The 57,671-nt window shown below is 57.8% G+C and carries 41 protein-coding genes (2 of these 41 cut by a window edge); 28 read left to right on the top strand and 13 right to left on the bottom strand.

Annotation, left to right across the window (positions count from 1 at the left end; genetic code table 11):
• On the bottom strand, nucleotides 1-626 hold the 5' portion of the coding sequence (locus tag D9N14_RS10485) for an SDR family oxidoreductase (RefSeq protein ID WP_290579333.1). It extends 412 nt beyond the left edge of the window; the window shows 626 of its 1,038 coding nt (coding positions 1-626); its start codon is at nucleotides 624-626; its stop codon lies beyond the left edge, outside the window.
• A 552-nt stretch (nucleotides 627-1,178) separates the two neighbouring features.
• Between D9N14_RS10485 and D9N14_RS10480 the strand changes: the two genes are divergently transcribed.
• Nucleotides 1,179-8,768 carry an Ig-like domain-containing protein gene (locus tag D9N14_RS10480; RefSeq protein ID WP_290579332.1) on the top strand — a complete coding sequence of 2,530 codons (7,590 nt, stop codon included), beginning with the start codon at nucleotides 1,179-1,181 and terminating at the stop codon, nucleotides 8,766-8,768.
• A gap of 21 nt (nucleotides 8,769-8,789) precedes the next feature.
• Here the strand turns inward: D9N14_RS10480 and D9N14_RS10475 are convergent, their stop codons facing one another.
• On the bottom strand, nucleotides 8,790-10,082 hold the full coding sequence (locus D9N14_RS10475) for an acyltransferase family protein (protein WP_290579331.1): 1,293 nt from the start codon (nucleotides 10,080-10,082) through the stop codon (nucleotides 8,790-8,792).
• A 251-nt stretch (nucleotides 10,083-10,333) separates the two neighbouring features.
• On the opposite strand from D9N14_RS10475, the gene D9N14_RS10470 reads away from it, so the two are divergent.
• Nucleotides 10,334-11,953: a FapA family protein gene (locus D9N14_RS10470; RefSeq protein WP_290579330.1), complete on the top strand. Its 1,620-nt coding sequence runs from the start codon at nucleotides 10,334-10,336 to the stop codon at nucleotides 11,951-11,953.
• Between the two features lie 5 nt (nucleotides 11,954-11,958).
• Here D9N14_RS10470 and D9N14_RS10465 read toward each other — a convergent pair whose 3' ends face one another.
• Both D9N14_RS10465 and D9N14_RS10460 read right to left on the bottom strand, forming a co-directional pair.
• The gene (locus tag D9N14_RS10465; protein WP_290579329.1) at nucleotides 11,959-13,596 is read right to left on the bottom strand and encodes a GGDEF domain-containing protein; all 1,638 of its coding nucleotides are present in this window, start codon (nucleotides 13,594-13,596) and stop codon (nucleotides 11,959-11,961) included.
• 6 nt (nucleotides 13,597-13,602) lie between these two features.
• Nucleotides 13,603-14,319, bottom strand: coding sequence for a DUF6901 family protein (locus tag D9N14_RS10460; protein WP_290579328.1), 717 nt, complete (start codon nucleotides 14,317-14,319; stop codon nucleotides 13,603-13,605).
• 73 nt (nucleotides 14,320-14,392) lie between these two features.
• On the opposite strand from D9N14_RS10460, the gene D9N14_RS10455 reads away from it, so the two are divergent.
• From D9N14_RS10455 to D9N14_RS10410, 10 genes are all read left to right on the top strand, one after another.
• Entirely contained in the window at nucleotides 14,393-15,538 is a 1,146-nt protein-coding gene (locus D9N14_RS10455; protein WP_290579327.1) for an FAD-dependent oxidoreductase, read from the top strand.
• Between the two features lie 26 nt (nucleotides 15,539-15,564).
• Nucleotides 15,565-17,826 carry a tRNA(Met) cytidine acetyltransferase TmcA gene (locus D9N14_RS10450; protein WP_290579326.1) on the top strand — a complete coding sequence of 754 codons (2,262 nt, stop codon included), beginning with the start codon at nucleotides 15,565-15,567 and terminating at the stop codon, nucleotides 17,824-17,826.
• Nucleotides 17,823-20,516, top strand: coding sequence for a GNAT family N-acetyltransferase (locus tag D9N14_RS10445; RefSeq protein WP_290579325.1), 2,694 nt, complete (start codon nucleotides 17,823-17,825; stop codon nucleotides 20,514-20,516). The genes D9N14_RS10450 and D9N14_RS10445 overlap by 4 nt, the downstream gene beginning before the upstream one ends.
• A gap of 33 nt (nucleotides 20,517-20,549) precedes the next feature.
• Nucleotides 20,550-21,473, top strand: a complete 924-nt coding sequence (locus D9N14_RS10440) for a histone deacetylase family protein (protein WP_290579324.1) — start codon at nucleotides 20,550-20,552, stop codon at nucleotides 21,471-21,473.
• An 80-nt stretch (nucleotides 21,474-21,553) separates the two neighbouring features.
• Nucleotides 21,554-22,492, top strand: coding sequence for an alpha/beta hydrolase (locus D9N14_RS10435; RefSeq protein WP_290579323.1), 939 nt, complete (start codon nucleotides 21,554-21,556; stop codon nucleotides 22,490-22,492).
• 94 nt (nucleotides 22,493-22,586) lie between these two features.
• Entirely contained in the window at nucleotides 22,587-23,654 is a 1,068-nt protein-coding gene (locus D9N14_RS10430) for an LbtU family siderophore porin (protein WP_290579322.1), read from the top strand.
• A 32-nt stretch (nucleotides 23,655-23,686) separates the two neighbouring features.
• Complete coding sequence (locus D9N14_RS10425; RefSeq protein ID WP_290579321.1) at nucleotides 23,687-24,940, top strand: imelysin family protein; 1,254 nt, start codon at nucleotides 23,687-23,689, stop codon at nucleotides 24,938-24,940.
• Nucleotides 24,941-25,008: 68 nt separating this feature from the next.
• Nucleotides 25,009-26,367, top strand: a complete 1,359-nt coding sequence (locus D9N14_RS10420; RefSeq protein WP_290579320.1) for a di-heme oxidoredictase family protein — start codon at nucleotides 25,009-25,011, stop codon at nucleotides 26,365-26,367.
• Nucleotides 26,368-26,407: 40 nt separating this feature from the next.
• The gene (locus D9N14_RS10415; RefSeq protein WP_290579319.1) at nucleotides 26,408-27,484 is read left to right on the top strand and encodes an imelysin family protein; all 1,077 of its coding nucleotides are present in this window, start codon (nucleotides 26,408-26,410) and stop codon (nucleotides 27,482-27,484) included.
• A gap of 21 nt (nucleotides 27,485-27,505) precedes the next feature.
• The gene (locus D9N14_RS10410) at nucleotides 27,506-28,651 is read left to right on the top strand and encodes a DUF1513 domain-containing protein (RefSeq protein ID WP_290579318.1); all 1,146 of its coding nucleotides are present in this window, start codon (nucleotides 27,506-27,508) and stop codon (nucleotides 28,649-28,651) included.
• On the opposite strand, the gene D9N14_RS10405 is transcribed toward D9N14_RS10410, so the two are convergent.
• Nucleotides 28,633-30,015, bottom strand: a complete 1,383-nt coding sequence (locus tag D9N14_RS10405) for a multicopper oxidase family protein (RefSeq protein WP_290579317.1) — start codon at nucleotides 30,013-30,015, stop codon at nucleotides 28,633-28,635. The genes D9N14_RS10410 and D9N14_RS10405 overlap by 19 nt on opposite strands.
• A 202-nt stretch (nucleotides 30,016-30,217) precedes the next feature.
• Between D9N14_RS10405 and D9N14_RS10400 the strand changes: the two genes are divergently transcribed.
• From D9N14_RS10400 to D9N14_RS10385, 4 genes are all read left to right on the top strand, one after another.
• Entirely contained in the window at nucleotides 30,218-31,396 is a 1,179-nt protein-coding gene (locus D9N14_RS10400; RefSeq protein ID WP_290579316.1) for a ferritin-like domain-containing protein, read from the top strand.
• Between the two features lie 178 nt (nucleotides 31,397-31,574).
• Nucleotides 31,575-32,318, top strand: a complete 744-nt coding sequence (locus D9N14_RS10395) for a hypothetical protein (protein WP_290579315.1) — start codon at nucleotides 31,575-31,577, stop codon at nucleotides 32,316-32,318.
• Nucleotides 32,319-32,474: 156 nt separating this feature from the next.
• Nucleotides 32,475-33,653, top strand: a complete 1,179-nt coding sequence (locus D9N14_RS10390) for an acetyl-CoA C-acyltransferase (protein WP_290579314.1) — start codon at nucleotides 32,475-32,477, stop codon at nucleotides 33,651-33,653.
• Nucleotides 33,654-33,751: 98 nt separating this feature from the next.
• On the top strand, nucleotides 33,752-34,759 hold the full coding sequence (locus tag D9N14_RS10385; protein ID WP_290579313.1) for an FHA domain-containing protein: 1,008 nt from the start codon (nucleotides 33,752-33,754) through the stop codon (nucleotides 34,757-34,759).
• A gap of 3 nt (nucleotides 34,760-34,762) precedes the next feature.
• On the opposite strand, the gene rdgC is transcribed toward D9N14_RS10385, so the two are convergent.
• Entirely contained in the window at nucleotides 34,763-35,692 is a 930-nt protein-coding gene (rdgC, locus tag D9N14_RS10380) for a recombination-associated protein RdgC (RefSeq protein ID WP_290579312.1), read from the bottom strand.
• Between the two features lie 92 nt (nucleotides 35,693-35,784).
• Between rdgC and D9N14_RS10375 the strand changes: the two genes are divergently transcribed.
• Together D9N14_RS10375 and D9N14_RS10370 are read left to right on the top strand one after the other, a co-directional pair.
• Nucleotides 35,785-36,420 (top strand): alpha/beta fold hydrolase, encoded by a 636-nt coding sequence (locus D9N14_RS10375; RefSeq protein WP_411267931.1) that lies wholly within the window; start codon nucleotides 35,785-35,787, stop codon nucleotides 36,418-36,420.
• Nucleotides 36,417-36,872 carry a hypothetical protein gene (locus D9N14_RS10370; protein WP_290579310.1) on the top strand — a complete coding sequence of 152 codons (456 nt, stop codon included), beginning with the start codon at nucleotides 36,417-36,419 and terminating at the stop codon, nucleotides 36,870-36,872. The genes D9N14_RS10375 and D9N14_RS10370 overlap by 4 nt, the downstream gene beginning before the upstream one ends.
• A gap of 7 nt (nucleotides 36,873-36,879) precedes the next feature.
• On the opposite strand, the gene D9N14_RS10365 is transcribed toward D9N14_RS10370, so the two are convergent.
• A complete protein-coding gene (locus D9N14_RS10365; RefSeq protein ID WP_290579309.1) occupies nucleotides 36,880-37,794 on the bottom strand; it encodes a ribose-phosphate diphosphokinase in 915 nt (304 codons plus the stop codon).
• Between the two features lie 14 nt (nucleotides 37,795-37,808).
• Nucleotides 37,809-39,344 (bottom strand): thymidine phosphorylase family protein, encoded by a 1,536-nt coding sequence (locus tag D9N14_RS10360; RefSeq protein WP_290579308.1) that lies wholly within the window; start codon nucleotides 39,342-39,344, stop codon nucleotides 37,809-37,811.
• A 173-nt stretch (nucleotides 39,345-39,517) separates the two neighbouring features.
• Between D9N14_RS10360 and D9N14_RS10355 the strand changes: the two genes are divergently transcribed.
• The 4 genes from D9N14_RS10355 to D9N14_RS10340 all read left to right on the top strand — a co-directional run bounded on the left by D9N14_RS10355 (nucleotide 39,518) and on the right by D9N14_RS10340 (nucleotide 42,576).
• Entirely contained in the window at nucleotides 39,518-40,573 is a 1,056-nt protein-coding gene (locus D9N14_RS10355) for a PA0069 family radical SAM protein (protein WP_317622610.1), read from the top strand.
• A gap of 153 nt (nucleotides 40,574-40,726) precedes the next feature.
• The gene (locus D9N14_RS10350; RefSeq protein WP_290579306.1) at nucleotides 40,727-40,927 is read left to right on the top strand and encodes a DUF2788 domain-containing protein; all 201 of its coding nucleotides are present in this window, start codon (nucleotides 40,727-40,729) and stop codon (nucleotides 40,925-40,927) included.
• Nucleotides 40,928-41,114: 187 nt separating this feature from the next.
• The gene (locus D9N14_RS10345; RefSeq protein WP_290579305.1) at nucleotides 41,115-41,603 is read left to right on the top strand and encodes a DoxX family protein; all 489 of its coding nucleotides are present in this window, start codon (nucleotides 41,115-41,117) and stop codon (nucleotides 41,601-41,603) included.
• Nucleotides 41,604-41,619: 16 nt separating this feature from the next.
• Entirely contained in the window at nucleotides 41,620-42,576 is a 957-nt protein-coding gene (locus D9N14_RS10340) for a glutathione S-transferase family protein (protein WP_290579304.1), read from the top strand.
• A 4-nt stretch (nucleotides 42,577-42,580) separates the two neighbouring features.
• On the opposite strand, the gene D9N14_RS10335 is transcribed toward D9N14_RS10340, so the two are convergent.
• Nucleotides 42,581-44,431 carry a PAS domain S-box protein gene (locus tag D9N14_RS10335; protein ID WP_290579303.1) on the bottom strand — a complete coding sequence of 617 codons (1,851 nt, stop codon included), beginning with the start codon at nucleotides 44,429-44,431 and terminating at the stop codon, nucleotides 42,581-42,583.
• A gap of 277 nt (nucleotides 44,432-44,708) precedes the next feature.
• On the opposite strand from D9N14_RS10335, the gene D9N14_RS10330 reads away from it, so the two are divergent.
• Nucleotides 44,709-45,794: an HD-GYP domain-containing protein gene (locus D9N14_RS10330; RefSeq protein WP_290579302.1), complete on the top strand. Its 1,086-nt coding sequence runs from the start codon at nucleotides 44,709-44,711 to the stop codon at nucleotides 45,792-45,794.
• Here D9N14_RS10330 and D9N14_RS10325 read toward each other — a convergent pair.
• The 4 genes from D9N14_RS10325 to D9N14_RS10310 are packed head-to-tail and all read right to left on the bottom strand — an operon-like array spanning nucleotide 45,785 to nucleotide 51,452.
• A complete protein-coding gene (locus tag D9N14_RS10325) occupies nucleotides 45,785-47,335 on the bottom strand; it encodes an FGGY-family carbohydrate kinase (RefSeq protein ID WP_290579301.1) in 1,551 nt (516 codons plus the stop codon). The two genes, D9N14_RS10330 and D9N14_RS10325, sit on opposite strands and share 10 nt — an antisense overlap.
• Nucleotides 47,335-48,954, bottom strand: a complete 1,620-nt coding sequence (locus tag D9N14_RS10320; protein WP_290579300.1) for a glycerol-3-phosphate dehydrogenase/oxidase — start codon at nucleotides 48,952-48,954, stop codon at nucleotides 47,335-47,337. Before D9N14_RS10320 ends, D9N14_RS10325 begins: the two co-directional genes overlap by 1 nt.
• Entirely contained in the window at nucleotides 48,941-50,557 is a 1,617-nt protein-coding gene (locus D9N14_RS10315) for an FAD-binding oxidoreductase (RefSeq protein ID WP_290579299.1), read from the bottom strand. The genes D9N14_RS10320 and D9N14_RS10315 overlap by 14 nt, the downstream gene beginning before the upstream one ends.
• A 58-nt stretch (nucleotides 50,558-50,615) precedes the next feature.
• The gene (locus D9N14_RS10310) at nucleotides 50,616-51,452 is read right to left on the bottom strand and encodes an SDR family oxidoreductase (RefSeq protein ID WP_290579298.1); all 837 of its coding nucleotides are present in this window, start codon (nucleotides 51,450-51,452) and stop codon (nucleotides 50,616-50,618) included.
• A 173-nt stretch (nucleotides 51,453-51,625) separates the two neighbouring features.
• Between D9N14_RS10310 and D9N14_RS10305 the strand changes: the two genes are divergently transcribed.
• The 5 genes in view from D9N14_RS10305 to D9N14_RS10285 are tightly spaced (at most 47 nt apart) and all read left to right on the top strand, a layout consistent with a single transcriptional unit that may run on beyond the window.
• Nucleotides 51,626-52,027 carry a MerR family transcriptional regulator gene (locus tag D9N14_RS10305; protein WP_290579297.1) on the top strand — a complete coding sequence of 134 codons (402 nt, stop codon included), beginning with the start codon at nucleotides 51,626-51,628 and terminating at the stop codon, nucleotides 52,025-52,027.
• 47 nt (nucleotides 52,028-52,074) lie between these two features.
• Nucleotides 52,075-53,244, top strand: coding sequence for an isovaleryl-CoA dehydrogenase (locus D9N14_RS10300; protein WP_290579296.1), 1,170 nt, complete (start codon nucleotides 52,075-52,077; stop codon nucleotides 53,242-53,244).
• 23 nt (nucleotides 53,245-53,267) lie between these two features.
• Nucleotides 53,268-54,875: a carboxyl transferase domain-containing protein gene (locus tag D9N14_RS10295; RefSeq protein WP_290579295.1), complete on the top strand. Its 1,608-nt coding sequence runs from the start codon at nucleotides 53,268-53,270 to the stop codon at nucleotides 54,873-54,875.
• Between the two features lie 10 nt (nucleotides 54,876-54,885).
• Nucleotides 54,886-55,689, top strand: a complete 804-nt coding sequence (locus tag D9N14_RS10290; protein WP_290579294.1) for an enoyl-CoA hydratase/isomerase family protein — start codon at nucleotides 54,886-54,888, stop codon at nucleotides 55,687-55,689.
• Nucleotides 55,686-57,671, top strand: the 5' portion of a protein-coding gene (locus tag D9N14_RS10285; RefSeq protein ID WP_290579293.1) for an acetyl/propionyl/methylcrotonyl-CoA carboxylase subunit alpha. The gene runs 3 nt beyond the window's last position; the window shows 1,986 of its 1,989 coding nt (coding positions 1-1,986); its start codon is at nucleotides 55,686-55,688; its stop codon lies beyond the right edge, outside the window. The genes D9N14_RS10290 and D9N14_RS10285 overlap by 4 nt, the downstream gene beginning before the upstream one ends.

Below are 57,671 nucleotides of genomic sequence, written 5' to 3'. Positions count from 1 at the left end.
TCCCGCACATCCACCAGATTGAAACCACCCGGGAAGGAGAAACGGGCTCCACCATCAATCATCTGCAGAATGATACCGCCGGTGGGAGTCGGCGCCACGTCACCGGGACCAAATGGAAAAGCCGGGTTTACCACCGTCAGGTTCAGACCCTGCTCGGCAAAGTCCAGGGCTTCCTGTTGGCTCAGGTATTTACTCAGGATGTAGGGCAGGCCGTCGTATTGGTTAAAGGGCGTGGTTTCGTTGGAAGAGGCTTTGCCCGGTAACAGGCCGATGGCAGAAAGGGAGCTGGTGTAGACCACTTTCTTAACGTTGTCGGCGTTTTTGCAGGCCCAGAGGATGTTGCGGCTGCCCTGGATGTTCACTTCCCACAGGGGTTTCCAATCCGGCATCCAGGTGGCGTACACCGCCGCCAGGTGAAACACTGTATCCACATCCTGCACGATCTCGCGCACGAAGCCCTTGTCCAGCATGTCGCCACGGACGATTTCGGGGTTCAGGTGTTCAATGTTATCGGTGCGCTCGTTAGGCAAGGCGGTGGCCCGGACCTGGACCCCCATGGTGGTGAGTTGGTCCACTACGTGAGAGCCGATAAAACCGGCGGCGCCGGTGACCAGTGCTTTTTTCATGATCCTGTTATCCCTGTTCGAGTCCAAAAAACATGTTAGCTCAGTTAGTTATGGTGGCATTCTGCAGCAGCTCGACCTGAGCATAATCGGGCGCAATGGTGAGCCATCATTGCGTAACTCACCCCCTTTGTGAATGGCAAAAACTATTAGGACTTGATCAAAACGCTCGCGCTGATCGGCGCCGGGGTCAACCACCCGCTAATGGCCGGATTCCAGGACTGTTGGGGTTTTGTAACCGCAGGGGCGCAGTGCTTTACATTGGGTTGTTGTGGAAAATCAGCCGGTTAGTGTCGCCTCATTGTATTTGGTGGCAGTGGGGGCACACCCCCGGGATCGACTGCGATAACACCTTTGGCGCTAACCGTATGAATAGGTTGAGGAATTCAGCCCTGCCGCCGGTTTTGCCCCAAAATTGTGCCGGCTACAAAAATACGCATATAAAACAGCCTGATTCGCAGCGGAAATGACCACCTCAACTATATTGAAATGAAGTGAAAGCCCCGTATTTCGTGGCTTATCAGGCAATAAGCAGTTTGGAGGAAGGTGTCCCAATTGAGTGCGATCCGATGGTGGCTAATATTCGGTTGCATGTTGCTGGTTGCCGCCTGTGGCGGTGGTGGAGGCGGTTCGGGCGGTGGCAGCGGGTCGGACCAGACCCAAAGCAGTGGCTCAGGCAATGGTGAATCCGGCAGCTCAGGGGAAGCCGGTGGCTCCGGCGCGGACGGCGCATCCGGCAGTGACTCCGGTGGAAGCTCCGCTGGTGGCTCCGATCGGGCTGGCAACTCCAACAGCGGCTCCGGCGGCGCCAATTCCCGCTTCCAGGCACCCAGAGTGATTTCACTGTGGTCCGACGGTGTGGCGTTCGGTGAAGGCCGCATCATTGATGACACCATCTCGTTCTCCGGTACAGCGGAGCCCAACCACATTATCGAATTTTGGCTGAACGGCGTCATGAACGGGTCCACGGTGGTGGATCGCCAGGGGCAGTGGAGCCTGGATTATACGTTGATCAGCCTGGCCCCCGGTCCATACAGTGTGGATCTGGTCTCCATCTCCCCAAGCGGTGTGCGGGTGGAGTCGGCGCAATCGTTCCTGTTTCGTTACGATCCCACCGCGCCCATCGCGCCCATCATCAGCGCCGTGACCGGCGATTCCTATATTCTGGGTGACGGCTACACGTCGGATGGAACCTTGGTGGTGAACGGTACCGCGGAGCCCGGAATCACGGTCACGCTGTATCAGGATGGGGTGGCCATCGGTTCCAGCCTGGTGGATGACGCTGGCAACTGGGTGGTGGACCATTCGGCCACGGACTTACCTGACGGCAGCTACATGCTAACCGCCGATGGCGCGTTCCTGGATTTACAGAGTGCGATCTCGCCCCAGTTCCCGGTGACCGTGGATCGTGTGGCGCCAACCGCACCAGCCACGTTGCAACTGTCGGACGACACCGGAATCAGCGCCCTGGATGGGATTACCAGCGACGTGGATCTGGTGTTGAGTGGCACCACAGAGCCCAATGCACAGGTTCGGGTTCGTCTTGGGCCGCAATTGATCGGCAATGTGCAGGCGGATGCCGGTGGTAACTGGACGCTGGATTACACCACCAGCCCATTCAGCGACGGCAATTATGAATTCGCGTTAATGGCCACCGACAGAGCCGGAAACCAGTCCCCCTGGTCGCCGGCGTTTCCCCTGGTGATTGACACACTGGTCCCCAATCCGGTAGCCAGTATTGCGCTGTTGCCGGACACGGGCATCCTGGGTGACGGCATTACCTCCACCGGCGCCATCCAATTGGCCGGTACGGCCGACCCCGGCGATTGGGTAGAGGTGTTCGTCGATGGAGTTGCAGCGGGTCTGGCGCCGGTGGATGTGGACGGCAACTGGCTGCTGGATTTGACCGCTACGCCGTTGTTGAATGGCAGCTATGCCATTACCACCCAGGTGGTGGACACTGCAGGCAATCGATCAAGCCTGTCGTCGGCACTGGACATCGTGATCAACACTATCCTGCCCAATGTTCCGGCTATCACAGGCATCACTTCTGACAGCGGCGTTGCAGGGGATTACATCACCTCGGATACCACCTTGCTGTTGCAGGGCAGCGCAGATATCGGCGCAGTGGTCCATGTGCTGGTGGACGGCGTGGAGCAGGGCACCGCCAATGCAGGATTGCTCGGCAATTGGAGTTTCGACCTGGGTACCTTGGCGGATGGTCTCTATGTGGTTACCACGTTCTCCCACAACATTGCCGGCTCCCAGTCGGGTATGTCCGCACCGCGCAGTATCACTGTAGACACCTTGGCACCGGCGCTGCCGGCTTTATCAAATGTGGCGGACGACAGCAATCTGAGCGATGGCATTACCAACGACACCACGTTGATATTCAGCGGCAACGCAGAGCCCAATAGCACGGTGGACATGTGGGTGGATGGTGTGGCCCGCGGCACTGTGAGTGCAGACGGCAGCGGCGCCTGGCAGTTTGACTTGAGCGCAACGCCGTTCTCTGATGGCAACTATACCCTGAGCTGGCAGGCAGCGGATGCGGCCGGCAATGTTTCCGCCTTTTCATCCCCTTATGCATTGCGGGTGGATACGGCAGCGCCAGCGGCACCGCTGGTGCTGGGCTTCAGTGACGACACCGGCAGCAGCGGTGATTTGATTACTGCCGATACGACCTTGCTGATCAGCGGCAGCGCCGAAGCGGGTGCCACGGTGGAAGTGTTCGTGGATGGCATCAGTCGCGGCACCACCAGCGCCGATGTCACCGGAGTGTGGAGTTACGATTTGTCCGGATCACCGTTGGCGGACGGCAGCTACAGTATTACAGCAGAAGCGGTGGACGTGGCCGGCAACCGGTCTGTCACGTCCGCAGCGTTTTCATTGACGGTGGATTCCACCGCGCCCCCTGCACCGGTCGTCAGTGCCATCAGTACAGATACCGCGGTTCAGGATGGTGTCACCAGTGATGCAACCCTGGTGTTCTCCGGCAGCGCAGAAGTGGATGCCGCGGTGACGGTTTATCTGGATGGCAGCAGTATCGGCAGTGCAGTGGCCTCCGGTGGGGTGTGGAGCTTTGATTACAGCGGCACGGCGTTGGCGGATGGCAGTTACAGTGTGACGGCCACGGCCACCGATGTGGCGGGCAATGTGTCTGCAGCGTCTGCTGCCTTTGCGCTGGTGGTGGATACTGCGTTGCCGGCGGCACCGTTTGTGCTGGCCATCAGTGATGACACCGGCACAGCGGGGGATGCGATAACGGCAGACACCACATTGATCATCAACGGCAGCAGTGAAGCCGATGCAACGGTTGATGTGTATCTGGACGCTGTGCTGATCGGGGTTACCACAGCAGACGCCGGCGGCAACTGGGCGTTCGATTACAGTGCCACTGTCCTGGCCAACGGTACCTATACGGCGACAGCGGTGGCGACGGATCTGGCGGGCAATGTGTCTGCCATCAGCGCCGGCTTCAGCATCGAAGTGGATGCCGCTCCGCCCGCTGCCCCGGTGATTACCGGTATCAGCGACGATACCGCAACCGCGGGGGATGGCATCACCAACGACAGCACGCTCCTGGTCTATGGCACGGCTGAAGCAGGCGCAACCGTTACGGTCTATCAGGACGGCGTCGTCGTCGGTTCCACTGCGGCAGACGGCAGCGGTAACTGGAGCTTTGATCACTCGGCCACAAGCCTGGCCGGCGGCAGCTACAGTTTTACCGCAGTAGCAACGGATGCGGCGGGCAACGATTCAGTGGCTTCAAGTGCATATGCAGTCACTGTAGACTCGGCTCAGCCGCTGGCGCCGGTGATTGCAACCATCAGTAATGATACCGGGGCCACAGACGGCATCACCAACGATACCGGATTGGTATTCTCTGGCACCGGCGAGGCCGGCAGTACGCTGGACCTGATGCTGGATGGTGCAAGCATCGCCAATTCTGGAGTGGATGGCAGCGGCAACTGGAGCGTCGATTACAGTGTCACCATCCTGAGTGAAGGCAGTTACGTTCTGACGGCCACCCAAACCGACACGGCGGGGAATACTTCCCCCGTCAGCACCGCGTTTCCAGTGGTGATTGATGTCAGCGGACCGCAGATTTCCACCTTGTCCCCAGCGGACGGTGCGGTGAATGTAGGCCTGAATGACAATCTGGTATTGAACTTTGATGAGAATGTCTACGCCGACAGTGGCAACCTCGTGATCCATAATGCCGGTGATGATTCAGTGTTTGAAACCATTCCGTTGGGGGATGCCCGCATCACCGGTGCCGGCACCGCCACCATCACCGTCGATCCGGCTGGCACCTTGTTTGGGGGCAGCGGCTACTATGTGCTGATCGACAACGGTGCCTGGCGTGATGTCGCCACCAATGATTTCGCCGGAGTTGCCGCCACCAGTGACTGGAACTTCTCAACCGGTGCGATCACCTTGACCGGCTCCACACCGGCCGATGAAGACAGTGCCGTGTTGCTGAATGCGACCATTACGTTGAATTTCAGTGAAGTGGTGTACGTCAACAGCGGCAACATCGTGATCCACAAAACCAGCGATGGCAGTGTCTGGGATACCATCGATGTTACCTCCGGCCAGGTGTCCGGTAGCGGCAGTAACACCATTGTGGTCACGCAAACCGATGTGCTGGAGCCGAACACCGGCTATTACATCAATATCGATGCGGGTGCTTTGGAGAATGGCAACGGCGTTGGCTTTGCCGGCATTTCCAATAATTCCGATTTGAACTTCACCAGTCTAAATGCCTCCATTCCGACCATCACCAATGTCACGTCCAGCACCGCCGACGGTACCTATGGTGTGGGTGCTGCCATCAACGTATCGGTGCAATTCAGCGAAGCGGTGAACGTGACGTTGGATACACCGCAGTTGGAACTGGATATGGAAGGGGTGGATCGACGGGTGGATCTGGCCTCCGGTTCTGGCACAGCGACCCTCTCGTTCGATTATTCAGTGGTGTTGGGGGATGGCGCCCTCGACCTGGATTATACCAACGCCACAGCGCTGTTGCTTAATGGTGCCCGTATCCGCAGTGTTCAATATGCCAATGCGGATCTGACCTTGCCGGACCCGGCGGCGGCCGGTTCCCTGTCGTTCAATAAAGACATCGACATTGAAGCGCAGTCACTGGATGTGACCAGCATGACATCGGCGGATGGCTTCCAGGTGCAGGGCAGTGTCAGCGGTGAGCACATTGGTTGGGCGGTGAGTACCGTCGGCGACATCAATGGTGATGGCTTTGAAGACTTTGTCACCGGCGCGCCGGACAGTTCCGGATCATCCGGTTTGGCCTACGTGGTGTACGGTCAGGCGGGGGCCACCCGCAGCAACCTGAATTCCGCCTCCATCACCAACGGCATCAACGGTTTTCGCATCGTGGGAATCGGAGCCGTGGATAAAATGGGCGGAGCCGTGGGCGGCGCCGGCGACATCAATGACGACGGCTATGATGACCTGTATGTGATTGCGCCCCTTGATGATGATTACGCGGCAGACGGCGGAATTTTGTATGTGGTGTATGGTGGGGCCTCTAATGGCGACGTCAATGTGTCCAGCTTCAGCTCAGCGGTGGGCTTTCGGGTGACCACTGCTGAGGCCAATGCCCGCATCGGGGATTCCTTCACCGATTTCAATGGTAACGGCCAGGCGCTGGACGCCGGTGGTGACTTCAACGGTGACGGTATTGATGATTTGGTCGTGGGCATGCGTTACAGCGATGAGGACGGTGCTGACAGCGGTAAAGCCTACGTGATTTTCGGGCAGGCGGGGGCGACCCGAGCGGATGTGGACCTGGACATGATCAACCCCACCGGGCCCGACGGCATGAAAATCATGGGCGCCGGTGCCGGCTGGCAATTGGGGCAGGCGGCGCGTTTTGTGGGTGACTATGATGCGGATGGCTATGACGATGTGGTGGTGAGCGCCATCTTCTCGGATGCCCTGGGTTCCCAGGCGGGACAGTCCTTTCTGATTTTTGGTTCCCCGGGGCCGGTGTTCAATGCCATTGATGTGTCCACCCTGAGCGGTGGCAGCGGCTTTAAAATCCAGTCCAGTGTGGCCGGTGGCATTCTGGGTCACTCCGTGGCCGGCGGTGATTTCAACGGTGACGGCATCAGCGATCTGGTGGTGTCTTCCAATGGCAAAGACGGTAGCGGCCGGTCCGCAAACGGGGTGGCCTACGTACTCTATGGTAACGACAGCGGCAGTTATTCCAATATTGATGTGGACAGCATTCTGAGCAGCGAAGGGTTTGCGCTGTTCGGTGAGGCTGACGCCGATCAAATGGGTCACAGCCTGGCCAGTGCCGGGGATTTCAATGCCGATGGTGTGGATGACCTGTTGCTGGGGGCGTACCTCAATGCCAGTGGCGGAGCCAGCGCCGGCGCCGGTTACATGGTGATGGGAAAAGACGGTAGCAACCGTTCCGACGTTGACCTGGCGGGCATGACCAACGTCGACGGGTTTAAGGTGATAGGTGACAACACCGATGATCGATTGGGTCAGAGCACGGGCCAGGCGGATGTCAACGGCGACGGTTACACGGATTTGATTATCGGAGCCCCGCTGGGGGATAACGCAAGCCTCAACGCCGGTGAAACCGTGGTGATATGGGGCCGGGATTTCAGCCAGTCGGTTCAGGCCGGGTTGGTGGGGGACGCCAATGCCAACAACCTGGTGGGTACCAGTGGCAACGACACTCTGGTGAGCGGAGGTGGTGCCGACGCGATATCCGCCGGTGCCGGTGATGACATCATTCAGTTGGTGGATACGGACTTCTACAATATCGAAGGCGGCTTGGGCTCTGACACGATCCAGTTCACCACCGGCTTGAATAACCTGGATTTGACCAGCTTCGGACCGGAGGTGATCAACGGCATCGAAGTGATTGATCTGGGCGACAACGGCAATACCTTGACCTTGAGCCAGAAATCCCTCCTGGCACTGTCTCGCGAAAGCCGGGTGTTGTATGTGAAAGGCGGCAGCAGCGACGCAGTGAGTTCCAGCGCCGGCGACGGTTGGTGTTATACCGGCACGCGTTCGGTAAGCGGCACCACATACCATGTCTATCTGGATGAAGGTGCGGTGTTGTACGTGCAAACCGGTATTGATGTGAGTGCGGTGCCCAGTTTCAACAACACCCAACAGTACAGCTTCAACACCACGTCCGGCGGTGCCAATGTCAGTGGCAGCGTGAGGGACTTTCCGGTGCTGATCCGGATTTCCAACGGCATCGCCGCGACGCTGCAGGGCAGTCGCGCGGACCTGCGCTTTACCGACCGCGACCAGCTGAGCTGGCTGCCCTATGAACTTGAAATCGGGCCCTCGGGGCAGCTGAATGCCTGGGTTCTGGTGCCACAGGTGGATGGCAACAGCAACGCCGATTACATCGTGATGCATTACAATGACGTGCAAAATGGAGCGGTACCGGATCGACAAAATCCCACCAAAGTCTGGAAAGACTATGGCGCCGTCTGGCATTTCGATGAGGGGACGTCCGGCACCGCCTACGATTCCACCGCGTATCAGAACAACGCGCTGCAAACCAACGGCAATGTCGGGGATAACTCTGATCGCTTGATTGGCTACGGGCGGAATTTTTCTGGCAACGAGGTCCTGCAAGCGCCTTATGACCTGTCCTTCAATGCGAACAACCGGGCGTACACCATCGAGTCCTGGGTGCGGGAACCGGGGCTGTTTTTCTTTGGCTCCAAAGCGCGGCGGGAGATCCTGTCCCGGGGCACCGGTGGCAGCTACTGGAACATGACCAGTACCGCGGTCATTTTCTCCCTGGAATATTCCCCCCGCTTTGAGATTGGCAACGGCTCAGGTTCTTCCAACGTCAGCTTTGACGGCGGTGGCGTGTGGTTCACTTCCGAACAGTGGGTGCATCAGGTCATGGTGGTGGACCCCTCAGCCGGGGTGCGGATTTATACCAACGGCAGCCTGCAGGGTTCCACCGGTTACCGTAATATGGAAAACGGGCAAGCCTTCAAAATGGGCAGTTCGGATGCTGACTTCCAGTTGGATGAGGTGCGTTACGGCCGGTTTGCGGCAGACGCCAATCGCATACGGCTCAGCTACCAGAACCAGCGTTCCAGTGGCCACCTGGTTTCACCTTGATCCTGGCTTGCAGGTTCAGGCTTAAAGATCGTGGTGCAGCGGGCGGGTGGTGGTGGCGCCTTTGTTCACTTGGAACAGGTCCCGCATGTTGAGGAAGGGTTTCTCCACCAGCAGCCAGCACAGCACCCCGATGATCACCGTCAGCAGCAAGGACAGCACAACACTGATCAGGATGGTATAAACAGCCACGCTGGTTTGATCCAGGCCATCCACCAACAACAGGTTGTGATAGGCATTTTGTACGCAGGCATAGACCACAATGAAATGCACCAGGTACATGGAATAGGTGAGTTGGCTGAGGGGCTGCCAGCAACGCAGGGATAAAAAGCGGCTCAGCAGCCTGAATGAATCCAGGTTCAGGAACACCATCAACATAAACCAGGCGATGGCGGCGGCAAACAAGGTCCGGTGGGTGACCACATAGGCTCGGAGCCAGGGGCCCGGTTGGCTGAACTCTGCGCCCATCACAGGAAACAGCGTGAACAATAACGCGACCCCCAAGGCGCCGATCAGCGCGCCCCGACAGATCTGCCGGTGACGGCGCAACCAGGCGCTCAGTTCATCCTGCTTGAAGCAATACAGGTAGGCGGCAATGGCGCCGCACACGAAGGGGCCGTAGCGGGTGATGAGATTGTCATAAAGCTTCGCGTAGAACACCGGGTACACCCCGTCACCGATCAACATCTCGCGGTAACTGGCATGCCAGATTTCCGGGTAGTACCACATGACCCCCAGCCGAATCAGCAACGACAGCAACAGCATTCCTATCAGCACCGGCAGAATGGGTTTGCCAGCGCTTTTATACAGAACCGCCAGTATCAACGGCAGCATCAGGTAAAACTGTTCCTCCACCGCCAGGGTCCAGGTCCAATGCAGGGCCATTTTATCCACCGGCAGAAAGTTGTTGATGTAGAGGAGGTTGGTCCACACCCATTCATAATTGCGGGATTGCGACAGCCAATAGATCAGCACAATCAGGGCGTATATGGGTGTTAACCGCAGATAGCGGCGCAGGTAGAAGCGCTTCAGTTTGATGGTGCCGGACCGGTTCAATTCTTTGAACAGGATGACGCTGATGAGGAATCCGCTGATCACAAAGAACAGATCCACTGCTTTATCTGCGTTCCAGATCCACCACAGCCAGGGCGGAGCGGTATCGGTGAGGTTGAAAAAGATGTCTTTACCGGCGATCAGACCGTGAATGTATGCCGCGTGGAAAACCAGAATCCAGAAAAAGGAGAAAAAGCGCAATCCATTGATAAGGTGGAAGGTTTCGCCGCCCTGATCAAACAACGCTGAAAAATTTTGTTTCACCGACCACAGTCTGAGGCACGGTTTCAAGTTCAGCCGGGAGGCCTGATTCATCGGCTAGTACTTCTTTATTGTAATTTTAACGGCACAATGGCAGCAGATCGCTCCATTTCCTTTCAATTCAGCCACTTGACTCTATACTTGTAACAAGTGGTTCTTTTTCAAGCATCACTACCCAAACAGTTTGGTATCGGCCCGTCATGAATGGATTGCGTTTCGAAGCGTCACCGGATGGAAAAGAAGTCCACATTATAGTGAGTTGTTTGGACGAAGCGGCGCTGTCGGTCGAATTTCTGCAAAGCCAGTTCAATCTTACCGAATTCCGAAATTTTTATCTGCATGATTCTGCCCTGGCAAAAGTCCTGACACTGTATCGCAGTCGATTGGCAGAAAGGTCCACGCCTGATGAACACATTGAGCCAGTGCAGATGTTGGTGGCTGAGAAACGTCAGCCTGTGATCGCCTCCGAAATCGCTGAAGATCGCATGGCCTGCAAACTCATCATTGAAACCGCCTATGGCGCAGATAATCCTAAAGCAGAGGAATTAAAGTCCTATCTCGGAAAGGTCGGCGTGGTGAAAGGAATTAATGATGCCGTGTTGCAGGCCCTGAGCAATCAGCTGGACAACGTGCCTGCGGGGACCCAGATCACGGAGACCGTGGCCACGGGAAACCCGCCGGGGGCATCCCGCCAGGCCAAACTGGAGCGGCTGGTGATGCCCGTACAGGACCGCTTAATGCAACCGAAACTGCGGGATAACGGTACCGTCGATATGCACGATTTCGGCGAAATCGAAATGGTCGAGGTGGGCGCGGCGTTGGTGCGCCGGATTCCCCCGGTGGAAGGGGCAGCGGGATTCAATGTGATGGGGGAGTCTGTGCCGGCTCCTACCCCGCAGGATCGGGCGCTGAACCTGGGAGAGGGTACTGAAATCAGTGCCGAAGATGAGAATCTTTTGGTGGCGGCCCGGCGCGGTGTGCCGTTGAAGATCGACAATGGCATGATGGTATCGGACGCCTACTGCGTGGGGGACGTGGACCTGCAGACCGGCAATGTGGATTTTGACGGCACCGTGGTGGTGAAGGGTTCGGTCAAGGAAGGCATGCAGGTCAAGGCCACCGGTAAAGTGTTGATTCGGGATTTTCTGGAGTCTGCCACCGTGATCGCTGGCGACGACGTAGTGATAGGCAAAGGCATTCTCGGCCGGCAACGTAACCCGGCCGCGGGGGAGACACCGTTTTCAGTGATGGTGGAAACGCCGGGTACGGTATTTGCCAATTACATTCAGTATGCGAAAGTGGTATCCGCGAGCACGGTAACGGCGGCAAAACACATCATGCACAGCGATATTACGGGTACCGACATCACCGTAATCAGCCCCAAAAAAACTGAAGGCAAAATCCTGGGCGGGATCATCCGCCCCATACAGCGGCTGCACTGTAACACCCTGGGCGGGCCATCTTACATTCCAACAGAAGTGGATTTTTCCACCCGCATTGCCGAACCGTTGACGGAGTTGAGTACTCTGCAGGAGGAATTGAGTAGTCGCCTCAATGTTATCCGGGGCATGAAAGAAGCGTTGCGCCCCATCGAAAAAAATGCCGCTAACCAGGATGCTATGGACCAGATCAGAAAGATCAGCAACACCATTGCGCACTTCGAGAATCTGGTGGTGGAACTCAAACGTCGCCGGCAGCAGTTGATTGAACAGGTGCAGGCCATCAGTGAAACCTTTGAAGTGGTGGTGGAGCGGGCGGTTTTCCCCGGGGTGCAGTTGGTCTTCATCCAGCAGGCTTTGGCAGTGAAGCAGGAACGGGATGGCTGTCGAATCAAATGCAAGGATGACGCGCTGGCGTACTTTACCCTGGCCTGATCCTGCTAGCGATTGCTGTGCTTGATCGCGTACATGCGTTCATCGGCCAGCTTCAACAGCGTGGATCGGCTGCCGCTTTCAGAATAACTGCTGGTGCCGATGCTGAGATCGGAATTGGGAAACCCTTCATCCGTCAACAACCTGTGCAGGCTGGTAAGGTTCCATTGGATCTGCTTGCGGGAGAGCAACACGAACTCATCCCCTCCAATGCGATAAATATTCTGCTGCTGGCTTTGGCGACTTAACCACTGGGCGACCAGCGAGAGCAGGCGATCCCCTTCATTATGCCCATGGCGATCGTTGACCCGCTTCAATCCATCCACATCGATGAACGTCAAAAAGAAATCCTGAATGATGCCTTCGCTGTAATAGGCCTCCCAGGCCCGAATATCCCGTTCGAATGCGGTCCGGTTGGGTAATCCGGTGAGTTGGTCGGTGCTGGCCCGCTTGTCTGCATGCTGGCGGGATTTGCGCAGAAAATTAATGCGGTCCGCCAGGGCCAGGGCCAGGGCAATGGCATCGATCAGTTGCATCCACAGGGCCCACAGCAACTGGTTATCGAACAATGAGGTGCCGGCCAGATTTCCGGCCAGCGTAAACAAAAAGTATGTGCCCAGAATGCCAAAGCCTGCCACGTAGATCCGCGCGGGCCGATAGCCTTTGTTCAGGCGCCAGATGCCCAGCCCCAGCATGATGCAGATCCAGGAGTAGGTACAGATCACCAGAATCCATTGATAGATGGCCACCGGTAACATCAAGCCCAGGAGACCGAACACCACCAGGGCGATAGCACAGGCCCGCACCAGCAGGGCCAGCCATCCCCCCTGGGGCAATTTGAGGAACGAGATGGCGAACATCAGGCTGGCGGCACCGGCGATAAAAAAGGGCAGATACAGGGTGCTGGCGTCGAGGGGAATGTCGAAGCAATACAGCATGACCTTGAAATGCATGGCCCAGGCAAAGGTGCACAGCAGTTGATAGCCGGCATACCAGATGAACGACGAATCCCGGGTGGGATAATAAAGGAAGGCGTTGTAGAGCACCAAGGCCAGCATGGCACCGATGGCAATCAGAATCATGCTGGTATAGTTGAAATGATGTTGAGGGTACTGATTGCCGGGCATCAGGCTGAACAACGGTTGTTGTGCCACGTAGGGCGCTTCCAGTTTCACCCACACACTTACCGCCTGGTTTGAGGGCAGGCTTAGCGCTACATTGTTGGACAGATCAAACGGGAAGCGTCGCACATAACCGTTGTGACGGTGATGCTCCTCCCCGGCGCTCATGGTGTACACCTGTATGTGCGCCAACAGGGTGTTGGTGGTGAGCAGATACCACTCTTTTGTGTCTGAGTCGTTGTGGATATCGAACCGATACCAGAGTTGGGTGCGGGCATCCGTGATCGGCACCGGTATCAGTTGGTCTTTGGTGGGAATCCACATCGGGTCGTTACCCAGGCTGGCATCCTTCACCGTCATTGGCTCCAGTGACAGGTAATACTGCTCCGCTTTTTTCAACTCCACTGCGGCGGCAACACTGTGCTGGCTCCATAGTAGATTGCCCAGCAGGAAAACCAATGCCGCCAGCAGCAGCCGAGCGCATGCAGCAGATTTGGCGGATGCAGAATCAGGCGTGCCGAACACCAACAATCAGGGGGTCTCGAAGCTGACTTCGTTGATGCCCGGTTTGAACAGGAACGCCAGTTCCTGCAGCGAGTCGTTCAAGGTGGGGCGGAACGACTGGGCAAAAATATCCAGGATGGTCAGGGCGTTGAGGGTGGACTCCGAGGCGGACGCCTTGCGCAAGCGTTTCGCGATATGCTGATTGACGATGTGAATGTCTTCGTACACCTGCTTGAGGTCGGTAAAATGGCCACCGCTTTCCGGGTCCACCGGATCAAAGAACTGGAACAACAGGAACGTGGCACAGGCCCGGAACAGGGTTTCATCCTGGGTGGAGAAGGGCAGGTGGAACCAGGCCATGGGTTTGAAAAAGCCGGTATGGGGGCAGCCACTGGTGGCCATGATCAACCCGATCAGGGAGCGATAGGCTTCCTGCACCGTAGACTGGCTTTCCATGGTCATGTTGTCCTTGTGCACCCGCACCTTGACGGATTCAAACGCGGGATGGGCACTGAAGCTCAGGATCGGCGCTACCCGCCTGGCCAGGGGGCAATGCTCCGTGGTGGCGCTGTTGAGTGGGCAGTGGGGGCATTTGTCTACATCCAGGGCGGACCACTCCGGGGCGGCCCCCAGCGGTGCCGGGTGCTCCAGGGTGTTGGGATCAATGTCCACTTCGTACTGAAAATTATCCTGGGATTTGAAAATAAACTCGTAGCGTACGCGTTTGGTGTAATTTCTATCCATTTCTTCCGGCCCCGAAGCAATAGTAATATCTGTAAGTATAGATTTAATCTGAAGAATTCAATGTGAGAGTGAAATGAAGCCCACACGCATACTTTTGGTGGGAGGCGGCCACGCCCATATCGAGGTGATTCGGCAGTATCGCAGGCGCTTTGGCGACCAGGGGATCGAGGTTGTGTTGGTGAGCCCGGAGCCGGGCGCGGCGTACTCCGGGATGTTGCCCGGGGTGGTGGCCGGGCAGTATCAGGTTGACCAGTTTCTGATCAATCTGCCGGCATTGTGTGCGGACTCAGGTGTGCGTTGGCATCAAGGTCGCTTTGTGGCGTTGACGGAGGACCGGCGCTCCGCTGTGCTGGAAGATGGGAGCATCCTGGAGTTTGACTACGCCGCCTTCGATATTGGCTCCATGCCCCGCAGCCGCGAACTGTTGTCGGCACAGAGTGCAGGCAGTACAGGCGTCCTGCTGCCTGCCAAACCGGTCACCCCATTGCTTGCCGCCTGGGAGCGGTTTCTGGCTGGGCTGGCCCCGGGGCAGAACCGGACGGTGACCGTGGTGGGTGGCGGTGTGGCCGGCTTTGAACTGGCCCTGGCCATGCACCATCGCATTCGTGGTTACCAGCCGGGTCCGGACTGGCAGTGGCACCTGGTTTCCCGCTCAGAAGTCCTGGCGGAGCATAATCCGTTGATTCGCCGGGCAGGGCGCCGGGCGTTGGCGCAGGCAGGATTTCAGACTCACATTGGGGTGGCGTTAACAGGGGTGGAGTCAATCGGGCAGCAGGGACAGCAGTTGCAGCTAACTGATGGCAGTCGTCTGCGCAGCGATTTTACCCTGCTGTGTACGCCGGCGGCCCCGGTACAGGATCTGCGGGGGAGCCTGCTGCCCTTGACGGATGAAGGCTTTATCCCGGTAACGGAATCCCTGCAAGTGGTGGGGCATGAGCGTTTGTTTGCGGTGGGTGACATCGCCCGCTTCCCCACGCCCATCGCCAAGGCAGGGGTGTATGCAGTCCGGCAGGGCCCGGTGTTGGCTGCTAACCTGTCCAATATCATTGCCGGTCGTACTCTGCAGGCGTTTGTGCCCCAGGGGCGGTTCCTGAAACTGATTACACTGGGCGAGCGCAAGGCGATGGCGTCGCGGGGCTGGTTCTATGCCCGCGGTGACTGGGTGTGGCGCTGGAAACATCAGATTGATAGCGGCTTTATGGAGAAGTATCAGCGTTGAATCAGGCTCCGACAGATCAAACCAGAATGGACCCATTGTTGCTGCCCCGGCTGCAACAGTTGCAGGAATCCCTGCGCCATTCGGATCGACGCCTGCTGGTGCTGGTGGAAGGCAGTGCAGACTGGACGTTGTCCACCGTGCAGGGTTGTTTACAGGGCTTGCAGGCCCGAACTCCGCTCTGGTATTCAACCCGGGCGCCGGAATCCGCCTGGCGGTTATCGCCGGACAAAATCAATCATGAATTGGGACGCGAGGCGGATCACGGGGTGTTTGATGTCTACAGCGGATTGCAGGCGGATGCCCTGGCGGCCATCAGCGGCAATATCCGGGGTGGTGGCATGTTGTGGATGCTGTGCCCGCCGTTGCATCAATGGCATGAATTGGAAGACGGGTTGCGGGACAGGATTGCAGTTCAACCCTGGGGGGTGGCCGCGGTCAAAACCGATTACGCCCGGCGCCTGGCGTGGATTTTTCAACAGCAACTGAAGCATCAACCACCACCGGGGAATCCAAAGGTCGCCCGCATCACTGAGGATGAGGGCTTCTTTCTACCTGAGTTGCCTGCTGCCACAGTACCGCAGCGCAGCCCGGATGACTGGGGTTGTGTTACCCAGTGCCAGCGGCAGGCGGTGGAGGCGGTATTGCATGTGCTGTCCGGTCATCGCAAGCGCCCCCTGGTGATCGAAGCCGATCGCGGGCGGGGCAAAAGTGCCGCCATGGGGATTGCTGTGCAGCGCCTGTTGCAACAGGGCCGACGCATTGTGGTCACGGCGCCCCGACCGGAAAGTGCTGAAACCATTTTGCGCTTCGCGCGTTTGTCGGAGCCACCTGCAGATCATCACAATGAAGAGCCCCGAAATGAAGCGCCCCGAAGCACAGGTTCCCTGGAATTTGTCGCGCCGGATCGCTTGCTCAGTGCGCGGCCAGCGGCAGATCTGTTGCTGGTGGATGAGGCCGCCGCCATCGCACCGGACATGTTGAAAGCCATGTTGCGTCATTACGCTCGAGCGGTGTTCGCCACCACAGTAAACGGTTATGAAGGCACCGGCCGTGGTTTTGCGGTGCGCTTTCAGCGCTTTCTGGATGCCCAGTATCCCGGCTGGGTGAAAATGTCGTTGCAACAGCCGGTGCGCTGGCAGGGGGGGGATTGGTTGGAACAGTCCCTCAATCGCGCATTGCTGTTGCAACCGGCAGCGTTGCCCACCACGCCCGACAACGCGACTGCAGCTCCGGCGTTTTCCGAATTTCGTTTCCAGTGTGACGAGGCTTCTGAGGCGTGCTTGAACCAGATGTTTGAGCTGCTCATGACCGCCCATTACCGCACCCGGCCCAGCGATTTGCGCACCATGCTGGATGGTTCCAATGTTCGCCTGTTCACGCTGACCCAGGCCGACCGGGTGCTGGCGGTGGCCATGGTGGCGGCGGAAGGTGAGCTCAGCGGCGAACTGGCCCAGGCCATCGTGCAGGGCCGGCGTCGACCCCATGGGCAGGTATTGCCGCAAACCCTGGCGGTACACCTGGGGCAGGAGGCTGCCCTGGGGCAAACCCACTGGCGGGTGGTGCGCATTGCCGTGCAACCGGATCTGCAGCAACAGGGCTTGGGTAGCACGTTGCTGCAACACTTAGTACGAACCGCCCTGGCACAGCAGGTGGATTGCATCGGTTCGCTGTTTTCCGGCAGTCCGGCGGTGCTGGCCTTCTGGCAACGCAACGGTTGCCTGCCACTGCGGGTGGGCTACACCCGGGAGGCCACCACCGGCGATCACAGCCTGCTGGTGCTGCAGGGATTATCGGAGCCCGGGCGCCGGGTACAGCAGGCGGCCCTGGACTGCTTCAATGCTGACTTTCCCCTGTTGTTGCAGGGCAGTCATCGTCTGTTGCCGGCAGATCTGGTGGTGGGGCTGATGGCCGACGCTCCCGCTTCCGGCATCCGCTATCATGAGAGAGATCAAATCGGCCTGCAGCGGTATCTGGCAAACTGGACGCCCCTGGAGAACGTGGCCCCGTCCCTCTGGCGGCTGTTGTGGGGGCGGTATGCCGCCAACGGCCGCAGTCCTGCCCTCGACATCACGGGGCGCAGGCTCCTGGTCATGAAAGTATTGCAGAATCATACTTGGCAGGACTGCATTGACGCCCTGGGCTTGAGTGGAATCAAAGCTGCCCGGTCCTGTTTAAGGCAGGCCGTTGAGCAATGGACGCAAGTGTCTTGCTCGCCCACTGATACCACTACACCTGCGAATTCCACTTCACCCGCGAATTCCATCGACAATACGGCAGAAGGTGAATGAAAAAACACTACCTGACTCATTTCTTCGAGCCTTCCACCATTGCCATCATCGGCACCGGGGAAGGCAACAGCTCCATCGAAGCCCGCCTGGCGGAACGGCTCAAGGAGCAGTTCAAAGGCAAGGTCTGGCTGGTGCACCCACGCCAACGCTCCCTGCTGTCCGGTGGTCGCCATTTGGGGAGCTCTCGTCATTTCGAGACCATTGACCAGGTGCCCGGACGCCTGGACCTGGTGATCATTGCCACCCCGGATTCCATGGTGGCGGAGCAGCTGGATCGTTGCGCCGCGGTGGGAATCGACTCGGTGGTGGTGTTGTCGCATCTGGACGATCGCGATGGTTTCCTGCGCAGCCAGTTTGTGGAGAGTCTGCGGCGCCAGGCCGACAATCTCAATATTCGCATGTGGGGCCCCGATTGCTATGGCTTTGTGCGGCCGGCCCTGGGTATTCGCGCCACCCTGGATCGGGTGGACATCAAGCCTGGCAAGATTGCGTTGATTTCCCATTCAGGGGCCATTTGCCGGGCGGTGACCGATTGGGCCAATGCCAGTGGAGTGGGGTTCTCCACTATCATCTCCCTGGAACAGGCGGCGGGGGTCTACGCCGGGGACATTCTGGATTATCTGGTCATCGACCAACAGACAGAGTGCATTCTGATTTATGCGGAAGGGGTGCAGGATTCCCGCAGCTTTCTTTCCGGGTTGCGCGGTGTGGCCCGCAGCAAACCGGTGATCGTGCTGAAAACCGGGCGCCATGGGGAGGCGGTGGGGCAGCACCTGTCCCACACCGGCGCCTTGGTGGGGAACGATCTGGTGTTTGATGCGGCGCTGGAGCGGGCAGGCATTGTGCGGGCTTATTCCCTCACCGACCTGTTCCTGGCGGCCCGCGCGTTCCCCATCCATCGCAGTGTGCGCGGTGAGCGCATCGGCATCATCTCCCATGGGCTGGGCCCCGCCATCATGGCCTGCGATACCGCCTATGACCTGCATCTGCCATTGGCTGAGCTGGGGCATGATGCCTCGGCCCGGCTGGCCAGCTTGCGTTCGATGGATGCCAGCTCCAATCCGGTTTACAGCAGCCGTTTTGGCCTGAACGACGAGTTTATGGAAGCCTGCGAAATCATCGCTACCGACAAAAACGTAGACTTCCTGGTGGTGATTCTGACGCCGCCGCGGGGCAAGGTGGTGGAGGATGTGGATGAGCGCTTGTACAAAATTCAGAAAACCAGTTTCAAACCCATCGTCGTGTGTTGCATGGGGGGGGACAAGGTGGCGGGTATTCGCCGTTCCCTGCAGGAGCGGGGCATCCCGGTGTTCTCCTCTCCGGAAAATGCGGTCAAGGCCGCCAAGTATCTCACCACCTATTTCCGCAACCGCACCTACCTGATCCAGGCACCGGCCTCGGTGGCCAGAGATGTGCACCCCGATATTGAGGGGGCCCGCCTGATCATCGAAGGCGTGCTGCAGGAAGGCCGCAAGGTGCTGAACCAGTTGGAATCCCGCGCCATCCTCAAGGCCTTCAACATTCCCATCAATCCCTCCTGGAACACCCACTCCGCCAACGAGGCCCTGGTGGCGGCGGAATCCATCGGCTTTCCGGTGGTGCTGAAAATCAACTCTCCGGACATCAGCCACAAGCTGGATTTTTCCGGCATCTCGCTCAATGTGATGAATGCCCAAGCGGTGCGCAGCGCCTATAAAAAACTGATGGACGATGTGGCTGAGAAGAAACCGGACGCGCGTATTGAGGGCGTGATCGTGGAGCACATGGTGACCTCCAGTTCCAACCGGGAATTGCTGCTGGGCATCAAGAACGACTCGGTGTTTGGCCCGGTGCTGGTGTTTGGTCACGGTGGCACCATGGTGGAGGTGATGAACGACATTGCCATCAGTCTGCCGCCGTTGAACTCCCTGCTGGCCAACACCCTGATTGATTCCCCCAAAGTGGCGAAAATGCTGGACAGTTTCCGCAATATGCCCGCCGCTAACCGGGCAGAGCTGGAGCGCATCATTCTGCGCCTGTCGGAGATTGCCTGCGAGTTGCCCTGGATTCGCAATCTGGATATCAACCCCTTGGTGCTGGATCACGAGAAAGCCACGGTGCTGGATGCGGTGATTGAAGTGGACTATCTGCCACCGGCGCAGAAACGCTATGAACACATGGCCATTCATCCGTATCCGGTGTATCTGGAAACCAATTGGCAGATGAAAAACGGGGTGGACGTGAAGATCCGCCCCATTCGCCCGGAAGACGCGGAACTGGAAAAGTCCTTTATCGAAAGCCTGTCGGAGCAATCCCGTTATTACCGCTTCATGCACAATGTGAAACGGGTGACGCCGGAAATGCTGGCCCGTTTTACCCAGATTGATTACCACCGGGAAATGGCCCTGGTGGCGTTGGTCCAGAACAATGGCACCTGGGAGGAAATCGGGGTGAGCCGCTATGTATTGAACCCGGATGGCATCAGTTGCGAGTTTGCCGTGGTTGTCTCAGATCAATGGCATCGTACCGGTATTGGGTATAAATTGATGGAACTGCTGATCGAGGCGGCCCGCAACAAAGGGCTGAAATTCATGGACGGCATCGTGCTGCGGGATAATGTGCCCATGCGCAAACTGGCCCGCTCCATGGGCTTCGAGCTGCGGGATGACGAGAAAGACGAAGATCTCGTCTACGTCATCAAACGACTCTGATTCTCATACACCACTGACCTTAGTATTGAAGCCATGACCACTGCCTATATAAGCCACCGCGACTGCGAACTCCATGACATGGGCTTCGACCATCCGGAATCCCCCCGCCGTCTGAGTGCAATCCGTGATTACCTGATGGAGCGCCAGGTGTGGGATCTGCTGCAACAGGTGGATGCCCCTAAAATTGAGAAGAAACACCTGTATCGCGTGCACAGCCGGGACTATGTGGACGGGGTGTTTGCCCAGTTCCCCTTGCAGGACCTGAAAACCCTGGGGGACGACGTGGTGGCAAACCGCCACACCCTGGATGCCGCTTTACGCTCGGCGGGGGCGGTGTGCAAAGGGGTAGATATGGTGATGAACGGGGAGGCCGCCAATGCTTTCTGCGCGGTGCGTCCACCGGGCCATCATGCCGAGAAAAACCGCGCCATGGGATTCTGCATTTTCAGCAATGTGGCCGTGGCGGCAGCCTATGCATTGCATCAGTACGACCTGCAGCGGGTGGCCATCGTGGATTTTGACGTGCACCATGGTAACGGCACCGAAAACATTCTGCAGTACGACGATCGCATCCTGTTTTGTTCCAGCTTCCAGCATCCTTACTATCCGCACACCATACCGGACCAGAACCGCTCGAATATCGTGCATACGCCCATGCATGCCGGTACTTGCAGTGATGAGTTCCGGGACTGGGTGTTGCAGCAGTGGATGAACAAGTTGCAGCATTTCAAACCGCAGTTGCTGCTGATCAGCGCCGGCTTCGATGCCCATCATTCCGATCCACTGGCGGACATCCACCTGGATGAGCGGGACTATTACTGGGTAACCGGGGAACTCAAGCGGCTGGCGGACCACTGCTGTGAGGGGCGGATCGTCTCCAGTCTGGAGGGCGGGTATCACCTGGAGGCCCTGTCCCGCAGCGTTTATCAGCATATCAGGGTTCTAAGTGGCCTCTGACACGGATCTTGCGTCCCCTTTGGCAGGGTGCTAATTTGACTGACTTACCAATAAAAAGTAGTAAATGAGGGGAAGGGAACATGAGCATTTGTCATATGACTTGCTCGTCCGGACGATTGCCGGTAACGCTAGTAAACACCATTCTTAGATCACCATTCTCACCGGATCTGTCGGTGGAGCCCGCGAAAATCGCCCATTCGCGCCGCATGATGAATTTCTACGGCCGCTTGATGCCCCAGGCCCGGGGCGTGAAAATCCAGGCTATCAACTACGGTGGGGTGGCCTGTGAACAGCACCAGCCCAAACACGCCCCCAGTAACCGGGTGCTGCTGTATTTTCACGGCGGCGGTTATTGCGTCGGGTCGCCCATGAGTCATCGTCACATTATTTCCCGCCTGGCCAGAAAAGCCCGCATGCGGGCGGTGGCGCCGGACTATCGCAAAGCCCCCGAGCATCCACACCCGGCCCCCATTGAGGACGCGGTTTCCGTGTACCATGCCTTGCTGGAGGAGGGGGTCAAACCGGAGAATATCTACCTGGCCGGTGATTCCGCCGGGGGCAATCTGGTGCTGGCGACATTACTCAGACTCCGCGAAACCGGTGTGCCGCTGCCGTCGGCGGCCTGTTGTATCTCGCCCTGGACCGATCTTTCCATGAGCGGTACCACCATCACCACCAAGGAATCGGTGGATCTGCTGCTTTCCCCCGGGTTGCTGGAACAGTTTGCCGCCCACTATACCGCAGGCGCCAGTGCGGAAGCCCGTGGCAGCCGCTCCGCACTGTCTCCATTGGCGGCAGATTTGAACCAGTTACCACCTTTGCTGATTCAGGTTGGCTCGGAAGAGATTTTGTTGGATGATTCCGTCCGCCTTGCTGAGAAGGCCAAGAAAACAGGTGTGCAGGTTGAACTGCAGATCTGGGAAAAAATGCAGCACGTGTGGCATTACACCTTTCCCATGCTGAAAGATGGCCGTATGGCCATCGATGAAATCGCCTCCTTTTTTGATCGAAATCAGTAAACGCAAATTAATTGCAGTTGATAATAAACCTCATTAACGCTAGAGTGGTGCTCTTTTGGTGCGCCACTCCTTTGTCTTTTTATTGTAGTTATTTATGAAAATTGTCGCACCTTTTACCCGTACCGCCCTGGCCCTTGCCGTTGTGGGGTTGTCAGCTCATGCACTGGCTGACGCAGAATTTGAACGCAAAGTAGAACAACGTTTGGCCAAGCTGGAAAAACAGCAAACGCCAAAATCCGGCAGTGCTTTGGGAGAGAAAGTACAGGTGTCCGGATTGATTGAGATCGAAGCCACCTGGGGTGAAGGCTACGATGATGAAAGTTACAGCGACCTCACCGTGGCCACCGTGGAACTGGGGATTGCTGCAGAACTGAATGACAAGGTCGATGCTGAAATCGTCCTGTTGTACGAAGAAGACGAAACCGAACTGGACGTGGATGTGGCCACTCTGTCGTTCGAGAACCTGGTGGGTCCGGTGGATCTGTTGGTGGGCAAACAGTATTTGCCTTTTGGTCGCTTCGAAACTGCCCTGGTGAACGACACGCTGGTTCTGGAATTGGCGGAAACCAACAAAACCGCAGCGTTGTTCGGGCTGGAGCAGGATGGCTTTACCGTCGGGGCCTATCTGTTCGATGGCTCAACCGATCGTGAAAACAACGTAGAGAACTACGGTTTCACAGCCAGCTTCGGTCAGGACAACTTCAGCTTGGGCTTTGACTACATTTCGGCGTTGACCGAGTCTGACGCCATATCTGAACTGGTCGACCCCTTGCTGCTGGAGAGCGACGACGGCGCCGTGTCCCTGTCGGGTAGCCTGAGCGTGGATGTGATCACCATTGTGGCGGAGTACATGACTGCCATCGACGACATCGAGTTCGTCGGCAACACAGAATTCCAGCCGGAAGCCATCCAGGTGGAAGTGGATTTCGCCACTAATTTGGGCGGCCAGGAGTATAGCTTTGGTTTTGCCCTGCAAGAATCCGACGAAGCCGTGGCACTGGGCCTGCCGGAATCCAGACTGTCACTGGGCGGCTCAACCTCTGTGTATGAGAACGTCAGCCTGGCCGTTGAATTCTGGCACGATGAAGACTACAGCGAAAGCGACGGCGGCACCGGCGAAAAATCCAATAACGTAGTGGTACAACTGGCTGCGGAATTTTAATCATTAACTGACAACCAATTGGAGTAAGCACAATGAAATCAGTAGCTCGGCTCGTTCTTGCTGGGAGCATTCTGGTCGCAGGCCCGGTTCAGGCCTCTGTTACCGAACAGGGCGTCGTCAAGACCTATGGCGACATTGCCTATGCGGTGTTCAGTGATTCCCTGTCCACCGCGGAAAGCCTGCAAACCAAAATCGACGCTCTGGTCAGCAAGCCCAGCCAGGCTACTCTGGATGCGGCCCGCGTTGCCTGGAAACAGGCGCGGGTTCCTTACCAGCAGTCGGAAGTGTTCCGTTTTGGTAATGGCATTGTGGATGATTGGGAAGGCCAGCTGAATGCCTGGCCTTTGGATGAAGGTCTGATCGATTATGTGGCGTCCTCCAATTATCACCACGAGATGGGTAATGTGGGTGCCACCGCCAACATTATTGCAACCCCGTCTCTGAAGTTGGGAGGCACCACCCTGGATTTGAGTGAAATTACTCCGGAGCTTTTGGCCAGCCTGAACGAACTGGGTGGTTCTGAAGCCAACGTGGCCACCGGTTACCATGCCATTGAGTTTCTGTTGTGGGGACAGGATCTGAACGGCACCAAGCCCGGTGCTGGGCAGCGGGCCTATACGGATTTTGTGCAGGGTAAAGGCTGCACCAATGGACATTGTGACCGTCGGGTGGCCTATCTGAAAGCCGCTACGGAATTGCTGATTTCCGACCTCAAATACATGCAGGCCCAGTGGGCACCCGGGCAGGAAAATTATCGGGCGGAACTGGAGGCCCAGAAGCCCCAGGTGGCGATTACCAAAGCCCTGTTTGGCATGGGCAGCCTGGCCCTGGGTGAACTGGCCGGCGAACGAATGAAGGTGGCACTGGAAGCGAATTCCACTGAAGACGAGCACGATTGTTTCAGTGACAACACTCACTATTCCCACTTTTACGATGCCAAAGGCATCGAGAACATCTACTACGGCACCTATAAAAGAGTCGACGGCTCGGTGGTGAAGGGAGACTCCCTTGCGCAACTGGTGGCCGCCAAGAACCCGGAGCTGGCCAAGGCAACCGATCAGCAGTTCAAAGCCAGTATGGGATCCATGCAGGCACTGGTGGATAAAGCGGAAGGCAAGCAGCCCATGAAATTCGATCAAATGATCGCAGAGGGCAATGAGGAAGGGGCTGAGTTGATCAAGAACGCGATCAACGGTCTGGTGGCATTAACCCGCAAAATTGAGAAGGTGGCCACGGAGTTGGGTGTGGAAAACCTGTCTCCGGACAACGCGGACCATGATTTCTGATCGTGTGAATCAGGGTGACGATGTCTGTATTGTCTAAACCAAGGCCTCGCACTGCGCTGTGGGGCCTTTTGCTTTGTCTGCTGCCATGCTGGCTCTACGCCTTTGGGGAAAAATCCGGTGGCAACACCAGCGTCAGCAAAACCGACAATGATGCTTTCTCTCTAGCGGCCGCCAATCTGTCCTTTGAGGGCAGGCTGGACTTCAACGTGGGGAACAGCTTCTTTCGCAACCCCTGGGTGATCGCCCCGGCCACTACCACTGCTCGCGATGGACTGGGCCCGCTGTTTAATACCAACGGCTGTCAAAACTGCCACATCCGCGACGGTCGTGGACATCTGCCTGCGACGGGGGACGACAACGCCGTTTCCCTGTTGGTGCGACTCAGCCTGAAGCCTCAAAGCCCTGAGGACTGGCAGCGGATTCGCCAGCACGGCGTGATTCCGCATCCGGAATATGGTGACCAGCTACAGGATTTTGCCATCCCCGGTGTTGAGTCGGAAGCGCAGCTGCACATCGACTATGAGTATCACGAGGTGACCCTGTCCGGGGGGCAGGTGGTGCGCCTGCGCAAACCGATCCTCTCGCTGTCTCAACTGGCCTACGGTCCGCTGGACCAACAGGTGGCGTTCTCCATGCGCATTGCGCCACCCATGATCGGTTTGGGGTTGCTTGAGGCCCTGAGTGACGGGCAGATCAAGGCGCTGGCTGATCCGGAGGATGCGGATGGGGACGGCATATCCGGGCGTTGGAATCCGGTGTGGGATGTGACCCAACAACAGTTGGTGCTGGGGCGGTTTGGCTGGAAAGCGGAGCAACCTACGCTGCGGCAACAAAACGCGGCGGCCTTCAACGGCGATATCGGAATCACCAGCTCGTTGTTCCCGGCGGAAAACTGCACCTCGGTGCAGACGGCCTGTCGCCAGGCACCAGCGGGGGGCGTGCCGGAGGTGTCCGATAAAATCCTGAACCTGGTAACCTTTTACACTTCCCATCTGGCGGTACCTAAACGGCGCAACACGGATGACCCGCAAGTGAAGGCCGGTGAGGCGGTGTTCATGGATGCGGGCTGTGCCGGTTGTCATCGGGTCCAGTATGTGACGCCAGCGCTGGCTGACCGGGCGCCGCTTTCAGAGCAGACCATCCATCCCTACACGGACCTGTTATTGCATGACATGGGGCCGGAATTGGCGGATGATAGGCCGGTTTTTTCGGCCTCCGGCTCAGAATGGCGGACGCCACCTCTGTGGGGGATTGGGCTCACCGGTGTCGTGAGTGGCTTTGAGCATTACCTGCATGATGGCCGGGCGCAAAGTTTGCTGGAGGCAATACTGTGGCACGGGGGTGAGGGGAAACCCAGCCGCGATTATGTGGTCCAAACCAGTCCGGCGAAGCGGGATGCTTTGTTGGCTTTTCTGAACTCGCTTTGAATCTTTGACCTGATAATGTTGACCTGCTTGAGGGGGGCTCGTGGCAAGACGAATCTTATTGCTGACCATGCTGTGGCTGTTGCTGGGTTCCTGCGAGCGCACGAGCCCGGAAGAAAAGTGGATCACGGCGCTGAGCGCGCGCATTGAGGCGGGTTATCAGTCATTGCATAGCAGTAGCCGGGATCTGAACCGGCAGGTGCAGGAATTTTGCGTCCAGAATACGGATATCAACGTTCCCCGCCAGCAATGGCGCCAGACCATGGCGGCCTGGCAGGATATACAATGGGTGCGCTTCGGGCCCATCGTGGAACACAACGACGACTGGAAAATCCAGTTCTGGCCCGATAAAAAGAACATCGTGGCGCGCAAAGTGAACAAGATGCTCAATGAGCCGCAATCCATCACGGTAGAGGGGGTGGCCAACGCCAGTGTGGTGGTGCAGGGTCTGAGTGCAGTGGAGCTGCTGTTGTTTGATGAGCCTTACGTTACTCAGTTCACCAGCACCGGTACACAGTCTGGCGATCAATGTCAGTTGCTGACCGCCATAACGACCACCCTTGCCGCGAACACCGGCCGCATTGTGCAGGCCTGGCAGGATGCCCAATTCCAGGCCGGCTGGCTGGCGAGCGTGGGTCAACCCCAGGATGGGGTGCACGCCAACGCGGTATCGGACGCGGTGGGTGCCATGCTGACCCAGATGGAAAAGGTGAAAGTGGACAAACTGGGCGGCCCCCTGGGTTACAAAAACCGCAATCGACAGCCAAACGGGTATTTTTCCGAGGGTTGGCGCAGTGACAGTTCCCTGGACAACATAAAAATCAATTTGCTGGCCATGCAGGGCATCATGCAAAACAATGAGGCCTACGACCTGCGCAGATTACTGGAAAGCAAGGGTAATGCAGTCATTGCCGACGAATTCCAGGCCCGCCTCAACGACAACCTGGCCCTGCTTGCCACCATCGACAAGCCATTGCGGGAAGCGGTCATGGAGCCCGGCTATCGCCAGCAGCTGGAAGACCTGTACCAATCCCTGGGTGCACTTAACAGCCTGATCAAAACCAAGCTTACCAAGGCACTGGGAATCAATCTGGGGTTCAACTCCAACGATGGGGACTGAAGCGTTATTGGGGATTGCATCATGCTGAGAAGGGATTTTTGCAAGTGGCCATTGCTGGCCCTGGTGAGCGCGGGCGGTGTGGCCTGCAGTGACCCGCAATCAGTGGGTGTCGATGCCGGTTTCCGCGCCATCTTCAGTGGCTGTGACGACGCCAGGGGAACCCATTACATTGCGCACCTGGATCCGGCGGCACAGTTCGTGTCACGGATCGCCGTGCCGCAGCGGGTGCACGGTTCCGTGTATGCACCGCAGCAACGGTGGGCGCTGTTTTTTGCCCGTCGCCCCGGTACTCATCTCTATGTGCTGGACACCTCCAGCGGGCACCTGATCCACACACTTGAGAACGCCGCAGACCGTCACTTCTACGGGCATGGGGTGGTCAGTGCTGATGGCCATTGGCTCTACACCACCGAAAACAACCTCACCGACCTGAGTGGCGTGATCGGTGTGTACTCCCTGCAGGGTAAACCGAACAAGGTGGCAGAATTCGCTTCCGGTGGCATCGGGCCCCATCAGTTGGCCCTGATGCCGGATGGGCAAACCCTGGTGATTGCCAACGGTGGCATGGCCACGCACCCATCCTCTGAGCGGGAGGTGCTTAATCTCGAATCCATGGCGCCCAATCTGGCCTACCTGGATCTGGCCAGTGGTGCAGTCCTCGAGTACCACGAGCCACCTCACCACAAGATGAGTATTCGCCACCTGGATGTGGCCCTGGATGGTCGAGTTGTTTTTGGGGTGCAGTATCAGGGGGAATTGACAGACGCCGTGCCCCTGGTGGGCAGTCATCGTCGTGGTGAAGACATTCAATGGCTGGAACTGCCGGAGCCCGTTCAGCTCAGTGTCAAACAGTACACCGCCAGTGTCGCGGTGGACGCCGCCGGTGAGACTGCCCTGGTCAGCTGTCCCCGGGGAAACCTGATTGGCTGCTGGGATCTCGACAGTGGCAAGCTGCTGCAACAACTGCAGAGTCGGGATGCTGCCGGACTGTTTCGGGTGGGTAACCATACCCAGTCGGATAACCAGGAACAGGCAGTCAAGACCACCTGGGTGAGCAGCAACGGCGTAGGCGAGATGAGCCTGTTACAGGGCAATCGCGCCTCTCTGCGCAGCCAGTCACTGAGCCGCGGTGGCTGGCGCTGGGATAATCATTTAACCGTAATATAACCCATCAAGCCGGTTTTCATGTGCTCGATCACATGACAATGGTACATCCAACGGCCTGGGTTATCGGCCACGAACGCCACCTCCACCTGCTCATTTTTCTGCAGCAACACTGTATCCGTATGGAAAGTCTCAAAGGTCTTCTGATTTGAGCCCAGTACTGTCCAGATAAAGCCGTGCAGGTGAATCGGATGGCTATGGGGCGTCACGTTTTTCAAGCGAAAAATATAGGTTTTGCCCAGCTCCAGGGTGGCCAGCGGTTGCGGGATGTTGGTGGCGGACATGCCCTCCCAGGCACGCCGGTTGATGGTCCAGAACCGGTGATTGGGCTTGCCGTCGGCGCCGACCGGTGTCACCGCACCTTCCCATTCAAACACAAAATTCATGACCTCCGCCTGCGCCAGATCCGGTTTGGGGAGTGGGTTCGCCGGCAGGGCAGCCACTTGGCGGGGGGAGGTGATGGGTTCGCCGGCCGTCTTCAATTCCAGCAGGTTAAACAGCAACCGCCCTTTGGCATTTTTGATGGAAACGGTTTTCCCGCTTGCAGCGGGTGCGACCAATGCCACGTCCAGGCGCATGCCCGGCCCCATCTCATGCTGTTCCAGGGGAATGGGCTTGGCCACCGGGCTGCCGTCAATGGCGATGATCCAGGCCGGGTGGTCCGGTATCGCCACCTTGTACATCACCGTGTTGTCCACGTTCAGAAAACGCAGCCGCACCAGCGCCCCCGGTGGCACGCTGTAGGAAGGGTTCTGAATGCCATTGACGGATTCATAAGCGCCTGCGGTGCCCATCCGGAACGCCGCCCGCGGGCTGGTAAACGGGGCGAAACCGCCGTCATCCTGGATATGCCAGTTTTTCAGCAGCAGAGGCACATCCTGGTCAAAACCCACCGGCTCCGCTTCATCGACGATGATGGCGCCCACCAACCCCCGCCCCAGTTGTTCCAGGCTGTTCACATGGGGGTGATACCAGAAGGTACCGGCGTCCGGTGGAGTGAAGCGGTACACGAAGTCCTCACCGGGTTTGACCGGGGGTTGGGAGAGGAAGGGCACCCCATCCATCTCGATGGGAATGCGCAGGCCATGCCAGTGAATGGTGGTGGGCTCCGGCAGCCGGTTGCGGAACAGGATGCTGATCTCCCGGCCCTGTCGTGCGCGAATAGGCGCCGCAGGGAAACCTCCATTAAAACACCAGGCTGGAGTGCGGGTGCCCGGGATCAACTCAATGGGGGCCGGCTCCGCGGTCAGCACGTAGTCGTAATGCGGGTGGTCGTTGCTCAGGGTCATCTGCGGCAACCTGGCGCAGGCCGCCAGGGCCAAACCGGAACCGATGCCACCCAGCAAAGCACGTCGAGAGATAGGCATAATCCACCTTCTGTGTAATATTTATTCAAATTATCACCGATTGTTGATCGGCGCAGCCTGCGGGAAATCAATTAAATCATTATTTTTATGAGAATTTCTCCTGAATTCGCTGCTTTTTCCCTAACTTGATTAATCGTACTTCTGGCCTATATTGTTAAATTGTCAGACAATAATAACGATATAAACCTTGGCGGAGGTACACATGATTCTGGATTCAATGCTGAAGGGTATGCCGGTGGCAGCCCGGGCCCGGGTGGAAGAGGCCATTGATAACATCTCCACCGTACTGCAGATGCGTAATCCCAAAGTATTTACCTCCATGGCCCCTTCGGCGTTGCGTGGTCTGGCGCTGAAGCAGGGTAAACGCAAGTCGGTGGTGCACATGAACTCCGGCCATCCGGTGACCTTCGACCTGACCTATAAAATGGATTTCCCCGAGATGCGCCGCCTGTACCAGCGGGCCGTGGAGAACCAGTGGAATGCGGATCGGGATTTGGCCTGGTCCACGGATGTGGACCCCGTGAATCCAGACGTGCCCATCATCTCCAACGATTTCTTTCCGGACGATTATCTTGCGCAGCTGCCCGTGAAGCTGACCCCGAAGCAACGTATTGAGCTTAATTACAACATCGCCTGCTGGATGCTGAGCCAGTTCATGCATGGCGAGCAGGGCGCACTCTATGCCTCTGCCCAGGTCACTGAGAGCGTGGGCTGGATGGAAGGTAAGTTATTCGGCGGCACCCAGGTGATGGATGAGGCCCGTCACCTGGAAGTCTTCAATCGTTACCTCATGGACAAACTGAACAAGCGCTATGAGGTCAATGACAACTTGTTCGTGATCCTGGACGACCTGCTCACCGATGCCCGTTGGGATTTCAAGTTCCTGGGCATGCAAATTATGGTGGAGGGTCTGGCACTGGGGGCGTTCCGTACCATCCATAACATGAGCCAGGAACCCCTGCTGAAGAACCTGCTTAAGTATGTGATCAAGGATGAAGCCCGCCATGTGCACTACGGAGTGCTGGCGCTGAAGGACCATTTCACCCGGGAATTATCGGAGTCCGAGCGGCGTGAGCGGGAGGACTGGGCATTTGAGGTGGCGGTGCTGATGCGCAACCGGTTCATGGCCCATGAGATCTTCGAGGAGTGGTTTGAGGGCATCATCAGCCGTCAACAGTGGAATCAGCTCATCTCCAATTCCCCGGCCATGATGCAGTTCCGCCAGAATATGTTCAGCCGGCTCATCCCCAACCTGGACTTCATCGGCCTGATGTCGCCGCGCATTCGTCCCCACTACGCCCGCTTCGGCATGCTGGATTTCGTCAAAGGCAAGAACGCCAGTCAGCTCAGCGAGCAGGATATGGTGGCCGACCTGCACTGACGCACTGGCCCCGCTTGATTGAACAGATCCCACTGCAATCTGATTTCCGGTTTCATATTTTTGGAAATTAGATTGCAACCTCTAATTTTAACTGCCATAAAGACCTGTGAGTACGTGTAGTAGCTAGTGCCGAGGCTTGGCTGTGCTTGGGATTTTTTTATCAAATTGGGAGACAACGATGGCAAATGCATTTGGGAACCTGAATGCCGACAAGGCAAAACAGTGGGTCGAAAAACTGGAAGCACAGCTCCACAAAGCCCAGGAAAAAGTATCCGCCGCTCGCGATAAATTGATGAAGGCCCAGGAACGCTGGCGGATCAAGGCGACCGCTGCCGCACAAATGGCAGTGGAGCAGGCCCAGGATGCGCTGGAAGTGGCAATGCACGTGGTGGATGACACCCGCAAAGAGCTGACCCAGGCCAAACTGGAAGCCCAGATTATGCAGTTGCGGGAACGCTTTCTGGAAACCGAGCATAAAATGCGGGAGAAAGTGATTGCGCGGGAAGAGGAGCTGCGCAAGAAACTGGAGAAAGACCTTGAGGATGCTTACGACAAAGCCCGTAAGCAGGTGGAGGCCGCCCTGGAGAGCAAGTACGCCAAGCAGGTACTCGAATACACCAAGAGCTTTGAGGACAAGGTCAAGAGCGCCGCCAAGGAATTTGAAAAACGCGAGAAAGAACTGCTGCAACGCAGTGGACTCTCCATTACCCGCAAAAAGCCGGTAGCAAAGAAGGCCCCCGCCAAAAAGGCCGCTGCCAAAAAAGCACCTGCCAAGAAGGCGGCAGCCAAGAAAGCCCCTGCCAAAAAAGCCACCACCAAGAAAGCCGCGGCTAAGAAGGCGCCTGCCAAAAAGACTGCAGCCAAGAAAACCAGCGCGAAAAAATCCGCGGCCAAGAAAGCCTCTCCCAATACTCCGGCCTGATCGGATGAGCGTTCAGGGGCAGCTCAGGCTGCCTCTGATCCGAGGCGCGCTTTCAACATACTGAAGTGACCGGTTCTTGGTTGAAAAAGTCATTGTCTTTTTCAGACCCGGTGGTCATCATTGTCGTTTTCCATGGGAATCATTAAGGAGAACACTGTGGCTGCTGCATACATCGTAGACGCTGTAAGAACCGCTGGTGGACGTCGTAACGGGCGCCTGAGCCAGGTAAGCCCCGCCGACCTGGGGGCGGTTGTGATCAACGCCCTGTTGCAACGCAATTCCATTGATCCGGCCCTGATTGAAGACGTTATTTTTGGTTGTGTCAGCCAGATTGGTCCACAAACCTTCAACATGGCGCGCACCGCGATCCTGGCTTCTGACCTGCCCATCGAGGTACCCGGCGTCACCATCGACCGCCAATGCGGCTCCGGTCAGCAGGCCATTCACTTTGCCGCCCAGGCCGTGATGTCCGGCACCCAGGATGTGATCATCGCCGGGGGCGTGGAAAACATGAGTATGACCCCCATCGGTTCCCCCCTGCTGGTGGCAGCCAAAGCCGGTATGCGCGGCCCGTTCGATGGTGAAGCCATTTCTGCCCGTTACCCCGGTTTTGATTTCAGCCAGTTTGTGGGTGCTGAGCGCATGGCTGAGAAATACAAAGTGACCCGGGCGGAGTTGGATGATTTCGCCTACCAGAGCCACATGAAAGGCGCGGCGGCCTATGATGACAACCGCTTTGACCGTGAAATCATTCCCATGAACGTGACCGTGGAAGGGGAGCAGGTGGTCCACAGTGTGGATGAAGGTCTGCGCCGCAATGCCTCACTGGAGGCCATCCGGGAACTCGATCCCCTGCAGGAAGGTGGCCTGATCACCGCAGCGTCCGCCAGCCAGATCTGCGACGGCGCTGCCGCGACCCTGATTGTCAGTGAGCGGGCCCTGAAGCAATACGGCTTCACGCCGTTGGCCAAGATTCACGACATGGCAGTGGTTGGTTCTGATCCCACCATGGTATTGGAAGGCCCCATCCCGGCCACCCAGAAAATCCTCCAGCGCAGCGGCCTCAAAATTGAGGACATTGCTCTCTATGAAGTCAATGAAGCCTTCGGTTCGGTGCCCCTGGCCTGGAAAAACGCCATCGGGGCTGATCTGGATCGCCTCAACGTGAACGGCGGCGCACAGGCGTTGGGTCATCCGTTGGGTGCAACCGGTGCCAAACTGATGGCGACCCTGGCCTATGAGTTGATTCGTCGCAAAGAGCGTTACGGCCTGCTGGCGATCTGCGAAGGGCTGGGTACTGCCAACGCTACCATCATTGAGAACCTGCAGATCTAGGGTGCCCTGATAACCTGATCTAACGCCGGTCTGCAGCGCCCACGGGCCCTGTGACCGGCGACCTTTCTAAGCGGGCATACTCAACCTATAATCAGTTCATGAGCTATAGAAATGGTGCCCATCATTCCATGCATGACGCTACCTTGGCCCCCGGCACAGGAGGGCAACTCATTGGCGCTGAACTCCGTCTGCGTTCCCTGCAGGATGGTATGGAGTTTCCCCTGGACGCGGCTGAAATCCTGGTGGGGCGAGAGTTGGAGTGCCAGCTTACCCTGGAAAGTGGACACATATCCCGCTATCACGCCAAGCTGACCCTGATACACGGGGATTTGGTGGTGGAGGATTTGCGGTCCACCAACGGCACCTTCATCAACGGCCGTCGCATCTCGGCACCTCAGTCCCTCAGTGTGGGGGATGAGCTTCGTTTCCACGAAATGGCGTTTCGCCTGGTGGCAGGGAACACGGGCTCCGGTGCCGCTGACGCCACCGTTTTTCAGCAAGCATCCCAGGTACAGACCGGCACACCGATGCCGGCCGATCCGCTGCAACAGCCCGTCAGGGGGGAGCGCACTCCAGCACCCGAACCGGTTCCTGTGGTGGAAGAGGGCACCCGCCTGTTACACGCAGAGGATCTGAATCGGTTGCAGGGTAACGATCAGCCTGGTTCAGTGTCCATCGACAGCGGCAGTGGCCCCCGTTTGGTGATGCTGTCCGCCCCTGCCCGCGGTAAAGTGTATTCTCTGATCTCGCGCAACAAAAATGCCTGGCTGATTGGGCGCGGGGGCGACGCCGACTTCCAGGTCGCTGACAAAACCGTATCCCCCCAGCATGCGCGGATCCGCAAGCTGGCCCATGAATGGATTCTGGAATCCTGCGAGGGCAACAATCCGATTTTCATCAACAACCGTTCGGTGGAGTTCACCAGCCTGCATCCGGGGGACGTGATTCGGGTGGGGCGAATGGAGTTGATCTTCCGCATCGATGAGAAAACCCTGGTGCCCGAGATCCATCGCCGCAAGGCCCTGCCGGTTTCCAGAACCAATCTGGCCCTGGCGGTTGGGGCCCTGGTGGTGGTGGGCGTGGTGCTCGGGATTGTGTTGGTGTAGGCGTTATACCACCCGGGTTTTTTCCAATCCGCCAAAGGCTTTGAACAGATCCTTGCAGAACTTGGACAACTCCAGGCTCATCACCGCGAAATCCTGATCAAACTGTTGTGCCTTGCTTTCGGCGTCTGTTTCGTGGGCCTGTTCAATCAGCTGGTCGTCGAATTTCATGCGCTTGATGCACAAGTCGTCTTCAATAACGCAGTGCAGACTGTCGTTCCAGTTCACCGCCAGTTTGCTGCAGCGTTTGCCGGATTCCAGCATGGATTGTACTTCGTCGGCATCCAGATCCTGGGCCTTGCAGCGGATCACGTTGGCGCTGTCGCTGGGGTTGCTCAGTTCGCACTCCCGCTCCAGTTGGAACGGCGGGTGAGCATTCTGCTCCGCCAGCCAATGGGTCATCACATCGCTGGGCACCTGTTTGCTCACCGGCGGAATCACCGGCAGTGAGCCCAGGGTATCCCGCAGGTGACTCATGAACTGCTCCGCGCGATTTGAGCTGGAGGCATCGATCAGCAGCAGGTTGTCTTTTGGTGAAATGTAGCCGTAAATGCGATGACTCTTGGAAAAGGCTCGCGGCAGCAGGTCCAGCATAACTTCATCTTTCAGCTGGTCCCGCTCTTTCTTGAATACTTTACGGGCTTCCTTCTCTTCAATCTGGCGGGAGCGCTCGGTGACCGCTTCCTTCACCACCGAGGCGGGAATCACCTTGTCCTCCCGTTTGGCACACAGCATCAGGTAGCCGTTGCAGGCATGGACAAACTGAGGCTCCTGGGTATCGGATTCCTGCTCGATGGGGGGAACCCAGCCGTATTTGCTGAGATCCTGGCGGCCGCAGGGGTGGAAGGCTTTCTGCGCCAGCAGGTCCTGCAACGCCATTGCACCCAAGTCGAAGGGCTTGGTGAATCGATAGATGCGCAAGTTTTTGAACCACATGTTCCGCTGCTCCAACACGCTCCAACAAAAAGGGGGCCGATTATGAGACAATGCGCCTCCGTTTCCAACCCATCTCCGTATCCAATCCAGGGGTGACCAACTTGCCTTACCTTTGCGACACGCCGCAAAAACTGAAAAGTGACCTGACTCTGGTACTGGCCCATGGTGCCGGTGCGCCCATGGACAGCGACTTTATGGGGGCCCTGGCCGGCTTGATCTGCGCCGGTGGCATCAGTGTTGTTCGTTTCGAATTCCCCTATATGGCGCAAAGGCGTGAGACCGGCAAAAAGCGCCCGCCGGATCGAATGCCGGCACTGATGGCGGCATTCGAGCAGGTGGTGGACGAGCTGGGGGGTGCCGAAGCCTGCGTGGTGGCGGGGAAATCCATGGGGGGCCGGGTGGCGTCCATGCTGTTGGCGGAGAACCGGGCGCGGGCAGCCATTTCCCTGGGCTATCCGTTTCATCCGCCAGGCAAGCCGGATAACGTCCGCCGCGACCACTGGCCGCAGATCAAGCGGCCCTGGCTGATTGTGCAGGGTACCCGGGACCCGTTCGGTAAGCCCGGGGAAGTGAATGCATACGGTTTGCCTGCCAGCGCCCGGGTGCAGTGGCTGGAGGACGGCGATCACGATTTCAAGCCGCGTAAGGCCAGTGGGCTGACCCAGGGGCAACACTGGCAACAGGCGGCCGATTGGGTGTGTGAGTTTATGGTGGGGTTAGGCAAATGAAGATAAAGGCCATGTTGTTGTGGTGCGGACTCGGTGCCTTGTTGTGCGGTTGCGACCAGTGGGCGGTGACCCCGGCGGACATCAGTGGTCAACCGATTATCGGTCATTGGTACCTGGAGCAGACCACCCAGGAAGGGGAGGACCGGTTTTATCAGCGCTTATACCTGCACGTGCGGGAAGACGGGCGTGTGCTGTATGCCAATCGGTTATGCCGTAACGTGGGCGCCGGGGGCGCGTCCAGTCACAGCGAACTGATCCTCGATTACATGGCCATCAAGCGTATTACCACTCAGAAGATGGTGCTGCAACAGTATCCTTTAACACCCAAGTTTGAGCTGCGCCTGGGGCAGTGGCCGGATCAGGGCGCGGGCGTGTTTGAGGTGGATAACCTGACGTTGCAACCCATCGCTGCTGCCGCGGCGCCGGAATTTCGCAGTTGGAGCTGCCCCTGATGGACCCTTATGCCATGTGTCCTCCTTTCATATTCCTGGCCGCTGTGGCCAGCAGCGGACTGAGGTCAATGCAGTTGGTTGGGTGGGGAATGCTGTTGCAGCTGATGATGCGGCTGACCCCGGCTTGTTGCAGGGCCTCGGTGGCACCAGCTGCAAACAGGGCATGGGTGCAGGCGGCGTCCACCTGGGTACAGCCGGCTGCGCGCAATGCGATGGCCGCCTGCTGGATGGTGTGTCCGGAGCTGATGACGTCATCCAGCAGAATGGCGTGCCGTCCCTCAAAATCCTGATCCGGCAGCACCACGCGAACGTCCCGGTCCCCGAACCGTTCTTTGCGGGCGATGCAGAAGGGCAGGCCGCTGGTGTCTGCGGCGGCCCTGACCCATTGTTCCGATTCTTCATCCGGGCCCACCAGAATGCCGCGCCGGATGTTCCCGGTGCCGTCGCGCTGCCATTGCGCACCCAGGTAGTGGCCGATGACGCCGGCGGCGGGCAGGCTCACAGACGGGCAGTGGATGAAGGATTCCGACAGGTCGTTGATGCGGTGCAAATGTGGGTCGACGGTAATCACTCCTTCCAGGCGACTGGAAAGCAGCTCCCCAATGATGCGCTGACTCACGGCCTGGCCCGGTTCGAACTCCATATCCTGGCGCATGTAGCATAAATAGGGAGCGACCAGAATGGCACGTTCACAACCCTGGCTGCGGCTGGCGGCCACCGCCAATATCAACTCGATGAGCTTCTGGTTGGGGTGGTCCAGGCTCAGGTAGAACAGCACCGTTGGGGGCAACGGGCTGGGCACTTTGACCCGGCTTTCCCCATCGGGGAAACGATGCACTTCCACCTGGCCATGGGTGACTTGCAGTTGCTCTGCTAACAATTGGGCCTGAGCCCGGCTTTCCTCAAAACTCAACACCATCATGAATCGGCGTGTCCTCACCAGGTGAACTGCTGTTCTTCCGCGCGACCGATGCGGATGCCGGAGTTTTTCTCAGCAAAATGGCAGGCGAATTGGAAGTCCGCGGGAAATTGCGAGTGGATTCGGTACAAGGGTTCCCCCTGGCTGACCTGGTCGCCGATGCGCTTCAGTAAATAAACACCCGCCCCTTTGTCCATGGGGGCGCCGGCCAACCGTGCCACCCGGGCCAGCGTCAGGTTGTTCACCTCCACCACGGTGCCGTCGGTTGCCGCGGTGATGTCCCGGGTCAGATTGCCGAGCGTATATTGGACCGACTGTTTGCCCTGGGCGGCGATGATCTGTTCCATTTTATAAAGGGCGCGACCGGAGTCGAGTATGTCCCTTGCCACGTCATAGCCTTCACCACCGCGAATGTCGTTATCGAATTCAATCAGGCGGCCGGCCAGTTGCAGGGACTTCTCCCTCAGGTCATGGGGCGCTTCCGGATCATTGCGCAAGACCTGCAATACATCCTGGGCCTCCAGTACCGGACCGATGCCGCGCCCGATGGGCTGGCGACCGTCGGTGATGATGACCTGGGTCACCAGCCCGATGCGGTCGCCTACGTACTCGAACAGTTTGCGCAAATGCATGGCTTCCTTCATGGATCGCACTTTGGCGGTGGGCCCGGCTGGGATATCGATCAACAGGTGGGTGGAACCGCAGGCGCGTTTCTTTGACAGAATGGATGCCACCATCTGTGCCTGGGAATCAATGGCCAACGGCCGTTCCACCGAGATCAGCACATCGTCTGCCGGCGCCAGTTTGGCGGTACCACCCCAGGCCACGCAGCCCCGTTGTTCACGCACAATCTGGTGCAAGCGCTCCACCGGCAGATCCACCTGGGCCAGCACCTCCATGGTGTCGGCGGTGCCCGCTGGCGAGGTGATGGCGCGGCTGGAGGTTTTGGGGCAGAGCAGGCCGAAGGCCGCCACAATGGGCACCACCAGCATGGAGGTGCGATTGCCCGGAATGCCGCCGATGCAATGCTTGTCCACCACCCGTTTTTCCTCCCAGTCCAGTTTCTGGCCGGAGTCCACCATAGCGTTGGTAAGATAGAGCACTTCGTCCCGATCCAGGCCAGCCTCCGATACCGCCACGATAAATGCTGCGATCTCCGGTTTGGAGTAACGGTTGTGGGCGATGTCCTGGATGATCTGGTTGAACTTGTCCTGGGTAATGCGCTCACCGGACAGCTTTTCCCGCACGTACTCCATGGAGAGAGGCGGCTCAGCGTGGTTGACCCGGACACTGGAACCCTCTGCCACCGCCAGGTGATCAAAGGCCTGTTCTGACAGCCCCAATTGCCCGGGCATCACGATGCACTCGTCGTCCACCACGTTCAGCACCGCCAGAATGCGATGGCCATCCTGCTGGATCTCAATTTTACTCAGGGCCTGGAAACCTTCTGCTTTGTAGACCGGACACTCCCGATGCAGGTAGGCGACGTTCTCGTGATAGGTATCGATGGCAACCCGCTTCAGGTGCAGCACGGGTTGGGTGGCATTGGCCATGGGTATCTCCTTGTTTCTTATTGGAACATGATAAAACGGGCGGGGGAGGCAGACCAGGCATCCAAATCAATGTATTGCTAAAATTCCTATACTGTATAAATATACAGTTTATGGTGCGTGTCAGAAATAGCGCCAGAGTCAGAATCCGGGCGAGAATCAGCACAAGGGGCATGATGAGCAATCCAGACGGTTTCCATAAAGGACGTGGCGCGGTGAGCAACCGCAACGGTCGCTATTGTGCGGCAACGGTGATTCCGGAAGAGGACGCGCCACGTCCGGACCCGGCGACGGTATTTTACCGCGAGACCGCCAAATCCATCATCACCCGCAACCAGTCCCCGGATGTGCCCTTCGATTTCTCCATTAACCCGTATCGGGGCTGTGAGCACGGTTGCATTTATTGCTTCGCCCGACCCAATCACGCCTACGTGGATCTGTCACCCGGGCTGGATTTCGAAACCCGAATCTTCTGCAAGGATAATGCGGCTGAACGCCTGGAGGCACGCTTCCAGCAGCGGGGCTATCAAGCAGCGCCGGTGACGTTGGGCACGGCCACTGATCCTTATCAGCCGGTGGAGACAAGCCGGCTGATCACCCGCCGCTTGCTGGAAGTGTTACTGCGCTATCGGCATCCATTCAGCCTGATCACAAAAAGCAGCCTGGTACTGCGGGATCTCGATCTGCTGGAGGAGGCGGCCGGCTACGGTCTGGTGAACGTTATGATCAGTGTCACCACCCTGGACAATGACCTGAAAACCCGGCTGGAGCCTAGAACCGCCTCCGGAGCCGCCCGCCTGCGGGCCGTTTCCGCGCTGACGGCCCGGGGGATACCGGTGGGCGTGCTGATGGCGCCCGTGATTCCCTGGATCAATGACGGAGAGATTGAATCAGTGGTGGAGCGCTCAGCGGAGGCCGGGGCAGAGAGTGCCAATTTCATCCTGTTGCGACTTCCGTTGGAGGTCGCCCCCCTGTTTGAGGAGTGGCTGGCGGTGCATTACCCGGAGCGTGCCCAGCGGGTGCTAAATGCCCTGCGCAACAGTCGTGGCGGCAAGCTCTATGATGCGCGCTTTGGGGCCCGTATGCGGGGCACTGGGGCCATGGCGGAACTCTACGGGAACCGATTCAGGTCAGCCTGTCGTCGTGCGGGTATTCAGCATGGCGGAAGCCGTGAACTGCGCTCTGATCAGTTTTCTTTACCAAATAAAAACAGGCAATTAGGGCTCTTTTGAGTGTTTTATTAAGAAAAGTAAACGAGTGTTAGCTTAATGTTGATTTAGGTCAGTTTTTTATCAGGGAGAACTTGTTTATTCACTTTTGGGTGGGTATAGTCCGCCACGCTAATGAACGCCTGAAGTGTCAGGTTCCGAAGTCGAGGTGGCGTGATGTCAGTAGAGCAGTTTGAAGCGGTCTCCCTGTATGTGTGCGTATCCGGTCTGATTGCGTATATGTTTTTCATCATGTACAAGCTGGCGGCAGAGTCCAAAGCCGGCAAGCTCGGAACCTTTGCCATCTTCCTGACCCTTGGCCTAGGGATCTTCGGCTTCATTGCTAAGGAAGTGATCACCATCGTGATTGATGTATAGTTCAAGCGGCCATCCCGAATTTTGCAGAAACCTCCCTTTGTGGAGGTTTTTTTGTGCCTCGCTTCCCACACCCGCCCAAATAATATTCGAATAAATCGATTTATATGGTCGAATATATCCAATATTAATCGAAAAAATCGTTACCTATAATCTCTCCAACCTTAAAACAAACAGATTGGAGACGATCATGAAACCAGGTTTAATCAATACTCTTTTCGCAACGGACAACGGTTTGGCTGGGCTGGCGCTGCGGGTTCCCGCCGGCATCATCTTCGCGGCACACGGTGCCCAGAAGTTATTCGGTGCGTTCGGTGGCTATGGGTTGGAAGGCACCGGGCAGTGGATGGCTTCCATCGGCCTGGAGCCGGGTTACCTGATGGCCCTGGCTGCGGGCAGCGCGGAGTTTTTTGGCGGCCTGGCCCTGCTGGTGGGGTTGTTGACCCGCCCGGCGGCGCTGGTACTTGCGGTGACCATGTTGGTAGCCATCCTCTCTGTCCACCTCCCGCACGGCTTGTTCATGAGCAACAACGGTTATGAGTTCGGGCTGTCCCTGTTCGCCATCGCGCTGGCCTTGCTGTTCAATGGTGGTGGGGCCTGGTCCCTGGATCGTGTGGTGGTGGGTCGACTGAACGGCGGTGCGCGCAGCCGCCATCTGTCCGGTGTGCTGGCTCAATAAAACGGAGGGTATCGTCATGGGTTTGCTGGTTGAAGGTCGCTGGGTCGATCAATGGTATGACACCGATTCCACCAAGGGGCGCTTTGAGCGCTCCGCAGCCCAGTTCCGTAACTGGGTAACGCGGGATGGTTCCCGGGGCGCGTCCGGTCGTGATGGGTTCAAGGCCGAGCCTGGCCGCTATCACCTGTATGTGTCATTGGCCTGCCCCTGGGCACATCGGACGCTGATTTTTCGTCGCTTAAAGGGGCTGGAAACGATGATCGGGGTATCCGTGGTGAACCCCCTTATGCTGGATCAGGGTTGGACGTTCCAACCAGACCAGGGTGCCAATGGCGATGACGTGTATCAGTTGGCCTACCTTTACCAGCTTTATCTGAAGGCGGACCCGGAGTACAGCGGGCGGGTTACCGTACCGGTGCTCTGGGACAAGCACACGGAAACCATCGTCAGTAATGAATCTGCGGATATTATTCGCATGTTCAATAGCGCCTTCGATGAATGTGGTGCCAAGCCCGGTGATTACTATCCCGCACCCTGGCGCGATGAAATCGATCAGTTGAACCATCTTATTTATGAGACCGTGAACAACGGCGTCTATCGGGCCGGGTTTGCGACCCGGCAGGAAGCTTACGAAGAGGCGATCTCACCGTTGTTCAAAACCCTGGATTATCTGGAGCAGCGGCTCGAAGGGCGGCCATTCCTGTTGGGCGAGTCCGTAACCGAGGCCGATTGGCGTCTGTTCACCACGCTGATCCGCTTTGATGCCGTATATTTCGGGCATTTCAAATGCAATCTGCGGAGGATTGTGGATTACCGGAATCTGTCCGCCTACCTGCGCCGCCTTTACCAATGGCCCGGGGTGGCAGAGACGGTGGACTTCTACCATATAAAGCAGCACTACTATGGCAGTCACCGCACCATCAACCCCACGGGAATCGTGCCACTGGGTCCCCAGGTGGTGATCCCCGATTAACGGGTCAAGCGCCAGCGGATGGTTCGTTTTCGGTGGGATCAGGCAGCGCTGCGATCACCGCCAGCCAACCCTCAATGACATGCTGTTGGTTGATGACCGCGGTAATGGAGAGCTTGACTCGGCACAGAGTTCCGTCTCTGCAGGTGAAGAGCCACTGGTTGTCCTGATCCTCACCTTGTTCCAGCGCGGTGGTGAACAGCCGGAAGCCGCTGATGGTGACATCGTAACGTTGCTGGATGGCGCTCTGGAACGCCTCCAGTTGCACCCGGTCGATCAGGCAGTGGGGGAACGTGCGCCCCGCCAATTCGTGTTCTTTGAAGCCCAGCAAGCGAATGGCGCCACTGTTGCAATTCTGGATGCGGCCTTCCTTATCCATGGTGATCACCGCCAGGTTGGCGCTGTCCAGAATGGCTCGCTGCATTGACAGGCTGCGTTCCAGCAGTTTGGCGGTGGTCTTGTGTTCGTTGTTTTCCCGCTTCAGGTTCTGGGTGCTCACCTCCGCCGATTTGAGTGCCTGATTGAGTTGACGGGTGCGATGGTTGTACCACTGGGCCAGTTGTCCCAGTTCGTCGTTGGGGCCGAGGTCAAGGGGCAATTCCCGGCCATCCTGTGCCGACTGACGGATTCTGGCGGTCATGTCCTGCAGGCGGGAAAACAACACGTTCCATAAAAACACAGCACAGGCTGTTCCCCATATTACAATGATGGTGATGGAACCCAAGGTGACGGACTGGCTGATATTCAATGCAGCTTGCACCGAATCCTGAACAGGAAACACCGTGACGACTTTCCAGTGCGTGTGGGGCATCGTGTAGACAGTGACGTTGCTGTGTCCGTGGAGCAGAATGTCATCTTCCGTTTCAAAGTTGTCCAGCACGCGAATCTTGCGATCGCTGTTGCGGAAAAGATTATGGGCGATGAGGCGGGCTTCCGGCAGGCCAATCTGGTAGCTGCGCTCTGCAATCTGCTTTGCCGTATCCTTGATCTGCTCTGCGTCGCGATTGACGATGGTAGAGGACTGATGGCTGAGAAAATTTAGCCGGTCTGCCACTGGCCGAAACACCGGCAACTGAGTGGCCAGTTCGTCGATGTATATGAAATCGGTGAAGACCCGGTTGCGCTGATCCTGGCGGGCGGTGACTACCATGGCCGGGTCCGGAAACGAAATAAACTTGTTGTTGCGATCAATGACAAAGGCGTAACCACGACGTTCGCCAATGCGTTCCGCCACCAGGTTGGTTAACCCTTCCAGCTTCAGGTCGACGGTGGCAACGCCCTGTAATGCGAGGCCTTGGTAGATCGGCACGGAGCAGGTAACCATGGGTTGCAGCGAATAGGGGTCGGTATAGGAGCGGGACCAGTAGGCATTGCCATCGTCCAGGTAGGTGGCGGGCACATACCATTCCTCGTGGTGGTAGCCGGGGCCTTCTGCCCGATTGTAGTCATCAAAAAAGGTCAGGTTGTTGTCGGCTGTGCGCCCCCAGAACAGACTGGCCCGTTCCTGATTAGCGTCCACCCTGAAGGGCTCAGGCCAGATGCCGCCCCCTGCGATCACGCCCCGCAACGATTCCAGATCCAGCAATTTGGGAATGACGTCCCGCATCCCATCATAGTCGTCCGTGACAGTTTCCATCAGGTTGGCGATGTCTTTGGTGAGGGTTTCCGCCTGCAGAAACTGCACGCTGAGCTCTGTGACGATGTTTTCGCCGATCTGCCGCTGTAGGTCCTTGTGCTGTTGAACGAGCAACGGCAGCCCCCGGTACCAGATCAGCCAGAGGTTGGATGCAATCAGCACCAAAAACAAAACGAACAGGCCGATCGCGAGCTTGAAACGCAGACTGCTGGGCCAGTGCATTGGGGGCTGGGAACTCCGGTCGACAGAGGGTTTACGGGAGCTATTCAAATCCGTTGAGCGCTCATGCTGGTTCATGCCCGCAGTATACCCCAGTGCTTATAAAATTTTTAAGAAATTCAGGAATCTCTGTCTTGAGTCAACTAAATGGACGGCTTTCAACTTGCATTGACGCCAGTTTGCATTAAGGATGAATGTTAAACCGGTATGAAATGGTGAGGTCGTTATGTCTGGAGACAAGCATACAGATCCCTGGTTGGGCCTTGGGGGTGTAGACACCGTGTCCGATAAGCTGCAGTTCATGCACGAGGTGATGACTGGGCACATGCCGCACATCACCCGGGTTGCGGTGGCGTTGTATGATCCGGAAACGGATTACTTACGCACCTTTGTTTACAGCAGCAAAGAGGAAAGCCCGCTGACCCACTACCAGGCCAGGCTGGCGGATTGTCAATCTTTGGGTGAGATCGCGGCATCTGGACTGCCCAGGGTGGTCAACGATCTGAGTGTGTTCAACCAGTTTGGTGAAGAACACCAACATACCCGCGCCATTTTTGATGCAGGGCTTCGTTCCAGCTATACCTTGCCCATGGTGTGGGGCGGACATTTTTTCGGGTTCGTGTTTTTCAACGGCGATGAGGCGGATGTGTTCACGGAGCGTGTGCTGACGGAGCTGGATGTGATCGGTCACATGATCACGCTGTTGATTTACAATGAGCGTACCAATGTGCGGGTGTTGTTGGCCACCATCAAATCCGCTTTGGACCTGACTCATTCCAAAGATCCCGAGACCGGTGGCCACCTGGAGCGTATGTCCCGCTACTCCCGCCTGATTGCCCACAGCATTGCCCCCAGGCATGGTTTGGATGATCAGTATGTGGAAAACATTTTGTTGTTTTCGCCTTTGCACGATTTGGGCAAGCTGGTGATTCCCGACCGTATCCTGCTAAAAGAGGGGCCGCTCAATGAAGAGGAGCAGGAGGTAATGCGCACCCATGCGGAAGAGGGCCGCAAGCTGGTGGATAAGCTCTTGAAAAATTATGGACTGGATGGGGTGGAGCAGGTGGGTATGCTGAAGAACATCGCCTTGCATCACCATGAAGCCTGGAATGGCAGCGGTTATCCGGATCGCCTGGTGGGGAGTGCCATACCCTTGGAGGCTCGGATTGTGGCGGTGGCGGATGTGTTTGATGCGTTGACCAGTCGGCGCCCCTATAAAGAGGCGTGGAGCAATCGGGCTGCTTTTGACAAACTGAACGAGCTGGCCGGCGTGCAGCTGGATGCAGAATGCGTCCAGGCCCTGGTGGACAATGAAGACCAAGTGTTGGAAATCCAGCGGCTCTTCAAAGAGAACGCCTACGGGTAGCCGACAATGCGGCGGATGGATTGATACAAAGGCTTCAATCGTTCGTACAGTGGTGTGTACACCTCTTTGAACAGCTGGTCGTACAGTTTTTGGTTTTGTGGTTGGGGTGTGAACGCTCTGCCGCGGTGGGTCATGGCTTCTATGGCATGGCGATGGTCATCGAACAGTCCGGCGCCAATTGCACCATTGATCGCGGCGCCCAGTCCGGAGGTTTCATAGGTGTGTGGGCGCGTTGCCTCCATGCCGAAAATGTCTGCCGTAATCTGCATCACGCCGTCGCTTTGTGAGCCGCCTCCGGACACCATCAGGGTGTGAATGTTTTTGCGACTTTGCTTTTCCACCCGCTCTTTGCCTTCGCGGAGGGCGTAGGCGATACCTTCCACGATGGCGCGGTACAGGTGAGCGCGGGTGTGCACATCGCCAAAGCCGATTATGGCGCCTTTGGCTTCCGGCCCGGGTATGCGTAATCCAGGCGACCAGTACGGCTGTAATGTCAATCCCATGGACCCGGCGGGTACCGACGCCAGCAATGGCTCGAACAAGGTTTCCACGGCCACTCCCAGCTCGGCCGCCTGGGATATTTCCTCCCGCGCAAACTCCCGCTTGAACCAGTTCACCATCCAGTAACCCCGGTGCACGATCACTTCGGTACTGTAATGCCGGGGGATGGCTGCCGGGTAGGGCGGCAGCATGGGGGTGGTTTCGAAATAGCGTGGGCTGGTGGTGTTGAAGGTGGCTGTGGTGCCGTAACTGATATGGCCGATGGCCGGGGATAACGCACCGGAACCGATGACCTCGCAGGCTTTGTCGCTACCGGCTGCCACCAGGGGCAACCCACAGGGCAGACCGGTGGCATCGGAGGCGGCTTTGGAGATGCGGCCGATGACGCTACCTGGCAGGTGCAGTGATGGCAGTTGGCGGGGTTTGACGGTCAACGCCTGCCAACGCCAGTCGAAGGAACTGCACCAGCGATGCTGTTTGAAATCAAAGGGCAGATAACCCACTTGGCTGGCGGTTGAATCGGCATAGCGACCGCAGAGCTTGTGGTTCAGGTAGCCCGACAGCAGCAGGAATTTGTCCGTGGCCTGCCAGATGTCCGGTTGGTGATGGGCGATCCAGTTGCGTTCCGCCTGGGATCGATAGTAATTCAGAATGTCTTCGCCACCGGCCGCTTTGATCAGGTAGCGCCAGGGTCCTTTCAGCTTAGGCACCTGTTCCAGGTGCCGTTGATCCAGCCACACCATGGCCGGGCGCAGGGGCTTGCCCTGCCGGTCCAGGTTGACCACGGTGGAGCGTTGCGTGGTCAGCGCGATGCTGGCGATGGCGGCGCGATCCACGTTGTTGTTTGACCACAAGCCCTGGCAGGCTGCGCAGAGTTTATTCCAGAAATAGTCCGGGTCCTGTTCTGCCCAGCCGGGTTGGTCGGAGTAGTAGGCTTCGATGTCCACTTTGCTTTTGGCGAGCAGCTCGCCCTCCAGGCTGAACAACAGGGCCCGGATACTCTGGGTGCCGTTATCGATGGCGAGAAGGGTTTTATCCATCAGGCATCCGGTACCGAATAGTGCTGCTGCCACAGGTTGCGGTAGCGTTGCAGCTGGCGTTGCCACTGGGCCTCATCCCAGCCCAGCTCATCACGGCAAATCGTCTGCAATGGGCCAAACAGGGCTTCACCTCCGCTTTTCAGTAACAGGCCCAGGCGGGTGCGGCGCAGCAGCAGATCGTCCAGGTTAACCACGCTTTCCTCGCGGGCGCACCAGCGCAGTTCTGCCAGGCAGAAGCGGGTGGGGGGAATGGGGGTCAGCTCACCGTCGCGGGCAAGCTGTACGATGTCCCCGGCCCGATCGCCATAGCACCCAAGCAGGCGGGCGGCCTGTTCCGGGGCCAGGGGCGGTTGCGGTGCAGATCCCATGGTACTCAGTTCCGCTGGGGTAAGGGTTGGCGGGGTGATGATGCTGTTGCCACCGTGAATCAGGGATTTGATGTCGGCTCCCAATAGGGGGGCTGCGGCTTTCAGGGTGTCCAGTGCGATCAGGCGAAAGGTTGTTAACTTGCCGCCGCTGACACTCACCAAGCCTTGGTTCACCCACACCTGGTGATCGCGCTTTTCTTTGGATGGTGCTTTATTTCGATCCTTGCTGATTACCGGCCGCACGCCGGCAAAGGTGGACAGGATGGCGGCGCGATTAATTCCGGCAAGGGGGAACTGTTGTTGTGCCAAGTGCAGAAGATAGTCCACCTCGGCACTGGTGATTGCCGGTTCCGAGTTGAGGTCGGCATCATGATCCAGATCGGTGGTGCCGATCACCGTGGTGTTTTCCCAGGGGAAGATGAACACCGCCCGTTTATCCTGGGGGTGAAACAGGGTGAGGGCATCGGCGACCGGGGCCAATTCGTGGGGGATGATGATATGGCTGCCGCGCAGTGGGCGGATGGTGCGCTCTTGTGCCACCGGCTCCCGTAGATGGTCCACCCAGGCGCCAGTGGCGTTGATCACCACCCGCGCTTTCACCTCCTGTTGTTCGCCATCGACCTGGTTGGTCACCAGCACGCCGTTGACATCATGGTTGCTGTCAAACAGTAAGGATTCGGCCCGGCAATAATTCAAGGCCAGTCCGCCTTCGTGAAGGGCTTCATGCAGAACCCGCAGCACCAGCCTGGCGTCGTCGGTGATGGCATCGGTGTAGTAGCTGGCGCCTTTCAGTTGTTCCGGATTCAGGCCCGGCACCCGGGTCAGCAGTGCTTTGGCGTTGAAATATTGTTGGGTTTTGATGCCCGCCAGCGTGTCGTACACCTTGAGCAGGCTGTTGAACAACAATTTTCCCGGGATCTGGCCTTTGCGGATCGGGAACAGGTAACCCAGCCGTTCCACCAGCCCGGGTGCTTCTGCGATCAGCCGCTCCCGTTCCTGCACCGAGTGGCGGGTCAGTGCGATGTCACCCTGGGCGATATAGCGCAATCCGCCGTGTACCATCTTGGAGGAGCGACTGGAGGTGCCCCAGACAAAATCCTGCTGTTCCAGCAACAGGCACTGCAGCCCCAGGCGCGCCGCCTCCCGTAAAATGCCGGCACCGGTGATGCCGCCACCGACAATCACCAGATCCCAGGGTTGGGCACGCTGTTGAATCTGTTGCCAGGTGCCTTGTCGATCAATGGCCGTCATGACTGGGGTCCTCAGGTAACAGTTTTCCCGGATTCATATTGCCACTGGGATCGAAATAACGACACAGCGCGCGCAGGGTGGCGATGCCCAGTTCCCCTTTCTCGGCCTTGAGGTAGGGCGCGTGATCCGTGCCAACGCCGTGCTGATGGGAGATGGTGCCGCCCTGTTTGATAATGGCCTGGCTGGCTGCCTGTTTCATGCGCCGCCAGCGATCCTGGGTCTCGGCATAGGTCTTGCCGCAGCGAAACACGTAGGTGGTGTAGATGCTGGAGCCCTGCCCATAGATGTGAGACAGGTGCGTGAACACGTGAATGTTCTCCCGTGCCATTTTCAGCGTGTTGTGGATGGCATGTTCGATAGCGTCCACCGTGGCCGGCACCCGCGCCCAATCCACGGCGGTTTCCAGAGTGTCCACAGCGTAGCCCAGTTCCCACAGTGCATGCCGCAAATACGGTGAGCGGAAGCGATTTTCCCGCCACTTGTTGCCCAATAAGGTGCCGGTGTTCACACCACCAAAGCCGCGCAACACACGATTGGCCTGGGCCAATATGGCTTTGCAGTCTGCTTTGCTGCCGGTCACACCAAAGGTGAACATGCATTTATTCCGGCTGGCTCCGCGCAGACTCAGGTAGCCTTCCAGCAGGCTGATGGCGTGTTCGTGTCCGGCCAGTTTTAATTGAGTCCAGGTTTCTCGCGGATTGCTCAGTCGCATCATGGAAAGCGGCACCCGGGCCTGGGCCAGTGTGCGCACCGCCGAGATACCGCTGTCCCAGTCCGGAAAGAAAACAACGTAAAAATGTTCCTGCTCCGGTAATGGGCTGATGCGGACGCTGACATCGGTGATGATGCCCAGGCGGCCTTCAGAGCCCAGGATCAGTTCGCGCAGATCCGGCCCCGCGGAGGATGCGGGCAATGTGGGAATAGTGAGGGTGCCGGCCATGGTTTCCACCGTAGCGCCGGCAAACAGTTGCTCGATGCGACCATAACGCAAAGATTGCTGGCCACTGGAGCGGCTGGCCACCCAGCCTCCCAGGGTCGACAACTCCCAGGACTGCGGGAAATGCCCAAGCATGTAACCCTGGGCCGACAGTTGCGATTCCAGAAGGGGCCCGGGTGTGCCCGCGCCGAAGGTGGCCAGCTGGCTGGTGGGGTCCAGGTGCAGCAGGCGGTTGAAGTTTTTCATGTCCACTGTGAGCGTGGCGCGGTCGCAATCCCGCGGATTGATGTGACCCACCACAGAAGAGCCACCGCCGTACGTGATCAGCTCCACATCGTGCTGTTGGGCATACTGCAGCAACGCGCGTACGTCTGCGTTGGTATCCGGAAACGCCACACCGTCGGGAAAGGGGGCCATGTTCCCGGAGCGCATGGCGAGCCAGTCCGGCAGGCTTTGTCCGCGGGCATGACGTACCCGTTGTTCGGGGTCCATGGATACCAGTGGGTGCGCCGGCAATCGCGAAGCCGGGACCTGGTCCAGGACGGATTCCAGAGTCGCGTCCGGCAACGGACAACCGCTACCGATTTGTTGGGCGAGAAAACGTTGGGCCTCCGGCTTCAGCGGGAAATGATCAGCTTCATCACCCCAGCCATTCCATCGTCGCATGGGCGGTCCTTATCGGGTTAGTACACCCAGTATAGGAAAACATTGTGCGAGTTTCCCGCTAGTTGCGGATTCGCTGGTTCAGGCCGAAGGTGCGCTTCAACAGGCCGTCGCGCAAGCGGGTGGGAATAAGCCGGGCCATCAGCGGGAACGCTGTGCTGCCGTTGCCGATGGCCACGGTGGGCCGCGGGGAGTGTGCTTCGATCTTATGAATCAGTGTGCGCACAAATTCGCTGGTGGGGGTGGGGTTAGCCTGGGAGGCCTGAGCGCGTTTCTCGATCCCCGCTTTGGCCCACTGGTAAATGCTGTCTTCTGGCAGGGTGCGACTTAAAGAGGCCTCCGCGGCGTTGCCGAATTCCGATTCAATGGCGCCAGGCATCACCGTCATCACGTTGATGCCAAAGGGTGCCAGTTCCATTCTGAACGCATCGGACAGAGCATGCAGGGCGGCCTTGGTTGCGCAGTAGGCCCCGGAAAACGGCGTCACCAGAATGCCGGATACCGAACCCACATTGACGATCAGAGCCTGCTTACTTTTGCGCAGCATGGGCAGGCAGGCCCGCACCATGTTGACGGGTCCATAGACGTTGGTGGCGAATTGCTTTTCCAGTTCGTGGCTGGGCATTTCCGCCAGTGGGCCCATGGCACCGTAACCGGCGTTATTGATCAGGATGTCCACAATCAGGCTTTGCTGTTCAATGGATTGAATGGCGCGGCTGATGCTGTCGGGATCGGTAACATCTAATGCCAGTGTCATGATGCCGCGCTGGGCCAGGGGCTTGATTTTGTCTTCGCTGCGGGCGGTGGCAATGACCTTGTAGCCCTGATTATGCAGTGTTTCGGCCAGGGTTTTACCAATGCCGGATGAGCAACCGGTGATGAGGACTGTTCGAGTCATTTTCGCCTCTAACTGATTGTGAAATTGGGGAATTTGATCTTAACAGAGTTCTTGTGCGGGCGTGTGCCCGAAGCTTGGGCGGGGCATCCGCGTCATCTTTCTGCGGGTGTTTCTATTTACCTTTACGTAAACGTCAATTAAGATTTCCAGATCCTGTTGTATGGATCAGAGCCATGACAAAACCCGTTAAGGAAAAACGCAAAACCAGTTACAGCATCAGTGAGCTGTCCCGTGAGTTTGATATCACCACCCGCGCCATCCGTTTTTATGAGGATCAGGGGCTGCTGTCGCCCCAGCGAGAAGGGCAGAAACGCATCTACAGTCCAAAGGATCGCACCCTGCTCAAACTGATTCTGCGCGGCAAGCGCCTGGGGTTTACCCTGGCAGAAAGCCGTATCCTGTTTGATATGTACGATCCGGATTCCGGCAACATGAAACAGTTGGAGCAATTCCTGGCCATTCTGGATGACAAGGAAGCGTTACTGGATCAACAGCTCCATGATATTGAAATCATGAAGATTGAATTAAAAGAAGCCCGCCAACGCTGTCTGGATGCGATGGAAGCAGGCCAATAATGCAAGACCTTTCCCTTTATTTCTGACTTGAACACAAGGATCTTCCCATGAGTACGTTATATCCCTCACTCAATTTCGGTTTCGGCGACACCCTGGATGCCCTGCGTGATACCGTGCACCGTTTTGCCCAGGCCGAACTGGCCCCCAGAGCCGCGCAGATCGATGCCAGTAACCAGTTTCCGGCGGAAATGTGGAAGCAATTCGGTGATCTCGGATTGCTGGGTATGACCGTCGCGGAAGAATACGGTGGCAGCGCCCTGGGCTATCTGGCCCACGTCATCGCCATGGAAGAAATCAGTCGGGCGTCGGCCTCCGTCGGGCTCAGTTACGGCGCCCATTCCAATCTGTGTGTGAACCAGATTCACCGCAATGGCACCGAGTCGCAAAAGGCCCGCTATCTGCCCAAACTGGTGAGTGGGGAGCACGTGGGTGCGCTGGCCATGAGTGAACCCAATGCCGGCTCCGATGTGGTGAGTATGAAACTGCGGGCGGATAAAAAGGGTGATCGCTATGTTTTGAATGGCAACAAGATGTGGATCACCAATGGCCCGGATGCGGACACCTATGTGATCTACGCCAAAACCGAACTGGATAAAGGTCCGCACGGCATCACCGCGTTCATTGTGGAGCGGGGCTTCAAAGGCTTCAGTCAGGCGCAGAAGCTGGACAAACTGGGCATGCGCGGTTCCAACACCTGTGAACTGGTGTTTGAGGACTGTGAAGTGCCGGAGGAAAACATCCTGGGTCAGCTGAATCAGGGTGTGAAAGTGTTGATGAGCGGTCTCGACTACGAGCGGGTGGTGCTGTCCGGCGGGCCCACCGGCATCATGCTGGCCTGCCTGGATGTGGTGGTGCCCTATATCCACGAGCGCAAGCAGTTCGGCAAAGCCATTGGTGAATTCCAGCTGATGCAGGGCAAAGTGGCCGACATGTACACCATCACCAACGCCAGTCGCGCGTATCTGTATGCAGTGGCCCAGGCCTGTGACCGTGGTGAAACCACCCGCAAAGATGCCGCAGCCGTCATTCTCTACACCGCCGAGAACGCCACCCGTTGCGCCCTTGACGCCATCCAGACCCTGGGTGGCAATGGCTACATTAATGAATACCCAACCGGCCGCTTACTGCGTGACGCCAAACTCTATGAGATTGGCGCCGGCACATCGGAGATTCGCCGCATGTTGATCGGCCGGGAACTTTTCAACGAAACCGCATAAAACAACAATTCAGGAATGAGCACATGAGCATATTGGAAAGCAAAGTCAATCCTCATTCCCCTGAGTTCCTGGCCAATCGCAAGGCCATGGAAACCCTGGTCGCAGACCTCAGGGGATTGAGTGAAACCATCAAGAAGGGTGGGGGCGAGAAGGCGCAGCAAAAACACCTGGCGCGGAGAAAATTACTGCCTCGGGAGCGGGTGCAGCGCTTGCTGGACCCGGGTTCGCCCTTCCTGGAAGTGGGACAGCTGGCGGCTCATGATGTGTATGGTGAGGATGTGCCGGCGGCCGGTGTGATTGCCGGTATTGGCCGGATTCAAGGCCTGGAATGTATGGTGGTGGCCAACGACGCCACGGTGAAGGGGGGCAGTTACTACCCTCTCACGGTGAAAAAACATTTGCGGGCCCAGACCATTGCCGAGGAAAACCATCTGCCCTGTGTGTACCTGGTGGATTCCGGCGGTGCCAACCTGCCGCGACAGGATGACGTGTTCCCGGACCGCGAACACTTCGGCCGCATTTTCTTCAATCAGGCCAATATGTCCGCCAAAGGCATTCCGCAGATTGCAGTGGTGATGGGCTCTTGTACGGCCGGTGGGGCGTACATTCCTGCCATGGCGGATGAAAGCATCATCGTCAAAGAGCAGGGCACCATTTTCCTGGCGGGGCCACCGTTGGTGAAGGCGGCCACCGGTGAGGTGGTGACTGCAGAAGAGCTGGGTGGGGCGGACGTCCATTGCCGTACCTCCGGGGTGGCCGATCATTATGCGGAGAACGATGAACACGCGCTGCAACTGGCCCGCTCTGCGGTAAAACGCCTGAACCGGAAAAAACTCATTCAAACGGACGTGGTTGAGCCGGTGCCACCCCGTTATGATCCCTCCGAAATCTATGGTGTGGTGCCACCGGACCTGAAGACACCCTACGATGTGCGGGAAGTGATTGCCCGGGTGGTGGATGGCTCCGAATTCGATGAATTCAAGGCGTTGTACGGCACCACGCTGGTGTGTGGTTATGCCCGCATCTGGGGTATTCCGGTGGGGATTGTTGCCAATAACGGGGTCCTGTTCAGCGAATCCTCCCTCAAAGGCGCCCACTTCGTGGAGCTGTGTGCCCAACGCAAGATTCCCCTGGTGTTCCTGCAGAACATCACCGGGTTTATGGTGGGTCGCAAGTACGAATCGGAAGGCATTGCCCGTAACGGGGCCAAGATGGTGACCGCAGTGGCCTGTGCCCAGGTACCGAAGGTGACGGTGATCACCGGCGGCAGTTTCGGTGCCGGGAATTACGGTATGTGCGGCCGCGCCTATGATCCGCGCTTTATGTTCATGTGGCCCAATGCCCGCATTTCGGTGATGGGGGGGGAGCAGGCAGCCGGCGTGCTGGCGCAGATCAAAAAGGACAACATGGAACGGGCAGGGGAAACCTGGCCGGAGGCGGATGAGCAGGCTTTCAAACAGCCGATCATCGACACCTACGAAGCGCAGGGGCACCCCTACTATGCCAGTGCCCGCCTGTGGGACGATGGCGTCATTGATCCGGCGCAAACCCGGGATGTCCTGGGCCTGTCCATCAGTGCAGCGTTGAATGCACCGATCCCTGAAACCCGTTTCGGCGTGTTCCGCATGTAAGGTGATGACAATGGAATTTGTACAACTGGAAAAACTGGGTCCGATTGCCCGCATCACCATGAATCGGCCACAACTGCACAACGCGTTCAATGATCAGATGATTCTGGAATTGACCCAGGCATTTAAACAAGTCGGCAGTGACGGCGATTGTCGTGTGGTGGTGTTGCAGGCGGCAGGCAAGAATTTTTCTGCCGGAGCGGACCTTAACTGGATGAAAAGCATGGCAACCCTGACCCGGGACGAAAACCGCACCGATGCCCTGCAGCTGGCGGAGCTGATGCACGTGGTGTACAGCCTGCCGAAAGTGGTGATCGGAAAAGTGTGTGGCGCTTCCTACGGGGGCGCGCTGGGACTGATCACCGCCTGTGATATTGCCATCGCCGCCCGTGGAGCCACGTTCTGCCTGAGCGAAGTTCGGATTGGCCTGGCACCGGCTGTCATCAGTCCCTATGTGATTGAGGCCATGGGCATCAAAAACGCGAGGCGCTATATGTTGACGGCCGAAGTGTTCAACGCTGACCAGGCGCAGGCCATGAATGTGGTGAATGAGGTGGTTGCAGCGGAGGCGCTGGAGGAAGCGGTCATGAGCCTGGCGCAATTGATTGCAAAAAATGGTGGCCAGGCCATGGCGCGCTGCAAGCAACTGATTCAGGACATCGGCAAAGCGCCGCTAGGTGAGCAAACCAAAACAGTGACGGCGGAAGTTATCGCCGACCTCCGGGTGTCCCCTGAGGGGCAAGAGGGCTTGGCCGCTTTTCTGGAAAAGCGCGAACCCGCATGGAGAAGTACAGACAGTGAAGGGGCGACAGCATGAGCAGGAAATCACTCTTTAAGAAAGTATTAATAGCCAACCGTGGGGAAATCGCCTGTCGTGTGATCCGCACCCTGAAGCGTCTGGATATCGAGACCGTTGCCGTTTATTCCGATGCTGATCGTCAGGCCCAGCACGTTTTGTTGGCCGATGAAGCCTATTGGATTGGGCCGTCATCCGCCTCCGAAAGCTACCTGAATATGGATCGCATATTCGAGGTGGTGGAAAAATCCGGTGCCGATGCCATCCACCCCGGTTATGGTTTTCTGTCAGAAAACGCCAACTTCGCCCGCCGTTGCGCTGCCCATGATGTGGTGTTGATTGGCCCACCGGCCAGCGCCATGGTGGCCATGGGGTCCAAAGCCCAAGCCAAGCTCCTGATGGCACAAGCGGATGTGCCCCTGGTGCCAGGCTATCATGGGGAAAACCAGGAACCGGAATTTCTGTTACAACAGGCCCGCAACATTGGCTTCCCGGTGCTGCTGAAAGCTTCCCTCGGCGGGGGTGGTAAAGGCATGCGCCTGGTGCACGCAGAAGCGGAATTCGTTGAGAGCCTGGCCGCCTGCAAGCGGGAGGCGAAAGCGTCATTCGGCGACGATCATGTCCTGATTGAAAAGTATGTCATGCAGCCGCGCCACGTGGAAATTCAGGTGTTCGCCGATACTCACGGCAACGGGGTGTACCTGTTTGAGCGCGATTGCTCCATTCAGCGTCGTCACCAGAAAGTGGTGGAGGAAGCGCCGGCACCCAACATGGACCCGGCCATTCGTCAGGCGATGGGGGAGGCGGCCGTGCGGGCAGCCAAGGCCATCGGTTATGTGGGGGCCGGCACCATTGAATTCCTGCTGTCCGCCACCGGCGAATTTTATTTTATGGAGATGAACACCCGCCTGCAGGTGGAGCATCCGGTGACGGAGATGATCACCGGTCAGGATCTGGTGGAATGGCAGGTGCGGGTGGCCGAGGGCTTGCCCCTGCCACTGGCGCAGGATCAACTGAGTATTGAGGGCCACGCCATTGAGGTTCGGATCTATGCTGAAGATCCTGAGCACGAGTTTCTGCCCTCCACGGGCACCATTCGCTATCTGGGGACGCCGGATCAAACCGCCAACGTCCGCATTGATTCCGGCGTGGTGCAGGGGGATGAGATCAGTGTCTTCTATGACCCGATGATTGCCAAGCTGATCACCTGGGATGTCAACCGTGAACGTGCCATTCATCGCATGGAGCGCGCGCTGACCCAGTACCACATCGCCGGTCCGAAGACCAATATCGGTTTTCTGCAGAGTGTGATCGGCAATGCTGCATTCCAGCGGGCAGAACTGAGCACCCATTTCATCGATGACCATCATGCAGCGTTGGCCTTTGATTCGGTGCCTGCCACGGCAGAGGATTATATCCTGGCTGCGCTGTTCCTCTTTGCGCAGGGCCGTGGCCAGGGTTCGCAACATGAGCCCTGGAACACGCTTACCGGTTGGCAGGTTAACAGTGTCAGTTCACAGGTCTTTATCTTTCAGGGTGCGGATTCGACACTCCAGGTGACCTTGAATGAAGACAACGGCTCGGTGTCGGCCCAATGCGGCGATACCCGCTGGGTGGTGCAGGTGAACCTGCAGGGCCACCAAATGGTGGTGTCCGGTGACTACAGTGGTCGGGTGGCGGCATTCGCCCAGGCGGAACAGATCACCCTGTTCAGGGATGGCCAGTCCGTCCTGGTGGAGCAATATCGCTTTCAACATCGCGCGGCCGACGAAACCTCCGATGGGCACCTGAAAGCCCCCATGAATGGCCGGATCGTCAATGTGGCGGTCAAGCCCGGGCAAGCGGTGGCCGAAGGCGATTTGCTCATCACCGTGGAGGCGATGAAGATGGAGCATGCCATTCGTGCCAGATGTGCCGGAGTGGTGAAGGCCGTGTTCTTCGAGCAGGGTTCGCTGGTTAATGAAGGCGATGAATTGATCGAACTGGAATTGGACGAAGAGGAA

Source organism: Ketobacter sp. (genome assembly GCF_003671495.1).
Classification (GTDB): domain Bacteria; phylum Pseudomonadota; class Gammaproteobacteria; order Pseudomonadales; family Ketobacteraceae; genus Ketobacter.
This window is presented reverse-complemented; position numbering and strand designations above follow the sequence as displayed.

Bases quoted from the DNA above. Each gene is read 5' to 3' on its own strand.
- D9N14_RS10350 (WP_290579306.1), top strand. From the start codon at position 40,727: ATGTCAGTAGAGCAGTTTGAAGCGGTCTCCCTGTATGTGTGCGTATCC.
- D9N14_RS10450 (WP_290579326.1), top strand. From the start codon at position 15,565: ATGGACCCATTGTTGCTGCCCCGGCTGCAACAGTTGCAGGAATCCCTG.
- D9N14_RS10405 (WP_290579317.1), bottom strand. From the start codon at position 30,015: ATGCCTATCTCTCGACGTGCTTTGCTGGGTGGCATCGGTTCCGGTTTG.
- D9N14_RS10440 (WP_290579324.1), top strand. From the start codon at position 20,550: ATGACCACTGCCTATATAAGCCACCGCGACTGCGAACTCCATGACATG.
- D9N14_RS10295 (WP_290579295.1), top strand. From the start codon at position 53,268: ATGAGCATATTGGAAAGCAAAGTCAATCCTCATTCCCCTGAGTTCCTG.
- D9N14_RS10305 (WP_290579297.1), top strand. From the start codon at position 51,626: ATGACAAAACCCGTTAAGGAAAAACGCAAAACCAGTTACAGCATCAGT.
- D9N14_RS10365 (WP_290579309.1), bottom strand. From the start codon at position 37,794: ATGATGGTGTTGAGTTTTGAGGAAAGCCGGGCTCAGGCCCAATTGTTA.
- D9N14_RS10425 (WP_290579321.1), top strand. From the start codon at position 23,687: ATGAAATCAGTAGCTCGGCTCGTTCTTGCTGGGAGCATTCTGGTCGCA.
- D9N14_RS10315 (WP_290579299.1), bottom strand. From the start codon at position 50,557: ATGCGACGATGGAATGGCTGGGGTGATGAAGCTGATCATTTCCCGCTG.
- D9N14_RS10460 (WP_290579328.1), bottom strand. From the start codon at position 14,319: ATGGATAGAAATTACACCAAACGCGTACGCTACGAGTTTATTTTCAAA.
- D9N14_RS10430 (WP_290579322.1), top strand. From the start codon at position 22,587: ATGAAAATTGTCGCACCTTTTACCCGTACCGCCCTGGCCCTTGCCGTT.
- D9N14_RS10320 (WP_290579300.1), bottom strand. From the start codon at position 48,954: ATGACGGCCATTGATCGACAAGGCACCTGGCAACAGATTCAACAGCGT.
- D9N14_RS10335 (WP_290579303.1), bottom strand. From the start codon at position 44,431: ATGCACTGGCCCAGCAGTCTGCGTTTCAAGCTCGCGATCGGCCTGTTC.
- D9N14_RS10310 (WP_290579298.1), bottom strand. From the start codon at position 51,452: ATGACTCGAACAGTCCTCATCACCGGTTGCTCATCCGGCATTGGTAAA.
- D9N14_RS10355 (WP_317622610.1), top strand. From the start codon at position 39,518: ATGAGCAATCCAGACGGTTTCCATAAAGGACGTGGCGCGGTGAGCAAC.
- D9N14_RS10345 (WP_290579305.1), top strand. From the start codon at position 41,115: ATGAAACCAGGTTTAATCAATACTCTTTTCGCAACGGACAACGGTTTG.
- D9N14_RS10385 (WP_290579313.1), top strand. From the start codon at position 33,752: ATGAGCTATAGAAATGGTGCCCATCATTCCATGCATGACGCTACCTTG.
- D9N14_RS10290 (WP_290579294.1), top strand. From the start codon at position 54,886: ATGGAATTTGTACAACTGGAAAAACTGGGTCCGATTGCCCGCATCACC.
- D9N14_RS10435 (WP_290579323.1), top strand. From the start codon at position 21,554: ATGAGCATTTGTCATATGACTTGCTCGTCCGGACGATTGCCGGTAACG.
- D9N14_RS10340 (WP_290579304.1), top strand. From the start codon at position 41,620: ATGGGTTTGCTGGTTGAAGGTCGCTGGGTCGATCAATGGTATGACACC.
- D9N14_RS10410 (WP_290579318.1), top strand. From the start codon at position 27,506: ATGCTGAGAAGGGATTTTTGCAAGTGGCCATTGCTGGCCCTGGTGAGC.
- rdgC (WP_290579312.1), bottom strand. From the start codon at position 35,692: ATGTGGTTCAAAAACTTGCGCATCTATCGATTCACCAAGCCCTTCGAC.
- D9N14_RS10360 (WP_290579308.1), bottom strand. From the start codon at position 39,344: ATGGCCAATGCCACCCAACCCGTGCTGCACCTGAAGCGGGTTGCCATC.
- D9N14_RS10395 (WP_290579315.1), top strand. From the start codon at position 31,575: ATGGCAAATGCATTTGGGAACCTGAATGCCGACAAGGCAAAACAGTGG.
- D9N14_RS10300 (WP_290579296.1), top strand. From the start codon at position 52,075: ATGAGTACGTTATATCCCTCACTCAATTTCGGTTTCGGCGACACCCTG.
- D9N14_RS10445 (WP_290579325.1), top strand. From the start codon at position 17,823: ATGAAAAAACACTACCTGACTCATTTCTTCGAGCCTTCCACCATTGCC.
- D9N14_RS10455 (WP_290579327.1), top strand. From the start codon at position 14,393: ATGAAGCCCACACGCATACTTTTGGTGGGAGGCGGCCACGCCCATATC.
- D9N14_RS10370 (WP_290579310.1), top strand. From the start codon at position 36,417: ATGAAGATAAAGGCCATGTTGTTGTGGTGCGGACTCGGTGCCTTGTTG.
- D9N14_RS10400 (WP_290579316.1), top strand. From the start codon at position 30,218: ATGATTCTGGATTCAATGCTGAAGGGTATGCCGGTGGCAGCCCGGGCC.
- D9N14_RS10325 (WP_290579301.1), bottom strand. From the start codon at position 47,335: ATGGATAAAACCCTTCTCGCCATCGATAACGGCACCCAGAGTATCCGG.